Annotated in this window: 36 protein-coding genes and 1 riboswitch; of the genes, 27 read left to right on the forward strand and 9 right to left on the reverse strand. The window is 70.9% G+C overall.

What is annotated here, in order from left to right; genetic code table 11:
- Positions 1-13 precede the first annotated feature (13 nt).
- A complete protein-coding gene (locus NI17_RS23885) occupies positions 14-820 on the forward strand; it encodes a hypothetical protein (protein ID WP_068687594.1) in 807 nt (268 codons plus the stop codon).
- A gap of 148 nt (positions 821-968) precedes the next feature.
- Here the strand turns inward: NI17_RS23885 and glgB are convergent, their stop codons facing one another.
- From glgB to NI17_RS23905, 4 genes are all read right to left on the reverse strand, one after another.
- Entirely contained in the window at positions 969-3,146 is a 2,178-nt protein-coding gene (gene glgB / locus NI17_RS23890; protein WP_068687595.1) for a 1,4-alpha-glucan branching protein GlgB, read from the reverse strand.
- A gap of 82 nt (positions 3,147-3,228) precedes the next feature.
- The gene (locus tag NI17_RS23895; protein ID WP_068687596.1) at positions 3,229-4,623 is read right to left on the reverse strand and encodes a maltokinase N-terminal cap-like domain-containing protein; all 1,395 of its coding nucleotides are present in this window, start codon (positions 4,621-4,623) and stop codon (positions 3,229-3,231) included.
- Between the two features lie 20 nt (positions 4,624-4,643).
- Positions 4,644-6,467 carry a maltose alpha-D-glucosyltransferase gene (gene treS, locus NI17_RS23900; protein ID WP_243597575.1) on the reverse strand — a complete coding sequence of 608 codons (1,824 nt, stop codon included), beginning with the start codon at positions 6,465-6,467 and terminating at the stop codon, positions 4,644-4,646.
- 62 nt (positions 6,468-6,529) lie between these two features.
- On the reverse strand, positions 6,530-8,512 hold the full coding sequence (locus tag NI17_RS23905) for an alpha-1,4-glucan--maltose-1-phosphate maltosyltransferase (protein WP_084012331.1): 1,983 nt from the start codon (positions 8,510-8,512) through the stop codon (positions 6,530-6,532).
- Positions 8,513-9,080: 568 nt separating this feature from the next.
- On the opposite strand from NI17_RS23905, the gene glgP reads away from it, so the two are divergent.
- The 10 genes from glgP (at position 9,081) to NI17_RS23955 (ending at position 22,478) form a co-directional block, all read left to right on the forward strand.
- Positions 9,081-11,702, forward strand: a complete 2,622-nt coding sequence (glgP, locus tag NI17_RS23910) for an alpha-glucan family phosphorylase (protein ID WP_068687597.1) — start codon at positions 9,081-9,083, stop codon at positions 11,700-11,702.
- Between the two features lie 371 nt (positions 11,703-12,073).
- A riboswitch (TPP riboswitch) is annotated at positions 12,074-12,179 on the forward strand.
- Between the two features lie 106 nt (positions 12,180-12,285).
- A complete protein-coding gene (locus NI17_RS23915; protein WP_068687598.1) occupies positions 12,286-12,891 on the forward strand; it encodes an ECF transporter S component in 606 nt (201 codons plus the stop codon).
- A 4-nt stretch (positions 12,892-12,895) separates the two neighbouring features.
- On the forward strand, positions 12,896-14,446 hold the full coding sequence (locus NI17_RS23920; RefSeq protein ID WP_068687599.1) for an ABC transporter ATP-binding protein: 1,551 nt from the start codon (positions 12,896-12,898) through the stop codon (positions 14,444-14,446).
- Positions 14,443-15,240 carry an energy-coupling factor transporter transmembrane component T family protein gene (locus NI17_RS23925; protein WP_084012332.1) on the forward strand — a complete coding sequence of 266 codons (798 nt, stop codon included), beginning with the start codon at positions 14,443-14,445 and terminating at the stop codon, positions 15,238-15,240. Before NI17_RS23920 ends, NI17_RS23925 begins: the two co-directional genes overlap by 4 nt.
- 323 nt (positions 15,241-15,563) lie before the next feature.
- A complete protein-coding gene (locus NI17_RS23930; RefSeq protein WP_068687600.1) occupies positions 15,564-16,352 on the forward strand; it encodes an enoyl-CoA hydratase/isomerase family protein in 789 nt (262 codons plus the stop codon).
- A gap of 6 nt (positions 16,353-16,358) precedes the next feature.
- Positions 16,359-16,901 carry a YbaK/EbsC family protein gene (locus NI17_RS23935; protein WP_068687601.1) on the forward strand — a complete coding sequence of 181 codons (543 nt, stop codon included), beginning with the start codon at positions 16,359-16,361 and terminating at the stop codon, positions 16,899-16,901.
- Between the two features lie 385 nt (positions 16,902-17,286).
- Positions 17,287-19,167, forward strand: coding sequence for a serine/threonine-protein kinase (locus NI17_RS23940; protein ID WP_234401555.1), 1,881 nt, complete (start codon positions 17,287-17,289; stop codon positions 19,165-19,167).
- Positions 19,168-19,405: 238 nt separating this feature from the next.
- Entirely contained in the window at positions 19,406-20,185 is a 780-nt protein-coding gene (locus tag NI17_RS23945) for an electron transfer flavoprotein subunit beta/FixA family protein (RefSeq protein ID WP_068687603.1), read from the forward strand.
- Between the two features lie 27 nt (positions 20,186-20,212).
- Positions 20,213-21,157, forward strand: a complete 945-nt coding sequence (locus tag NI17_RS23950) for an electron transfer flavoprotein subunit alpha/FixB family protein (RefSeq protein ID WP_068687604.1) — start codon at positions 20,213-20,215, stop codon at positions 21,155-21,157.
- A gap of 148 nt (positions 21,158-21,305) precedes the next feature.
- The gene (locus NI17_RS23955; protein WP_068687605.1) at positions 21,306-22,478 is read left to right on the forward strand and encodes a cysteine desulfurase family protein; all 1,173 of its coding nucleotides are present in this window, start codon (positions 21,306-21,308) and stop codon (positions 22,476-22,478) included.
- Positions 22,479-22,558: 80 nt separating this feature from the next.
- Here NI17_RS23955 and NI17_RS23960 read toward each other — a convergent pair whose 3' ends face one another.
- The gene (locus NI17_RS23960; RefSeq protein WP_119267885.1) at positions 22,559-23,713 is read right to left on the reverse strand and encodes a DUF695 domain-containing protein; all 1,155 of its coding nucleotides are present in this window, start codon (positions 23,711-23,713) and stop codon (positions 22,559-22,561) included.
- 112 nt (positions 23,714-23,825) lie between these two features.
- Here NI17_RS23960 and mnmA point away from each other — a divergent pair, with 112 nt between their 5' ends.
- From mnmA to gatA, 7 genes are all read left to right on the forward strand, one after another.
- Positions 23,826-24,911, forward strand: a complete 1,086-nt coding sequence (mnmA, locus tag NI17_RS23965) for a tRNA 2-thiouridine(34) synthase MnmA (RefSeq protein ID WP_199859886.1) — start codon at positions 23,826-23,828, stop codon at positions 24,909-24,911.
- Between the two features lie 110 nt (positions 24,912-25,021).
- Positions 25,022-25,540: a DedA family protein gene (locus NI17_RS23970; RefSeq protein WP_068687607.1), complete on the forward strand. Its 519-nt coding sequence runs from the start codon at positions 25,022-25,024 to the stop codon at positions 25,538-25,540.
- A gap of 106 nt (positions 25,541-25,646) precedes the next feature.
- Positions 25,647-26,675: a methionine synthase gene (locus tag NI17_RS23975; protein WP_068687608.1), complete on the forward strand. Its 1,029-nt coding sequence runs from the start codon at positions 25,647-25,649 to the stop codon at positions 26,673-26,675.
- Positions 26,676-26,691: 16 nt separating this feature from the next.
- Positions 26,692-28,887, forward strand: coding sequence for an NAD-dependent DNA ligase LigA (ligA, locus tag NI17_RS23980; RefSeq protein WP_068687609.1), 2,196 nt, complete (start codon positions 26,692-26,694; stop codon positions 28,885-28,887).
- A gap of 340 nt (positions 28,888-29,227) precedes the next feature.
- On the forward strand, positions 29,228-31,333 hold the full coding sequence (locus tag NI17_RS23985) for a putative bifunctional diguanylate cyclase/phosphodiesterase (protein ID WP_119267889.1): 2,106 nt from the start codon (positions 29,228-29,230) through the stop codon (positions 31,331-31,333).
- Positions 31,334-31,375: 42 nt separating this feature from the next.
- Entirely contained in the window at positions 31,376-31,675 is a 300-nt protein-coding gene (gene gatC / locus NI17_RS23990) for an Asp-tRNA(Asn)/Glu-tRNA(Gln) amidotransferase subunit GatC (RefSeq protein ID WP_068687610.1), read from the forward strand.
- Complete coding sequence (gene gatA / locus NI17_RS23995; RefSeq protein WP_068687611.1) at positions 31,672-33,168, forward strand: Asp-tRNA(Asn)/Glu-tRNA(Gln) amidotransferase subunit GatA; 1,497 nt, start codon at positions 31,672-31,674, stop codon at positions 33,166-33,168. Before gatC ends, gatA begins: the two co-directional genes overlap by 4 nt.
- 174 nt (positions 33,169-33,342) lie before the next feature.
- On the opposite strand, the gene NI17_RS24000 is transcribed toward gatA, so the two are convergent.
- Positions 33,343-34,563, reverse strand: a complete 1,221-nt coding sequence (locus NI17_RS24000) for a thioester domain-containing protein (RefSeq protein ID WP_068687612.1) — start codon at positions 34,561-34,563, stop codon at positions 33,343-33,345.
- Positions 34,564-35,144: 581 nt separating this feature from the next.
- Positions 35,145-36,329 carry a thioester domain-containing protein gene (locus NI17_RS24005; protein ID WP_068687613.1) on the reverse strand — a complete coding sequence of 395 codons (1,185 nt, stop codon included), beginning with the start codon at positions 36,327-36,329 and terminating at the stop codon, positions 35,145-35,147.
- 360 nt (positions 36,330-36,689) lie between these two features.
- Between NI17_RS24005 and gatB the strand changes: the two genes are divergently transcribed.
- The 9 genes from gatB (at position 36,690) to cimA (ending at position 51,949) form a co-directional block, all read left to right on the forward strand.
- On the forward strand, positions 36,690-38,243 hold the full coding sequence (gatB, locus tag NI17_RS24010; protein ID WP_199859887.1) for an Asp-tRNA(Asn)/Glu-tRNA(Gln) amidotransferase subunit GatB: 1,554 nt from the start codon (positions 36,690-36,692) through the stop codon (positions 38,241-38,243).
- A 366-nt stretch (positions 38,244-38,609) separates the two neighbouring features.
- The gene (locus tag NI17_RS24015) at positions 38,610-41,375 is read left to right on the forward strand and encodes a putative bifunctional diguanylate cyclase/phosphodiesterase (RefSeq protein WP_170163051.1); all 2,766 of its coding nucleotides are present in this window, start codon (positions 38,610-38,612) and stop codon (positions 41,373-41,375) included.
- Between the two features lie 361 nt (positions 41,376-41,736).
- Positions 41,737-43,503 carry an acetolactate synthase large subunit gene (locus tag NI17_RS24020; protein ID WP_068687615.1) on the forward strand — a complete coding sequence of 589 codons (1,767 nt, stop codon included), beginning with the start codon at positions 41,737-41,739 and terminating at the stop codon, positions 43,501-43,503.
- A 12-nt stretch (positions 43,504-43,515) separates the two neighbouring features.
- Entirely contained in the window at positions 43,516-44,040 is a 525-nt protein-coding gene (ilvN, locus tag NI17_RS24025; RefSeq protein WP_068687616.1) for an acetolactate synthase small subunit, read from the forward strand.
- A gap of 120 nt (positions 44,041-44,160) precedes the next feature.
- A complete protein-coding gene (gene ilvC / locus NI17_RS24030; RefSeq protein ID WP_199859888.1) occupies positions 44,161-45,156 on the forward strand; it encodes a ketol-acid reductoisomerase in 996 nt (331 codons plus the stop codon).
- Positions 45,157-45,402: 246 nt separating this feature from the next.
- Positions 45,403-46,989, forward strand: coding sequence for a phosphoglycerate dehydrogenase (gene serA, locus NI17_RS24035; RefSeq protein WP_068687618.1), 1,587 nt, complete (start codon positions 45,403-45,405; stop codon positions 46,987-46,989).
- A 709-nt stretch (positions 46,990-47,698) separates the two neighbouring features.
- Entirely contained in the window at positions 47,699-48,763 is a 1,065-nt protein-coding gene (locus tag NI17_RS24040) for a 3-isopropylmalate dehydrogenase (RefSeq protein WP_068687619.1), read from the forward strand.
- A 206-nt stretch (positions 48,764-48,969) separates the two neighbouring features.
- Positions 48,970-50,091, forward strand: a complete 1,122-nt coding sequence (locus NI17_RS24045) for a branched-chain amino acid aminotransferase (protein WP_068687620.1) — start codon at positions 48,970-48,972, stop codon at positions 50,089-50,091.
- Positions 50,092-50,365: 274 nt separating this feature from the next.
- Positions 50,366-51,949, forward strand: coding sequence for a citramalate synthase (gene cimA / locus NI17_RS24050; protein ID WP_068687621.1), 1,584 nt, complete (start codon positions 50,366-50,368; stop codon positions 51,947-51,949).
- Positions 51,950-52,037: 88 nt separating this feature from the next.
- On the opposite strand, the gene NI17_RS24055 is transcribed toward cimA, so the two are convergent.
- The gene (locus NI17_RS24055) at positions 52,038-52,499 is read right to left on the reverse strand and encodes a Rieske (2Fe-2S) protein (RefSeq protein ID WP_068687622.1); all 462 of its coding nucleotides are present in this window, start codon (positions 52,497-52,499) and stop codon (positions 52,038-52,040) included.
- A gap of 129 nt (positions 52,500-52,628) precedes the next feature.
- A complete protein-coding gene (locus tag NI17_RS24060) occupies positions 52,629-53,399 on the reverse strand; it encodes a DUF3152 domain-containing protein (RefSeq protein ID WP_068687623.1) in 771 nt (256 codons plus the stop codon).
- Positions 53,400-53,430: the final 31 nt, after the last annotated feature.

Below are 53,430 nucleotides of genomic sequence, written 5' to 3' on the forward strand. Positions count from 1 at the left end.
AGAAGGGAATCGCATGTCCGGCATCCCCAGCCGAGCGCGGTTCGAGGCTCCGCGGAGACGTCCGTCCGTCCGTGCGGCGGCGGCCCTGGCTGTCGCGTCACTGGCCGTGACCGGCTGCGGAGGCGACTCCGGTTCGGCCTCGACGGAGCTTCCCCCCGTTCCCGAACCCGAAGCCACGTACGGCGGTGTCCTCGCGGCCGCCGAGGCTCCCGCACCCGGGGGCTTCACCCCCCTCAACATCGAGGGCGTCAAGATCAACGCGCCCGAGGGGTGGGAGGTCGACCAGGGGGACGGAGTGCTGTGCATGCGCCCTCCCGGCCAGTCCGCGTGCGGCTACGGCGCGATCGAGGTGCGCCCCAAGGCCGCCGAGCGGCACCCCGAGAACTGGCCCAAGAAGGACAGCGACTTCCACAAGGACGACGGCTGGGCGGCGGACCCCACCGCCTGCCGCAGCCTGAGCACCGCCGAGGCCGGAGACGTCGGGATCAGGGAGTCGAAGCTGCACCTGGTCGGCGACGGACTGACCACACACGCCGACGGCCTCAAGTCACACTACTCCACATGGCAGGTGACCTGCGAGAACGACGACGTCTTCGAGGTGCGGATGTGGTTTTTGCCGGAGAGTGACGTGCTGGTCTACGCCTGGTCGGTGGACCAGCGCTACGACAGCCTCTACCTCACGGTCGCCGAGTCGATGGACGTCACGGAGTACAAGCAGCGCAACAGCGAGCAGGAACAGGAAGACGACGACAACGGCGGCGGCAACGGCAACCGGGGCGGCGGCAACGGCAACGGCAACAACAACCGGGACGACGACTAGCGCGTGACAGGCGCCCGGAGGGTTTCCGGGGCCCTCGGCCCGAGGCGCCCGGAACACCAGCCCGGGGAAGACGGGACATCGTCCGGGAGCGCTCGGCTCCAGGGGCCTCTCGACACGGTCCCGCCCTCCCCGGGGCCGGGCGCTTGACTCACTCCCCGTCGAACACCAGCCAGGACGCGCCCAGCGGCGGGTAGGTCACCAGGGCCGAGGCGGGCTGGCCGTTCCACGGGACGTCCTCGGTGGCCTCGATGATCCCCGGTTGGGAGACGCCGCTGCCGCCGTAGAGCGCGGCGTCGGTGTTGAGGATCTCACGCCACCGGCCGGCGCGGGGCAGTCCGACCCGGCGCTCCGGATACGGGCCGCCGCTGAAGTTCACCAGGCAGGCCAGCACCGAACCGTCGTCCCCCCACCGCAGGAACGACAGCGTGTTGCCGCCCGCGTCGCCGCCGTCCAGCCAGGTGAAGCCGTCGGGAACGGTGTCCTGGGTCCACAGCGCCGGAGTGTCCCGGTAGGTCCGGTTGAGGTCGGTCACCAGGCGGCGCACCCCCGAGTGGTGCGGATACCGCAGCAGCCACCACTGCACCCCGGCGTCGTGCGACCACTCGTCGCCCTGGGCGATCTCGTCGCCCATGAACAGCAGTTGCTTGCCCGGGTGCGCCCACATGTAGGCCAGCAGCGCCCGCAGGTTGGCGCAGCGCTGCCACTCGTCCCCGGGCATCTTGTACAGCAGCGAGCCCTTGCCGTGCACCACCTCGTCGTGGGAGAGCGGCAGCACGTAGTTCTCGCTGTGGGCGTACACCAGCGAGAAGGTGATCTCGTTGTGGTGGTACTGGCGGTGCACCGGGTCGTGTCGCAGGTAGGACAGGGTGTCGTGCATCCAGCCCATGTTCCACTTGAAGCCGAAGCCGAGTCCTCCGGTGTCGGTGGGACGGGTCACCCCGGGCCAGGCCGTCGACTCCTCGGCGATCATGGTGATCCCCGGGTTGCGGCGGTAGGCGGTGGCGTTCAACTCCTTGAGGAAGTCGATGGCCTCCAGGTTCTCCCTGCCGCCGTACGCGTTGGGCTCCCACTGCCCCGGCTCGCGGGAGTAGTCCAGGTAGATCATCGAGGCCACGGCGTCCACCCGCAGCCCGTCGATGTGGAACTCCTCCAGCCAGAACAGCGCGTTGGCGATCAGGAAGTTGCGCACCTCGGTGCGGCCGTAGTTGAAGATGAGCGTGCCCCAGTCGGGGTGCTCGCCGCGCCGCGGGTCGGGGTGCTCGTACAGCGCGGTGCCGTCGAAACGGGCCAGCGCCCACTCGTTCTTGGGGAAGTGCGCGGGTACCCAGTCCAGCAGCACCCCGATTCCCGCCTGGTGCAGCCGGTCCACCAGGTGTCGGAAGTCGTCGGGGGAGCCGAACCGGGAGCTGGGCGCGTAGTAGGAGGTGACCTGGTAGCCCCACGACCCGCCGAACGGGTGCTCGGCGACGGGCAGGAACTCCACGTGCGTGAACCCCGTCTCGCTGACGTAGTCCACGAGCTGGTCGGCCAGTTCCCGGTAGGACAGACCGGGCCGCCACGAGCCGAGGTGCACCTCGTAGACGCTCATCGGCTGCCGGGTGGGGTCGGCGATCTTGCGTTCGGCGAGCCAGGTGTCGTCGTGCCACTCGTGGCGGGAGGTGAACACCACCGACGCGGTCTCCGGAGGCACCTGGGCGGCGAACGCCATCGGGTCGGCCTTCTCCCGCCACACGCCGTCGGCGCCCAGTACCTGGTACTTGTACCGGGTGCCGTCCCCGACCCCGGGAACGAACAGTTCCCACACGCCGCAGGAGCCCAGCGAACGCATCGGATGCCCGGTGCCGTCCCAGTGGTTGAAGTCCCCGATGACGCGCACCCCGCGGGCGTTGGGCGCCCACACCGCGAACACGGTTCCGGTGACCTCGCCCATCACCGAGGCGAAGCGTCTGGTGCGCGCCCCCAACGCCCGCCACATCTCCTCGTGGCGCCCCTCGCAGAGGAGGTGGATGTCCAGGTCGCCCAGGGCGGGCATGTGCCGGTAGGGGTCGTCGACAACGATCTCCTCGCCGTCGGCGGAGTAGCGCACCGCCAGCCGGTAGTCGGGGATCTGCGTTCCCGGTACGGTTCCGGCGAACACGCCGTTGTGCAGGTGGGGAAGTTCGACCCGGCTGCCGTCCGCCAGCAGGGCGTGTACCGACCAGGCAAGGGGGCGCAGGGCGCGTACGGTGATCCCGTCCGGGCCCGGGTGGGCACCCAGCAGCCCGTGCGGATTGTGGTGGTGTCCGGCCACCAGGCGGTCGATCTCGGCGAAGAGTGCGTCGGTCATGGCTATCCGTAATGGTCGAAGGTGTGGGAGAGCTGGGCCGAAGCCCCGGGGGAGCGGGCTGACCGGATCGGGTGAGGTGGAGTCACCCGGTCAGCGCCATGATCGAGTCCAGTGGGATGCTGATCCAGTGCGGACGGTGGCGAGCCTCGTACATCACCTCGTAGACCGCCTTGTCGTACTCGAACGCGCGCAGCACCATCTGGTGCTTCTCGGGGTCGACCCCGCCGCCGAAGGCGTAGCCCTCGCAGAACGCCTCGCGGTTGCGCTGGGCCCACGCCCGTGCCGTCGCCACCAGTGCGGAGTTGTCGGTGCGTCCCACGAGCTGGTACCGGGCGGCGTAGTCGAACGAGCGCAGCATGCCCGCCACGTCCCGCAGCGGACTGGACAGCTTCTGCCGCTCGCGGACCGGCACCGCGGGTTCCCCCTCGAAGTCCAGCAGCACCCACCCGGAGTCGGTGCGCACCACCTGCCCCAGGTGGTAGTCCCCGTGCACCCGCTGCACCGGAAGGTCGGCGTCCATGTTGCCCAGCGCCTCGAACGCCGCGTACAGCGTCCGCGCGTGGGAGGCCAGCTCCGGTACCTCGGCCACCGCCACGTGCAGCCGCGCGGCCATGTCGTCCGCCAGCCGTGCCTGGGCCTCGGGACTGAGCACGTCCGTGGGCAGCACCCGGGCCAGGTCCCGGTGGACCGCGGCGGTGGCCGCGCCCAGCCGATGGGCCTCCCCGGCGAAGTCGCCGCCCGCCTCACCGGGCAGCAGGTCCGGCGAGGCGTACAGGTCGCGCACGCTGGTGGCGGCCAGCACCCAGCCGTCGGTGGCGCTGCGCAGGTACTGCTGGAGCATCGCCAGCGTGGTCGGCGTGGTCCGACCGGTCTCCGGATCGACCACGTCGGTCTCGATCCAGCCATGGGGGCGGGCGATGTACTCCGACCCGACCCGGGCCAGCGCCGAGGTCAGCTCCAGGTCGGGATTGCGTCCCGGCCACAGCCGCCGGAACGTCTTGAGCACGTACTCCTCCCCGTAGACCAGGGTGGTGTTGGACTGCTCGCCGGTCAGCACCAGACTGCGCAGTCCGGTGTGCACCGTGCTGCCGGGCGCGCTGCGGAACCGCACCGCACCGTCGTCGCGGTCCTCGGCGATCGCGTCCAGCAGGTACGCCGTCATGCTCGCGTCGTGCGTGGCGTCGTAGACCACCACGGACGGCAGGTCGCGCAGGTCGGCAGGGGAGTCGCACACGCCGATGACGGCGTGTGCGAGTTCGTCCGCGATCGCGTCGGGAGCTCTCAACCCGAGAAGCACCTGATAGCGGTCGGTTCTGCCGTTCTGGGCGACCGCCACCACCAGTATCCGCAGTCCTGGCACGCCGGGGACCAGGACATGGGTGGCCTCGATCCGCAGGGCGTCGACGGCCACCCCCTTGCCCGCGAACCAGCGCTGTGTCGGGATCCAGGTGGTCAGTAGCTCCTCAAGCCGAGTCATGGTAAAGAGATCCGTTCTCCTCAGGACCGTTGGACCGTGGCGGGCGCCGCGTCGCCGGCGGCGCCGACCTCCGGAAGGACGGCCGTGATGGCGGTCACGGGACTGACCAGGGGCTGCTCCTCCGGAACCGGCGGAAGCTGGAACCAGTAGAAGCCGTGTCCGGGAAGAGTCAGCAGGTAGGGCAGTTCCCCGATCGGCGGGAAATGCACTCCCCCGGTGCACTCGATCGGAGTGACCCCCTCGAAGCGGCGGAGGTCCAACTCGACCGGCTGGGGGAAACGGGACAGGTTGTTGACGCACAGCATCCGGTCGTCGCCGTACTCGCGGACGAACGCCAGCACACTGGGGTTGCTCGCGTGCAACTCGGTGAACTGGCCGGTGCCGAAGACCGGGTGCCGCTTGCGGATCTGGATCATCTTGCGGGTCCAGTGCAGCAGCGAACTGGGGTTGTCGCGCTGGGCCTCGACGTTGATCGCCTGGTAGCCGTAGATCGGGTCCATGATCAGCGGCAGGTACAGGCGGCCGGGGTCGCAGCGGGAGAACCCGGCGTTGCGGTCGGGCGTCCACTGCATGGGCGTGCGCACGCTGTCGCGGTCGCCCAGCCAGATGTTGTCGCCCATGCCGATCTCGTCGCCGTAGTACAGCACCGGGGAGCCGGGCAGGGACAGCAGCAGCGCGGTGAACAGCTTGATCTGGTTCGGGTCGTTCTCCAGCAGGGGGGCCAGGCGGCGGCGGATGCCCACGTTGGCGCGCATCCGCGGGTCCTTGGCGTACTCGGCGTACATGTAGTCGCGCTCTTCGTCGTTGACCATCTCCAGCGTCAGCTCGTCGTGGTTGCGCAGGAAGATCGCCCACTGGCAGTTGCGCGGGATGCGCGGGGTCTGCGCGAGGATCTCGGAGATGGGGTAGCGCTGTTCCCGGCGCACCGCCATGAACATGCGCGGCATCAGCGGGAAGTGGAAGTTCATGTGGCACTCGTCGCCACCGGACTCGAAGTCGCCGAAGTAGTCGACGACGTCGGCGGGCCACTGGTTGGCCTCGCTCAGCAGCACCCGGTCGGGGTAGAGGCGGTCCACCTCGGCGCGGACGCGCTTGAGGAACTCGTGGGTCTCCTTGAGGTTCTCGCAGTTGGTGCCCTCGCGCTCGTACAGGTACGGCACGGCGTCCAGGCGGAATCCGTCGATGCCGAGGTCGAGCCAGAAGCGCAGTACCTCCAGGATGGCCTCCTGCACCGCCGGGTTCTCGAAGTTGAGGTCCGGCTGGTGGGAGAAGAACCGGTGCCAGTAGTACTGTCCGCGCACCTCGTCGTAGGTCCAGTTGGACTGCTCGGTGTCGACGAAGATGATGCGCGCGTCGGCGTAGCGTTCGGTGGTGTCGGACCAGACGTAGAAGTCGCCGTAGGGGCCGTCGGGGTCCTCCCGGGATGCCCTGAACCAGGGGTGCTGGTCGCTGGTGTGGTTCATGACCAGGTCGGTGATGACCCGGATGCCGCGTTCGTGCGCCTTCTCCACCAGTTCGATGAAGTCGGCGATCTGCCCGAACTCGGGCAGGATCTTCATGTAGTCGGAGATGTCGTAGCCGCCGTCGCGCAGCGGCGACTCGTAGATCGGCAGCAGCCACAGGCAGTCGATGCCCAGCCACTGGAGGTAGTCGAGCTTCTCGATCAGACCGCGCAGGTCGCCGGTGCCGTCTCCGTTGGAGTCGTAGAAGCCGCGGACCAGGACCTCGTAGAAGACCGCGTGCTTGTACCAGTAGGGATCGCGCGGCTTCTCGTGGGTGAACGTGTCGGGCACGGACACAAGGGGTGTGCGGCTGGTGCCGGGAACCGGCTCGGGTGTGGTCATCGACTTCTCCACCTGTGTTGGCTGTCCACTGCGTTCCCACAGGGCCCCGGGTGCGGGCGTGATCAGTCCGGGGCCCCTACGGCAGAGGTGACTGTGAATACGTGAGCGGTCTGGACGTGTGGGTCGAGGCGGACATAGTTGGCCCCTACCCAGTAATATGAGTGGCCCGACAACTGGTCGGTGACCGTGATGTGGTCGTCGGGTGCGAAGCCGAGTGCGGGCATGTCGAGCCATACGGTCGCTTCGCGCGTGTGGTGCGGGTCGAGATTGGCGACGACCAGGATGATGTCGTCGGGACCCCCGTCGGCGGAGGCCAGCCGCTTCGAGTAGCAGATGATCTCGGGCTGGTCGACGTGGTGGAACCGCAGGTTGCGCAGTTCTTGCAGCGCCGGGTGGCTTCGCCGCAGGTAGTTTAGCTTGCGGATCAGCGGGGTGATGGTTGTTCCGGCCGCCTCGGCCGCGTCCCAGTCGCGCGGCCGGTACTGGTACTTCTCCGAGTCCAGGTACTCCTCGCTGCCCGGCTTCAGCGCCTGGTTCTCGCACAGCTCGTAGCCGGAGTACATGCCCCAGGTCGGGGAGAGCGTGGCGGCCAGGATCGCCCGCACCTCGAACGCCGGACGCCCTCCGTGCTGCAGGTAGGCGTGCAGGATGTCGGGGGTGTTGACGAAGAAGTTGGGGCGCATGTACGCGGCGGCGTCGCCGGTGAGTTCGGTGAGGTACTCCTCCAGTTCCTCCTTGGTGTTGCGCCAGGTGAAGTAGGTGTAGGACTGGTGGAACCCGATCCGGGCCAGGGTGTGCATCATCGCGGGCCGGGTGAAGGCCTCGGCGAGGAAGATCACGTCGGGGTCGGTCTCGGCGATGTCGGCCAGCAGCCGCTCCCAGAACGCCACCGGCTTGGTGTGCGGATTGTCCACGCGGAAGACGCGCACGCCGTGGGACATCCAGTGCCGTACGATCCGGCGCACCTCGGCGAAGATGCCCTCGGGGTCCTTGTCGAAGTTGAGCGGGTAGATGTCCTGGTACTTCTTGGGCGGGTTCTCCGCGTAGGCGATAGAGCCGTCGGCGCGGATCGTGAACCACTCGGGGTGCTCCTTGACCCACGGGTGGTCGGGGGAGCACTGGAGGGCCAGGTCCATGGCGATCTCCAGGCCGAGTTCGCGGGCGCGGGCCACGAAGGCGTCGAAGTCCTCGATGGTGCCCAGGTCGGGGTGGATCGCGTCGTGGCCGCCCTCGTAGGAGCCGATCGCCCACACCGACCCGGGGTCGCCGGGCTGGGAGAGGGGCGTGTTGTTGCGCCCCTTGCGGAAGGAGTGGCCCACCGGGTGGACGGGCGGCAGGTAGACGACGTCGAAGCCCATGTCGGCGATGGCGGGAAGACGTCTGGCGGCGGTGGCGAACGTTCCGGAGCGGGGTTCGCCGTCCTCGGTGTCGAGCACCGCGCCCTCGGAGCGAGGGAAGAACTCGTACCAGGAGCCGAACAGCGCGCGGCGGCGGCTGACCACCACGGGGAAGCGTCTGGACCGGGTGACGAGTTCACGCAGCGGGCGCTCGGCCAGCTCGTCCAGGACGAGGTCGGAGACGGCGAGCGCCAGTCGTTCGTGGGCGGGGCGGGACTCGTCCCGCATGGCGGCGGCGACCTCGGCGACCGCGGGGCGGCGCGGGACGCGTCGGGCGACGCGGTCGAGCAGGCGGGCGCCCTCCTCCAGCATCAGGTCGACGTCCTGGCCGAGCGGGATCTTGATCTCGGCGTCGTGGCGCCAGGTCGCGTACGGGTCGCTCCACGCCTCGATGGCGAAGGACCAGCACCCCTCGGAGGTGACGGTGACCTCGGCTCCGTAGCGGTCGGTGCCCGGGGTGAGTTCGCGGAGTGGGACGAGGGGCTGGCGGCGGCCCTCGGGAGTGTAGAGGACCACGCCTACGCCGAGCGCCTCGTGCCCTTCACGGAACACGGTCGCGCGCACGGGGAAGGTCTCGCCGACGACGGCCTTGGCGGTCCCGGCTTCGACCACGGGCGAGACGTCAAGAATGGGAAATCGTCCGATCACGGGTGCACCATCGAGATGTTGAGGTGTGGGCGGTTTGGTGGGTTCTGGTGGATTTGAGGGCGGATGATGGAGTTTGGGCGCGGCAAATAGCCCGAAAGGTCACCTGTGTGGGTTTTCGGGATGGAGTGGTTGGGTCGTTCCTGTGTCTATCGTCAGGCCGGATTCCCCGCTCTCCGACAGTCCGAAGGGATTTATTTTTGTGAGACTAGTCACAGATTCGCCGGCTGTCCAAGAGGAACACCCGGAGGTTCGGGAAACCGGAAAGGCGGACGGAGGGCGGACCCGCTCCGGCGGCTCCGGCGCCTCTCCCACCTGCGGACTCCCTGTCCTCTTCATGTAAACAACGCGAAACACGGGAGAATTCTCCGTGACACAGGGCGGGGTTAGCATCGCCGCGCCCGCTGTTTCCGCCGCGAGGGTCAAGAGTTTTTCCGGAAAGAGTAAAACTTTTACAAAAACGCCCTCGCCGCGAATGATCCCCGACCGCCGGGGGATGATTCGCCGACATTCGGGACGGGGCGGCGTGGAAGGCTCGCATGCGGCCGGTCTGTTGGTTAGCCTCCCGTTTGTGAAGGCCATTCGTAGGTTCACCGTCCGCACCGTTCTGCCCGACGAGCTGGCTTCCCTGGGCAGGCTCGCCGCCAACCTGCGCTGGGCGTGGCACGCTCCCACACGCGCGGTGTTCGCCGCGGTCGACCCCCAGACCTGGGAGTCCGTGGGCCGCGACCCGGCCCGGCTGCTCGGCGAGGTCCGCCCCGAACGACTCCGTGAGCTCTCCCGTGACGCGGAGTTCCGCGCCCGACTCGACGAGGCCGCCGCCAACCTCGACCGCTACCTCGACTCCCCGCTGTGGTACCAGCGGTTCGCGGAGGGGGCCGAGACCGCGCCTCCCTCGGCGATCGCCTACTTCTCCGCCGAGTACGGCCTGGACGCCGCGCTGCCGCAGTACTCCGGCGGACTGGGCATCCTCGCCGGAGACCACCTCAAAAGCGCCAGCGACCTGGGGGTCCCCGTCATCGGCGTGGGACTGCTGTACCGGCACGGCTACTTCTCCCAGTCGCTGTCGTCCGAGGGATGGCAACTGGAGCGCTACCCCGAGATCGACCCGCGCGGCCTGCCCATGACCCGCCTGGAGGACGACGGGAGCCCGGTCTGCGTCACCGTCGCCCTGCCCGACGACCGGCTCCTGACCGCGCACGTGTGGGTGGTGCGCGTGGGCCGGGTGCCGCTGCTGCTGCTGGACGCCTGCCAGGAGGACAACGACCCCGAGCTGCGCGACGTCACCGACCGTCTCTACGGCGGCGGCAACGAGCAGCGACTGCGCCAGGAACTACTGCTGGGCATCGGCGGGGTGCGGGCGGTGCGCGCCTACTGCGCCCGCACCGGCCACCCCGTGCCCGAGGTCTTCCACATGAACGAGGGGCACGCCGGGTTCCTGGGCCTGGAGCGGCTGCGCGAGTACATCGAGACCGTCGGCCTCGACTTCGACGAGGCCCTGGAGGCCACCCGGGCGGGCACGGTGTTCACCACCCACACGCCGGTGCCCGCCGGAATCGACCGGTTCCCCCGGGACCTGGTGGAGCGCCACTTCAGCGGCCCGGTCGCCCTGCCCGGGCTGCCCGTCGAGCGGGTCATGGCACTGGGAGCCGAGACCTACCCGGGCGGCGACCCGGACGTGTTCAACATGGCCGTGATGGGCATGCGGCTCGCCCAGCGGGTCAACGGGGTCAGCCGCCTGCACGGCGCGGTCAGCCGAGAGATGTTCGGCGGGCTGTGGCCGGGCTTCGACGTCGACGAGGTCCCCATCACCTCGGTCACCAACGGCGTGCACGCGGCCACCTGGGTGTCGGAGGAGGGGATGGAGACGGCCCGGTCCCTGGTCGCCGACCCCGAGGAGTTCGACACGCCCCGCGGCTGGGAGCGGATCGTCGACAAGGGCGAGGACGAACTGTGGCGGATGCGCTGCCGGTTGCGCGAACGCCTGGTCGCCGAGGTCCGTGCGCGGCTGCGCGTCTCGTGGCGGCAGCGCGGGGCCACCGAGGCCGAACTCGCCTGGATCGACGACGCGCTCGACCCCGACGTCCTCACCGTCGGCTTCGCCCGCCGGGTGCCCTCCTACAAGCGGCTCACCCTGATGCTGCGGGACCGGGAGCGCCTCGCCGCGCTGCTGCGCCACCCCGAGCGGCCCGTCCAGATCGTCATCGCGGGCAAGGCGCACCCCGCGGACGAGGGCGGCAAGCGGCTCATCCAGGAGATCGTGCGCTTCGGCGACGACCCCCGGGTGCGGGACCGCATCGTCTTCCTGCCCGACTACGACATGGCGCTGGCGGCCGCGCTGGTGCGCGGTTGCGACGTGTGGCTGAACAACCCGCTGCGCCCGCTGGAGGCGTGCGGCACCTCCGGTATGAAGTCCGCGCTCAACGGCGGCCTCAACCTGTCGGTCCGCGACGGCTGGTGGGACGAGTGGTTCGACGGCTCCAACGGCTGGGCGATCCCCACCGCCGACGGCGTGAGCGACCCCGACCGGCGGGACGACATCGAGGCCGCGGCACTGTACGACCTGTTCGAGGAGCAGGTCGCGCCGCTGTTCTACGACCGGGACGAGGCCGGACTGCCCAAGCGGTGGCTGGAGATGGTCAAGCACACCCTGGTCTCGCTGGGGCCCAAGGTGCTGGCCACCCGCATGGTCCGCGAGTACGTGGAGCGCCTCTACCAGCCCGCCGCGGTCTCCTCCCGGCGGCTCGTCGCCGACGGGCAGCGCGGCGCCCGCGAGCTGGCGGCCTGGAAGCGGCGGGTCCTGCACGCCTGGCCGGGGGTGCGCATCGAGCACGTCGAGGTGGCCGGCAAGGACGGACCGCCGCAGCTCGACGGAGAGCTCGTGGTGCGGGCCACCCTCGTGCTGGGCGGGATCGACCCCGAGGACCTGAGCGTGGAGGTGGCCCTGGGCCGCGTCGACGAGGCCGACGAACTGGTGGAGCCGTCCTTCACCGAACTGACGCCCCTGGAGGACCGGGACGTCGCGCCACCCCTGGTGCGCTTCGCCGGGACGGTCCCGCTGGACCGCGCGGGCGCGTGCGGCTACACGGTCCGGGTGCGGCCCAGGCACCCGCTGCTGACCCATCCGGCCGAGATGGGCGTGGCCGTGGTCCCCGAGCCCGCCACCGGGATCGGCGGTCTGGTGCTGCGCTGATCCGCCCGGCCCGCCCGGCCCGCCCGGCCCGCGCGGGCCGGGCTCAGCAGCGCCTGGACGGGCGGGGGTGCGCGCCGAGCAGTCGGCCAGCCATGTCGCTGGGGGCGGCGACCTCGTCGGAGGCCAGGGGGCGGAGAAGCGCTGCTCGGCGTCGTCGTGCGTCCCCTCGAACAGACCGTCGCCGACACCGCGGCCTGGTACCGCGCCCACGGCCGCCCTTCCCGGCCACCGGCCGCTGACCCGTCTTCCGCCCCGAGAGGAACCGCGACCCCACCCGCCCCGAACGCCACACCGCCGCGGCGGCCCGGACCGGGAAACGGCCGGGGCGGCTTGACCCGCGGCGCGGGCGTACGGCCATAATGATGGGGACAACCGAACGACAGGGGAGCGCCTCAGCGCTGAGAGTGCGGCACAGCCGCAGACCCTTACACACCTGATCTGGGTAATGCCAGCGAAGGAAGTCGTGGGAACCGCCACCGGTGGCGTGCTCTCGCGCACCGGTGCTCCCGGTGCGCACCACCCACACCGCCGGTGTGCGCTCTTGGCCGCAGAGCCCTCCGTCATGCGCGAAGGGACGACGACCATGACCACCCCGGCCGACCCCCAGTCCGGGCGAGACCTCAAGACCCTGCTGAACTGGCGCACCGTGGACATCGTGGTGGCCGCCGTCATCGGCGTCGCCGTCGGCATCGTGTTCTGGCTGTGGAGCGCGCTGTGGAGCGCCACCACCGGCCTGTTCGCCTTCTTCCCGCCCGCCCAGGCCGTCCTCTACGGCATGTGGATGGTGCCCGGAGTCCTCGGCGGGCTCATCATCCGCAAACCCGGTGCCGCCCTGCTGACCTCCCTGGCGGCGGCCTCCCTGGAGATGGTCCTGGGCACCGCGTGGGGAACGGCCGTGCTGGTCTCCGGTGCCCTCCAGGGACTGCTGAGCGAACTGGCCTTCCTCGCCCTCGGCTACCGCCGCTGGGGCATGGGCGCGGCCGTCCTGGCGGGAGTCGCCGGGGGAATCTCCCCGGCCATCCGGGACAACATCACCTCCCACATCACCTGGCCGCTGTCCCACCAGATCGCCTACGGGGTGATCGTGCTGATCAGCGCGGGCGTCATCGCGGGAATGGGCTCCCGGGTCCTCACCACGCGCCTGGCCGCGGCCGGGGCGCTGGCCCCCTTCCCCTCCGCGCGGGGATGACCCGGTGTCCGCCGCGAACCGCGACGGCGGCCCCGGCGCGCGCGTCGAACTCTCCGGCTGGGGCTGGAAGCACGCCGGGCGCGCCGAGTACACGCTGCGCGATGTCGACCTGGTGATCGAGCCGGGCGAGCGCGTCCTGCTGCTGGGCGCGTCCGGCGCGGGCAAGAGCACCCTGCTGCACGCGCTCGCCGGACTCGCCGGACCCGACGGCGCCATCAACGGGGAACAGGAGGGCCGCCTGCTCGTCGACGGGGAGCCGGCGGCCCGGCGGCGCGGCGCGATCGGCCTGGTGGCCCAGGACCCCGAAAGCCAACTGGTGATGGCCCGCGCCGGGGACGACGTCGCGTTCGGACCCGAGAACCTGGGTGTGCCCCGCGCGGAGATCTGGGCGCGCGTGGACGAGGCGCTCGCACGCGTCGGCTTCCCCTACGGGCGGGCGCACTCCACGGCGGCGCTGTCCGGCGGCGAGAAGCAGCGGCTGGTCATCGCCGGAGTACTCGCCATGCGGCCCCGGATGCTGCTGCTGGACGAACCCACCGCCAACCTCGACCCGGCGGGCGCGCGCCTGGTCCGCGACGTCCTCGCCCGACTGCTGGACGACACCGAGGCCACCCTGGTGCTGGTCGAGCACCGCGTCGCCGACGTGGTGGACCTGGTGGACCGGGTCGTGGTCGTGGAACCGGGCGGCGGGGTCGTCGCCGACGGCGAGCCGCGCGCCGTCTTCGCCGAGCACGGCCGCTCCCTCGCCGCGGGCGGGGTGTGGGTGCCCGGTCTCGACCCCGTGCCCCGCACGTGGGCCGCCCCCGGCGGCCCCGCGCTCGTCGAGGCCGTGGACTGCTCACTGCACACCCCCGGCGGGCCGGGCCTGGGCCGCTTCCGGCGGTCCAGGCCAGTCCTGCACGACGTGAACGTCACGGTCGACGCGGGCACCGCCACCGCCCTGACCGGGGCCAACGGCGCCGGAAAGTCCACGCTGCTGACGGCGCTGGCCGGACTGGGCCGACCGCGGGCGGGCCGGGTGCTGCCGCGCGGCCCGCTCGCCGACGCCGACCCGAGGCCGCTGGCGAAGTGGCCCGCGCGCCGCCTCGCCCGGCACGTCGGCACGGTGTTCCAGCACGCCGAGGACCAGTTCGTCACCGCCACCGTGTACGACGAACTGCGGTTCGCGCCGCTGCGCGCCGGAACGGGCGAGTCCGAGACCGCCGCGTGGGTGGACGAACTGCTGGACCGGCTGCGGCTCACCCGGCTCGCCGACAAGCACCCCTACACCCTGTCCGGCGGGGAGAAGCGGCGGCTGTCGGTGGCCACCGCGCTCAGCTCCGGCCCCGCGCACGCACCCGACGCGCTGGTCCTGGACGAACCCACCTTCGGCCAGGACACCCGGACGTGGCTGGAGCTCGTGGAACTCCTGGACGGCCTGCGCTCCCAGGGGCGGGCGATCGTCATGGCCACCCACGACACGCTGCTGCTGCGCCACCTCACCGACGTCGAACTGCGGGTGGCCGACGGCTCGGTCACCCCCGTCGCACGCACCGGAACGGATGTGGGCCGATGAACCCCGTGCCCCCGGTCGGCCAGGTCGACCGGACCGGGCGGACCGACGAGCAGGCTTTCCGGCGGCCGGTGGGCGTGCGTTCCTGGCTGCTCGGCGTCAACCCGGCGGCCAAGCTGATCGCGGCGCTGGTCATCTCCTTCGGGCTCATCCCCGCGGTGGACCCGGTGACCGGCGGCGTGGTGCTGGCAGTGACGGCGGCACTGGTCCCGTTCAGCGGCATCAACCGGACGACCCTGCTGGTCCTGAGTGTCCCGTTCCTGCTCATGGGCGCCTCCACCGGGCTGGTGAACCTCCTGTACGGGGAGGAGGGGGCCTCGGGAGCGCTCGGCGCGGCGGTCCGGCTGCTGGCCATCGCCCTGCCCGGCCTCCTGGCCGGGGCCAGCAGCGACCCCACCGACCTGGCCGACGCCCTCGTGCAGCGGCTCAGGGTGCCGGAGCGGCCCGCCATGGGTGTGCTCGCCGCGCTGCGGCTGGTGCCGCTGCTGGCCGACCAGTGGCGCACCATCACGCTGGCCCGCCGGGCGCGCGGCCTGGAGGCCGGACGCAGTCCCGCGGCCGCGCTGTCGATCTTCTTCGGGCGGGTGTTCGCGCTGCTGGTCCGGGCCATCCGGACCGGGACCCTGCTGGCGACGGCGATGGACGCCCGGGCGTTCGGGACGGGGCCGCGGTCGCACGCGCGGACCAGCCGGTGGCGGGTGGCCGACAGCCTGCTCGTCGTCTCCAGCGTGCTGCTGCTCGGCGCCGCCTACACGGTCTCGGCCCGTCTGGGCACGCTGAGCCTGCTGTTCGGCTGAGGAGGGGAGCGGGAGAAGAGGGGACGCCCCCGGGGTCACCGGACCGGGGGCGTCCCCTCACCGTCCGATCCTGCCCGCGCCGTCCGGCCCCGGACGGCGGCCACGCCCGCGGGTGACCGTTTCGAAAGACAGATCGGGGCAACCGTTGACGTTCGGGCGGTGGAGGCACTTCCCCGGAGGACTCTCCCGAAGACGACGGTCGGTCCGCGGCTCCGGCCGCTGCGGGCGGGGCGCCGCGTCGGCCGCAGCGGCCGGGGTGATAGGGAGAAGGGGAAGACTCGGTCAACCCAGGCAACGCGGGGAAGCACGGGAGAGGTGTTGGTATGGGCGAGTTCGTGCGTGTGGAGGCCGACCCCGATCACCCGGCGGTCGCCGTGATCAGACTCGACCGGCCCAGGATGAACGCGCTCAACAGCCGGGTCCAGCGGGAGATCGCCGAAGCCGCCGCGCGGGTCGGCGCGGACCGGTCCGTGGCGGCGGCGGTCGTCTACGGCGGGGAGCGGGTGTTCGCCGCCGGAGCCGACATCAAGGAGATGGCGGACATGGGCTACGCCGACATGGCCGCGCACTCCCGCACGCTCCAGGACTGCTTCACCGCCGTGGCCCGGATTCCCAAGCCCGTCATCGCCGCGATCACCGGCTACGCCCTCGGCGGTGGCTGCGAGCTGGCGCTGTGCGCCGACTTCCGGGTCGCCGCGGACAACGCCAAGCTCGGTCAGCCCGAGATCCAGCTCGGAATCATCCCCGGTGCGGGCGGCACCCAGCGGCTGCCCCGGCTCATCGGCCCGGCCAGGGCCAAGGACCTGATCTACACCGGTCGGCACGTCGACGCTGCGGAGGCACTGCGGATCGGCCTGGTGGACGCGGTGGTGCCCGCCGAGGAGGTGTACCGCACGGCGGTGTCCATGGCGGCGCGCTACGCGGGCGGACCCGCCGCCGCGCTGCGCGCGGCCAAGCAGGCCATCGACGCCGGGCTGGAGGTGGACCTCGACACCGGCCTGGAGATCGAGCGGCTGCAGTTCTCCGCGCTGTTCGCCACCGAGGACCAGAAGACGGGAATGCGCAGCTTCGTCGAGCACGGCCCGGGCAGGGCCGAGTTCTCCGGACGGTGAGCGGACGTGTGGCAGCTCACCACCCATCCCGCCGCTGACCGGACCGACCTGCTGGCCGCCCCGGTCGCCGCCGCGGTCGCCGCGTGGAAGCACCCCACCCCGGTGGACCGGGTCCAGGTCGCCGCCATCGACCCCGACCTGGCCGACACCGCGAACTTCTGCGCCGCCTACGGGGTGCCCCTGGACGCCTCCGCCAACTGCGTCGTCATCGCCGCCAGACGAGGCGGCCGGACCCGCCTGGCGGCCTGCGTGGTGCTGGCCACCACCCGCGCCGACGTCAACGGGGTGGTCCGCAGGAGGTTGGAGGCGCGCAAGGCCAGCTTCGCCCCCCAGGACGAGGCGGTGCGGCAGACCGGTATGGAGTACGGCGGAATCACCCCGGTGGGACTTCCCGAGGAATGGCCGGTCCTGGTCGACGCCGCGGTGGTCGCCCGGTCCCACGTGGTCGTCGGCAGCGGACTGCGCCGCTCCAAGCTCGTCCTGCCGGGGGCGGCCCTGGCCGAACTCCCGAACGCGCAGGTCGTCGAGGATCTCGCCCGGCCCGTCTGACCGAGGGGAGCGCCCGCCCCCGGTCTCACCCACGATGAGAACACCCCTACTTTCCGTACGGTCCGCAGGCCAGGGCTTCCTGGGGCCGTGCGGGGAGGTCGGACGGCGATATCGGGGGGAACCTTCCCACGGGTTTTTCCGTCATACTCAAGGAGTCCCCCCGAGGACGTGTGAGGTGTCACGGGTGCGCTCCTGGCGACCGTGCGCGATCCGGCCAGCGTGAGGGGACCTCGGTGGAGCGCGCCGTCGGTTCGGCGTCACCGAGATGCTGTGTCGTCGGGCCTGTGCGGTCACGGCCCCGGAGCAGCCGGGCGCGCACCGCACGAGTCCGGCGGGTCCCGGCCGATAGGCTGCACCAAGCGGTGTTCGAGGGGATGAGATCACTATGGCAATGGCGGCAGGTTTCCCCGATGGTGAGGAGCTGCCGGAGTACATCGGCCCTTACCGGATCCGTCGGCGTATCGGCCACGGCGGCATGGGCGTCGTGTACCAAGCCGTAGACCCTGAGGACCGCCTGGTCGCGGTCAAGGTGCTGCGCTCGGAGGTGGCCGGGGACGACATCGCCCGCGCGCGTCTGGCCCGTGAGGTCATGACCATGCAGCGGGTGCGCAGCCGCAACGTCGCCGAGGTCATCGACGCCGACACCAGTGCTCCGCTGCCCTGGGTGGTCACCGAGTACATTCCCGGCCCCACCCTGGACTCCACCGTGACCAACCACGGCCCCCTGCGCGGCCGTGCGCTGACCCGTCTGGTCACCGGACTGGCCAGGGCGCTGCGCGACATCCACGCCGCGGAGGTCATCCACCGCGACCTCAAGCCCGGCAACGTGATCATCTCCAACGGCGAACCGATCATCATCGACTTCGGTATCGCCTACGCGGTGGACGGCTCCAAGCTCACCCAGACCGGTACCTTCGTCGGCACGCCGAGCTATCTGTCCCCCGAGGTCATCGAGGGGACGGACCTGAGCCCGGCCACCGACATCCACGCCTGGGGAGCCACGGTCGCCTTCGCCGCCACCGGCACTCCGCCCTACGGCGCGGGGGCCTTCGAGGTGATCTTCTTCAGGATCCTCAACGGTGAGATCAGTCTCGACGGCGTGCCGGACGCGCTGCGCCCGATCGTCCAGGCCGCGGTGCGCCGCGACCCCAAGTCCCGTCCCACCGCCGCCCAACTGGTGACCCACACCGAGCAGCTCAACCTCGACCTGCCCTGGGTCGAGGACAACTACCAGCCCTCCGGGGCCACCGGAACGCACACCGTGGCCGCGGACCTTCCCGGGTCCGCGCCGGAACCGGAGTCGGTGCCCGAGGAGGAGGCCCCCCGCACGGTGGCGGCGGAGTCGGGCGGCGCCCCGGACCGCACCATGGTCGCTCCCGACCAGACGATGGCGGCTCCGGACCGGACGATGGTGGCCCAGGAGGGCTACGACGAGGGCGACGAAGGCAGCGGCGCGGGCCGCCGCTCCGGCGCCCACTACTACGACGCCACGCTGCACCCCGAGGAGTTCCGCGACATCCTGACCCCCGTCGACTACGACGGCAGGTCCGGCCGGACCTCCACCCTCTCCGCCGACGACTACGAGGACGAGCCGCCGAGCCTGCTCGACCGGTTCCGTGCCCGGCGCGGGAGCGAGGACCGGCTCAGCGACTACTTCGGCGGCGACGATGACGACGGCGAGTACTACGACGAGCAGGAGGCCAGGCGGCTGCCGTGGGTCATGGTGATCCCGGTGGCGCTGGGAATCGTCGGACTGACCCTCATGGTCCCGACCATCGGTCTGCTGCTGGGCACCCTCGCGGTCACCGTCCTGGGCGGTCTGGACCTCGCCAAGCGGGAGCACGCCCGTCGGCTGCACGAGCGCGGTCCGCGCAGTTCCGACAACGTGGTCGTGGCGCTGAGCATGCCGTGGGCGCTGCTGCGCACACTGGGTTACGCGGCGCTGTACGGCCTGGGCTACCTGCTCGCCGGGATCGTGGTGGGAATCGCGATCGGGATGCTCAGCGGCAACAGCGCGGCCAACTCGGTGGGCGCCTGGGCCCTGGGGGTCGTGGTGCTGATGAACTTCCTGTTCGGGCCGCACGCCCGCGGGGCGCAGCGCCAGTCGCGGTGGCTGGTCGGCAGGATCACCATCCGCAACACCTACGTCTACTGGGGGACCATCGTCGCGGTGAGCCTGATCGCGCTGTTCCTGGTGGTCTTCGGCGTGCAACTGGTTCCGGCCTGGGACCCGGTCCCCGGACCGTCGGAGTGGTTCGGCTCCTGACCAGGGACGATTTCTCCCCCGGTGGTCCACGGACCGTGGTCGCGCCGCATGCTACCAGCCGGTAACATATGGTGTGGGCACAGGAGTCGAGGACGCCGCGGCGGGGGGCACGTAACACCAACCCGCCTCCGAATCCCGTTCGGGTGTTTGGCACTCTTGGGGAGAAACCACGGACGCGCCCGCGTCCCCGACGTCCACGAGGACGGCGCAGACAAGGGCAGGGAGGTCGACCACCGACATGAACATTGTCGTCTTGGTCAAGCAGGTCCCGGACACCGAGACCGAACGCAAGCTGAACCCGGCGGACAGCACGGTGGACCGTGCCGCATCCGACGGGGTGATCAACGAACTCGACGAGTACGCCATCGAGGAGGCACTGCTTCTCAAGGAGAAGCACGGCGGCGAGGTGACCATCCTCACCATGGGCCCCGAACAGGCCTCGGACTCCATCCGCAAGGCCCTCTCCATGGGCGCGGACAAGGCGGTGCACGTCAGCGACGACGCGCTGGCGGGCTCCGACGCGCTGCAGACCGCCTACGCGTTGGCGCAGGCGCTGGGCACCCTCGAGTACGACCTGGTGATCCTGGGGTCGGAGTCCACCGACGCGCGCACCGGCGTCGTGGGCGCGGCCCTGGCCGAGTACCTGGGGCTGCCGCAGCTCACCCTGGCCAACAAGGTCGACATCGACGGTTCGTCGGTGCGGATCCAGCGCCAGACCGACGACGGCTACCAGGTGGTCGAGGCCACCCTGCCGGCCGTCATCTCGGTGGTCGAGAAGATCAACGAACCGCGCTACCCGTCGTTCAAGCTGATCATGGCCGCCAAGAAGAAGCCGGTCGCCAAACTCGGCATCGCCGACGCGGGCATCGACGCCGCCAAGGTCGGCCTGGCCAACGCCACCACCGAGGTCGTCGACTTCGCTCCGGCGCCGCCCCGCGCGGCCGGAACCGTCGTCAAGGACGAGGGCAACGGCGGCGGACAGATCGCCGACTTCCTGGCCAGCAAGAAGTTCGTGTAGCGACGAGACGACAGAGGGGAAGAGAACATGGCTGAGGTCCTCGTCCTCGTCGACCACGTCGACGGACAGGTCAAGAAGGTCACACTGGAGCTGCTGACCGCGGCCCGCCGCATCGGCGAGCCCTCCGCGGTGGTCGTGGGAGAGGCCACCGAGGAGCTGACGGCCAGGCTCGGCGAGTACGGCGCGGAGAAGATCTACACCGCCCCCGCCGAACTCGACGACTACGTCGTGGCGCCCAAGGCCGAACTGCTGGCCAAGCTCGCCGCCGACTCCTCCGCCGCCGCCGTCCTGGTCTCGGCCACCGCCGAGAACAAGGAGATCGCCGGACGCACCGCCGTCAAACTGGGGTCGGGCGTGCTCACCGACGTGGTGGACGTCAACGCCGAGGCGGTCGCCGAGCACTCCATCTTCGGTGGCGCCGTCATCACGCACGCCCGGGTCAGAAGCGGTGTCCCCGTGGTGGCCGTACGCCCCAACGCCGTTCCGGCCGAGGCCGCGCCCGGCGCCGCCGCGGTGGAGGCCGTCTCGGTCGAGCTGTCCGACGCCGCCAAGGCCGCGCGGATCACCGAGCGCGTCAAGCAGGAGAAGGGCGCCCGTCCCGAGCTCACCGAGGCCGCGATCGTGGTCTCCGGTGGCCGCGGTGTGGGCAGCGACGACTTCTCCGTCGTGGAGAACCTGGCCGACTCGCTCGGCGCCGCGGTGGGCGCCTCCCGCGCCGCCGTCGACTCCGGCTGGTACCCGCACGCCTTCCAGGTCGGCCAGACCGGTAAGACCGTCTCGCCCAACCTCTACATCGCCCTGGGCATCTCCGGCGCGATCCAGCACCGGGCGGGCATGCAGACCTCCAAGACGATCATCGCGGTCAACAAGGACCCCGAGGCCCCGATCCTGGAGATCTCGGACTTCGCGGTCATCGGCGACCTGCACAAGGTCGCCCCGCAGTTGACCGAGGAGATCAACAAGCGCAAGTAGGCGTCTGACGCCGACACACGGCGGCCCCGGACGGAAACCCTCCGCCCGGGGCCGCCGTGTGTCGGGCGGGCGGTCTGTCCCCTATCCCGCCCATGTCCGCGACCGCGCCCGCGTTTCACCCGAATCGCGGCCGTATCCTGAAAGCGCCATGGTTTATCTCGACCACGCCGCCACGACGCCGCCGCGTCCCGAGGTTCTCGCGGACATGACGGACGGGTTCGGCGTTCTCGGAAACGCGTCCTCCCTGCACGCGGCCGGACGGCAGGCCCGGCGGACGGTGGAGGAGTCCCGTGAGACCATCGCCGAGGCGTTGGGCTGTACCCCGCACGAGGTGGTGTTCACCAGCGGCGGCACCGAGGCCGACAACCTCGCGGTCAAGGGGCTGTACTGGGCGCGGCACGCCCGGGACCCCGCGCGGCGGCGCGTCCTGGTCAGCGCGGTCGAACACCACGCGGTCCTCGACCCGGCGCACTGGATGGCCGATCACCAGGGCGCACTTGTCGAGGAACTGCCCGTCGACGGGTACGGCCGCCTCGATCCCGGGACCCTGCGCGCGGCGATCGAACGCGACCCCGGAAGCGTGGCCCTCGTCTCGGTGATGTGGGCCAACAACGAGGTCGGCACGGTCCAGCCGATCGCGGAACTCGCCGCGGTCGCCGCCGAGTACGACATCTGGTTCCACACCGACGCGGTGCAGGCCGTGGGCGTCGAACCGGTCGACTTCGCCGCGAGCGGGGTGTCGGCGCTGACCCTCACCGGACACAAACTGGGCGGACCGGTCGGCGCGGGGGCGCTGCTGCTGGCCCGCGGCGTCGACCCGGTCCCGGTGCTGCACGGCGGCGGTCAGGAACGTGAGGTCCGCTCGGGGACGCTGATGACCCCGCTGCTGCGCGGCTTCGCCACCGCGGTGCGCCTGGCGGTGGCCGAGCGCGCCGAGCACGCGGCCGAACTCGCGGCGCTGCGCGACGAGCTCGTCGCCGCGGTGCGCGCGGCGGTGCCCGACATCCGGCTCAACGGCCACCCCACCGAGCGTCTCGCGGGCAACGCCAACATCGGCTTCCCCGGCTGCGAGGGCGACGCGCTGCTGATGCTGCTGGACGCCCAGGGCATCTGCTGCTCCACCGGGTCGGCGTGCTCGGCGGGGGTGTCGCAGGCCAGCCACGTCCTGCTCGCGATGGGCGCCGACCCCGACACCGCGCGGGAGTCGCTGCGCTTCTCCCTGGGCCGCGGCTCCACCTCAGCCGACGTCAAGGCACTGGCCGAGGCCATCGGCCCCGCCGTGGAGCGCGCCAGGAAGGCCCGCGCCCGTAGACGGAGCTGACCAGCGACGATCTTGACGGACGGGGCCTATGAACTGCGATTACGTCCCTCTCGCGGCAAGATCGCCGGTGTGCGGCGGAGTCAGCGCCCCAACTGCTTGCGGATGGGTTTGAGGATCTGGTCGATGGTGCGCCACTCGGGGTCCAGAGCGCTGGTGACGTGCACCTTGCCCTCCGACCAGCCACGGGCGGCCTTCTCGAACTCGGGGAGGACGCCCGACTCGGGGTCCAGGTAGAAGTGGAGGATCCGCTGGCCGCCGACGGTCTGCTGGGCGAACAGCGCGCCGTTGGAGCCGAGCATCTCACGCAGTCCCAGGGCGTAGGCCTCCAGCGCCGACGCCGACGCGCCCGCGGGCAGCCGGTCGTCGTCGGTCTCCGCGTAGGAGACCACGACCTGCGCGTACAGGGTCAGCGCGGGATAGTCGCGGCGGTGCAGCGGGTAGCGTGCCGACAGTTGCAGCGCGCCGCGCAGCGGGATGCGGCCCTGGAGGGTCACCCACCCGCCTCCGCCGCCCGTCCCGGACAGTTGCCGCACCACCGAGGGGACCGAGGTGGGCGGCAGCGGGTCCAGGGGCTTGTCCACCAGCGGGTGCACCGAGGAGACCCAGCGCACCAGGTCGTCCTCGCCCACGGCCAGCAGCACCACGTGCTCGGCGACCCCGCGCTGGGCCTCCTCGGGCAGGAACATGAAGTCGGGGTGGTAGACCCCCACCTCGATCCGCCCGCTGGAGTGGTCCACCCGCAGCGACACCGAGGTGTGCGCCAGGTCGAGTTCGTGGTCGTCCCAGGCCAACGTCCGGGTGAGCCGGGCGTGGTCGGCCGGGGCGGCCGGGAAGAACGCCCACTCGGCGTCCTCGGGAGCGGCGCGGTACCAGCGTTCGGCCAGCACCCGGGCCTCGTCGTCGGAGCCCGCGCGCAGGACCAGTGCGTAGGAGGCGCGCGCCGAGGCGGGCTCGTCCAGACCGGCCAGCAGCGCTTCGGGACTGTCGAAGGAGTCGAGGGAGGCGGTCAGGCCGGTCGGCTCCGACTCGGGCGCGCGGGACACCTCCCACCGGAGCCCGGGATGGATGCGCCGCACCCGTTCGTCGAGCCGTTGGGCGACGTCGTCCGGAACGGAGGTCCCCTCGTCGACGGACGCGGCCAGGGCGGCGCGGACGTCGGTCCACCCGGACCAGAAGTCGTCGATGGCGACGGCGGACTCGGAATCGGCTGAGCGACGGCGACGGAACAGAGCCATACCCTGATTTTCGCAGAACCCCGGGGTGTTTCCGGCCGTGGGCGGTGCAACGTCGCACACGGCCGACAAACGGGTGGGCGCGGTCCCGGGAAGCGCTTAGGCTGGAAGGGCTATGACTCTGCGAGTACTGGCCGCCATGTCGGGCGGCGTGGATTCCGCTGTGGCCGCCGCGCGTGCCGTCGAGGCCGGGCACGACGTCACCGGCGTGCACCTGGCGCTGTCGGCCAACCCGCAGTCCTACCGGACGGGCGCGCGCGGCTGCTGCACCGTCGAGGACTCCCGGGACGCCCGCCGGGCCGCGGACGTGATCGGCATTCCGTTCTACGTCTGGGACATGGCCGAGGAGTTCGACCGCGAGGTCGTGCAGGACTTCGTCTCCGAGTACGCGGCCGGACGCACCCCCAACCCGTGTCTGCGGTGCAACGAGAAGATCAAGTTCCAGGCGGTCCTGGAGCGGGCACTGGCGCTCGGCTTCGACGCGGTGTGCACCGGGCACCACGTACGGCTGGACGACGGCAGGCTGCGCCGCAGCGTCGACACGGCCAAGGACCAGTCCTACGTGCTGGCGGTGCTCACCCGGGAGCAGATCGCCCACTCGATGTTCCCGCTGGGCGACTGCACCAAGGCCGAGGTGCGCGCCGAGGCGGCGCGCCGCGGCCTGTCGGTGGCCGACAAGCCCGACAGCCACGACATCTGCTTCATCGCCGACGGCGACACCAGCGGTTTCCTGGAGCGCAGGCTCGGCAGTTCGCCCGGTCCCATCGTGGACGAGTCCGGCCAGGTGGTGGGTGAGCACAGCGGGGCGCACGCCTTCACCGTCGGCCAGCGCAGGGGGCTCAACCTCAGCGGCGCGGTCAACCGCCGGTACGTGCTGTCGATCGAGCCGGTGAGCAACACGGTGACCGTGGGGCCGCGTGCGGCGCTGGCGGTGGACCGCATCGTCGGGGAGCGCCCGGTGTGGTCCGGGTGCGAGCCGCCCGCCGAGTTGACGCCGTTCACCGTCCAACTGCGCGCCCACGGTGAGGTGCACCCCTGCCGGGCGCGGGAGCACGACGGACGGTTGGAGATCCTCCTCGACGAGCCCGCCGTCGGGGTGGCCAAGGGACAGGCCGCGGTGCTCTACGACGGTGACGTGGTGATGGGGTCGGCGACGATCACCGCCACCTCCCGGGTGGAGCGAACCGCGGCGACCGGCTGAACGGCACGGCAGGTTGTGCCAAAAGTCCCTGATGTTCTCTTAGTCCGGATCTGTCGCGCCAGCTTAGGTTAGGCATAACATAGTTCTCCCGGAGCGTTGGGAGGGCCGCGATGCCGTACGAGTTCCTGGAGGGGCGTCCGTTCTGGGTGGTCTACTTCTCCCTGCTCGGCATCGTCTTCGCCAGAGCCCAGGCGACCTACTGGCTCGGACGGGGACTCGGCGCGGGAGTGCACCGCTCCCGGATCGGTCGGCGGATCGGTTCCCGACTGGTCAGGGCCGAGAACCTCATCAACCGGTTCGGACCGCCCGCCGTCACCCTCTCCTTCCTGACGATCGGCGTGCAGACCGCGGTCAACCTCGCCTCCGGCGCCATGCGTATGCGCTTCCCGCGCTACCTCGTCGCGATGTTCCTGGGCTGCCTGGCCTGGGCGGCGGTCTACAGCCTCGGCGGCATGGCGGTCATCGCCGCCTGGTGGGGGCTCTTCCTGCGTTCGCCGTGGCTGGCAGTCGCCGCCACGGTCCTGGTCGCCGTCGCGGCCGTCGCCTTCGGCGCGTGGCGCCGCCGCCGCGCGGCCCCCGAACCGCCCGTCGAGACCGAGCGGGCGGAACCGGCGGCCACCGCGGAGTAGGGGCGCTGCCGGGGCCTCCCCGGAGCGCCGGGGCGACGCCGCCCTCCCGGCGCCGCTCGCGGCCGTGGCGGGCCGGGCGCCGCCGCGTGCCCTAGTCTGGTGCCTCGTGAGTGAGGAGCAGCGTCATCCCTGGCAGCCGGGAGCCTACACCGGGATCGGTTCCTGGCCCGGTTCCGATCCGGACGAAGCCGTGCGTACGGTCATGGGGGAACTCCCCCTCCTGCCGCACCTGCCCGAACTGCCCGGCCGGGGCGCGGGCGCCGACATGATCGGACGCACCGGTGCGCTGCTGGTGGAACTGCCGGTCGAGGTCCAGCCCTCGGGATGGCGGATCACCCAGCGGCCCGGACGCGACCTGGTACGGGCGCGCAGTTTTCTCTCCTGGGACCTGGACGCCCTGGAGGAGCGGGCCGCCGAGTACACCGGTCCGCTGAAGATCCAGGCGGCGGGGCCGTGGACGATGGCCGCCTCGGTGGAGCTGCGCGGCGGCGAGAAGCTGCTCGCCGACCCCGGGGCCGTCGCCGACCTGTGCGAGTCGCTGGCCGAGGGGCTGGTCGCGCACGTGGCCGACGTACGGAGGAGGGTGCCCGGAGCGCGGATCCTCGTCCAGGTCGACGAGCCGTCCCTGCCCGCCGTGCTCACCGGGTCGGTGCCCACCGCCAGCGGCTACGGTCGGCTGCGCGCGGTGGACCGGGTCGTCGTCGAGGAGCGGCTGCGCGCCCTGTTCGCCGCGGTCACCGGCGCGGGCGCCGTCCCCGCGGCGCACTGCTGCGCCCCTCAGGTCCCCGTCGACCTGCTGCGCCGCTCCGGGGCACGCGCCCTCAGCCTGGACGCCACCCGGCTGACCCGCGAGTCCGACGAGTCCGTCGGGGTGGCGGTGGAGTCCGGGGTGGGGCTCCTGCTCGGCGTGGTCCCCGCCGTGGACACCGGACTGTCACAGCCGGTCGATACTGTCGAACCAGTACGTGAACTGTGGCACCGGATCGGCTTCGAACCCGAGCAGGCAACCCGCGACGTGGTCATCACCCCCGTGTGCGGGCTGGCCGGAGCGTCTCCGCGCCACGCCCGCGCCGCGCTCGACCTGTGCCGCGAGGCCGCGCGGGTGCTGCGGGAGGAGCCGCGGACCCGGCAGTGAACGAAAGGACGCGTGCGTGAGCGCACCAGACCCGACCTTCGCCGACGACGTCCCCGCCGACGTGCGGGAACTCCACGCGCGGCTGAGTCAGGACCTCGACGACCACAGCTACCGCTACTACCTCGGCTCGCCGGTCATCTCCGACGCCGAGTACGACCGGCTCATGCTCCAGCTTCGGGAACTGGAGGCCCGGTACCCGTCGCTGGTCACCCCGGACTCGCCCACCCAGAAGGTCGGCGCGCCCATCAGCAACGAGTTCGCCCCGGTCGAGCACCTGGAGCGGATGCAGAGCCTGGACAACGCGTTCGACGAGGAGCAGTTGACGGCGTGGGCGCAGCGGGTCGGCGCCGAGGTTCCGGTCGAGGCGTTCCTGTGCGAACTCAAGATCGACGGCCTGGCCGTGGACCTGGTGTACGAGAAGGGGCGCCTGGTGCGCGCCGCCACCCGGGGGGACGGCCGGGTCGGCGAGGACATCACCCTCAACGTCCGCACCATCGACGCCGTCCCGGTCCGCCTGGACGAGTCCCGGCACCCCGCGCCCGAACTGCTGGAGGTGCGCGGCGAGGTGTTCCTGCCCGGCGAGGCCTTCGAGGAGCTCAACGCCCGGCTCGCCGACGAGGGCAAGCCCCCGTTCGCCAATCCCCGCAACGCCGCGGCCGGATCGCTGCGGCAGAAGGACCCCCGCGTCACCGCGTCCCGGCCGCTGAGCATGCTCGTGCACGGCGTCGGCGCGCACCGCGGGGTCACCATCACCCGCCAGTCGCAGTCCTACGAGCTGCTGGCCGCGTGGGGGCTGCCGGTCAGCGACCGCACCAGGGTGCTGTCCGACCTCGACGGGGTCCGCGACTACATCGCCCACTACGCCGAACACCGCCACGACCCCGCCTACGAGATCGACGGCGTCGTGGTCAAGGTCGACGACGTCTCGCTGCAGCGCCGCCTGGGCTCCACCAGTCGCGCCCCGCGCTGGGCGATCGCCTACAAGTATCCGCCCGAGGAGGTCACCACCAGACTGGTCGACATCAGGGTCAGCGTGGGCCGCACCGGCCGGGTCACTCCGTACGCGGTGCTGGAGCCGGTGCGGGTCGCCGGATCCGAGGTCGAGTTCGCCACCCTGCACAACTCCCAGGAGGTCGCGCGCAAGGGCGTGCTGATCGGCGACACCGTGGTGGTGCGCAAGGCCGGGGACGTCATCCCCGAGATCGTGGGGCCGGTGGTGGACAAGCGCACCGGGGACGAACGGCCCTTCGTGATGCCCGCCGAGTGCCCGGAGTGCGGCACCCCGCTGGGCCAGCAGAAGGAGGGCGACGTCGACCTGCGCTGCCCCAACACCCGCTACTGCAAGGGGCAGTTGCGCGAACGCCTGGCCTTCATCGCCGGCCGCAAGGCCCTCGACATCGAGGCCCTGGGCTACGTGGCGGCCACCGCCCTGACCCAGCCGCTGGAGCCGGCCGAGCCGCCGCTGCGCGACGAGGGCGACCTGTTCGACCTCACCGTCGAGCAACTGCTGCCCATCCGGACCCTCGTCCTCGACCCCGACACCGCCGAACCCAAGATCGACCCCAAGACCGGCGAGCCCAAGGTGGTGACCTTCTTCGCCAACCAGAAGGGCGAGCCGAAGAAGACCGTCGAGAAGCTGCTCGAGCAGCTCGAAGCGGCCAAGCAGCGTCCGCTGTGGCGGGTGCTGGTCGCGTTGTCCATCCGGCACGTGGGACCGCGCGCGGCCGAGGACCTCGCCCGGCACTTCCGCTCCATGGACGCGATCGCCCGGGCCGACGAGGAGGAACTCGTCGCGGTCGACGGGATCGGGCCGACCATCGCGCGCTCCATCATCGACTGGTTCGCGGTCGACTGGCACCGCGAGATCGTCGAGAAGTGGCGGGCGGCCGGGGTCCGCATGGCCGAGGAGGGGGCCGACGACGGCCCCCGCCTGCTGGACGGGGTCACCGTGGTCGTCACCGGTTCGCTGGAGGGCTACAGCCGGGACGGCGCCAAGGAGGCCGTTCAGGAACTCGGCGGCAAGGTCACCGGGTCGGTCTCCAAGAAGACCGACTTCGTGGTGGTCGGCGCGAACCCGGGCACCAAGTACGACAAGGCCGTCAAACTCGGTGTGCCGATCCTCGACGAGGAGGGCTTCGAGGTGCTGCTCACCCGGGGACCGGAACCGGCCAGGAAAGCACGGCTGGTTCCCGAGGGCTCCGACGGGGCCTGAGTCGACCTCCGTGCGACAAAATCGGCCCCCGAACCGTCGGGGGCCTGTTTTACCTGACCAGTGAGGTAATACGATACGCGGTCAGGAGGTCACCCGGTCGGTGCCGCCCGTGGGGAGGAGGGAGGCGGCCACCACGGTCACCGACTTACCCAAAGTCTGCGTCCGGCGACACCTGGTGACGGAACAACGTAAGCTGGCTAACAGCGGTACAAGCCGTTGACGACTGTTTTCGACCACGGGGGATGGTCGGGACGGTCGCGTCAGAACCCGTGCGGGGCGCGAGGGGGGCGGGAGGGGAACTCAGCCGTCCGCGCGTTCCATGAACCATCCCGAGGACGTCATGAAAGATCCCAACAACACCCGGGATGTCGGCCCCCGGGTCGGGACGCCGCTGTGGTTGTACTTCACCAGTACCACGGTGGCCGGTTGCGTTCTCCTCGTCGTGTCCCTGATCTGGCTGGGGGCCGACCGACTCCAGGTGTTCGCCACCGAGCCGCTCGTGTGGGTTCTGCTGTGCATGGTCATCATCGGTGAGCTGCGACCCATCGCGGCGCAGCGGCCCACGGGCAACGGCAGCGCCCCCACCTCGCTGCCCTTCTCCTTCGCCCTCGTCATCCACTACGGGTTGCCGATCGCCGGACTGGTCCAGGCGGTGGGCTCGCTCCTGGCGGGCGTGGCGCGCGGCCACGCGCCGCACCGCATCGCCTTCAACATCGCCCAGTACGCGCTGAGCTTCGGCGTCGCCGACGCCGTCATCCACCTCCTCCACCCCAGGTCTCCGCTGGCCACCTGGGTGCCGGAGGGGACCGGACTGCTGGTGGTGGTCCTGTCCGCGGGCGCCTACTTCGTCACCAACCTGCTCCTGGTCGAGTGCGCGGTGGCCATGCACGAGCGCACACCGCTGCACCGGGTGCTGACGAAGGACATCGGCTACCGCCTCTTCGTCGCGGGCGTCCTGCTCAGTCTGGCGCCGCTCGTGGTCGTCACCATGGCGCACTCGGTCTGGCTGGTCCCGCTGTTCTTCTTCCCCCTGGCCGCGCTGTACAGCAGCGCCTCGCTGTCGGTCAAACGCGAGCACCAGGCCAACCACGACGAGCTCACCGGTCTGGCCAACCGCAAGCTGCTGATCCTGCGCACCCAGGAGGCGCTCAGCGAGGCCCAGGAGCGCAGGCACCGCGTCGGTCTGCTGCTGCTCGACCTCGACCGCTTCAAGGAGGTCAACGACACCCTGGGGCACCCCACCGGCGACCGGCTGCTGCAGACGGTCGCCCACCGCCTCACCCACAGCGTGCGCCCCGGAGACCTGGTGGCGCGGCTGGGCGGCGACGAGTTCGCGGTACTGCTGCCCCAGGTCCGCGACGCCGCCTCGGCCCGCGAGGTCGCCGCGCGGCTGCGGGTCGCCCTGGCCGAGCCCATGCGCCTGGACGGCATGGACTTCGACCTGGAGGCCAGCATCGGCATCGCGCTGTACCCCAACCACGCCCCCGACTTCGAGCTGCTGATGCAGCGCGCCGACGTGGCGATGTACGTCGCCAAGGAGCAGCGCACCGGGGTCGAGCTGTACGCCCCGCACAAGGACCGCAACTCCGCCGCCCGGCTGAGCCTGTTCAGCGAACTGCGCCGCGCGCTCATCGAGAACGAGCTGGAGATGTTCTACCAGCCGATCGTGTCCCTGGACGACGAGCGCGTGGTGGCGCTGGAAGCCCTGGTGCGCTGGCGGCACTCCAGCCGCGGCGTCCTCCCCCCGGAGGAGTTCGTCCCGATGATCGAGCAGTCCTACCTGATGCGCGGTTTCACGCACGAGGTCATCGAGCAGACCCTCTCCCAGACCGCCCGCTGGTGGAGCGAGGGCATCATGCTTCCGGTGGCGATCAACCTGTCCGCGCGGGAACTGCTCGACCCCGCACTGCCCGAGACCATCGAGTCGGGGCTGCGGCGGCACCGGTTGGAGCCGAAGGCGCTGCGGCTGGAGATCAGCGAGCGCGTCCTGGTCTCCGACGCCGAGGCGGTCATCCCCACCATCGTGGCCCTGGCGGAGCTGGGCGTCCCGCTGACCCTGGACGACTTCGGCACCGGCTACTTCACCCTGGCCCGCCTCAACGGGCTTCCGGTCGGGGAGGTCAAGGTGGACGGCTCGTTCGTGCGCCACGTGACCGACGACTCCGACGGCAGGGTGATCGTGGGAGCCGCCGTGGACCTGATGGGCGCCCTGGGGCTGCGCGCGATCGCCGAGGGCGTCGAGAGCGCCGCCCACGTCGAGAGCATGCGTGCCCTGGGCTGCTACGCCGCGCAGGGCCGCTACTTCACACCGCCGTTGGACGCCGGGGCGGCCACCGGATGGCTGCTGGAACACGGTGGCCTGGAGACCTCACCCCCGTCCGAGCACACCGGTTCGGCCTGGCCCCGGGGTGACGTGAGACCACCGACCACCCCGCGGCAGCCATAGGATTGACCTGTCCGAATCTGCCGAAGGAACGGTTTGCAATCCATGTCCGCCATCACCCGTGATGAGGTCGCGCACCTCGCCCGGTTGGCGCGGCTGGCGCTGCCCGAGGACGAGCTCGACCAGCTCGCCGCCCAGCTCGATGTGATCATCTCCGCTGTGGCCAAGGTGCAGGAGGTCGCCAAGGGCGACATCCCGCCGACCTCGCACGCCCTGCCGTTGACCAACGTCTACCGTCCTGACGAGGTCGAGTCCGGCCTCACTCCCGACCAGGCGCTGGCGGAGGCCCCGGCTGTGGAGGACGGCCGGTTCCGGGTGCCGCAGATCCTGGGGGAGGAAGAATGACCGAGCTGATCGGGCTGAGCGCGGCCGAACTCGGCGCGGCCATCGCCTCGGGCGAGACCTCCGCGGTCGAGGTCGCCCGGGCCCACCTCGACCGGATCGAGGCGATCGACGGCCAGATCCACGCGTTCCTGCACGTCGCGGCCGACAGGGCGGTGGAGCAGGCGCGTGCGGTGGACGCCCGGCGCGCCGCGGGCGAGCGGCTCGGACCGCTGGCGGGCGTGCCCGTCGCGCACAAGGACGTGTTCACCACCAAGGACATGCCCACCACCGCGGCCTCCAGAATCCTCGAAGGGTGGCAGCCGCCCTACGACGCCACGGTCACCGCACGCCTGCGGGAGGCCGGACTCGTCATCCTCGGCAAGACCAACATGGACGAGTTCGCCATGGGCTCCTCCACCGAGAACTCCGCCTACGGGCCCACCCGCAACCCGTGGAACCTGGAGCGCATTCCCGGCGGCTCCTCGGGCGGTTCCTCGGCGGCCGTGGCCGCGTTCGAGGCCCCCCTGGCGACCGGCACCGACACCGGCGGCTCCATCCGGCAGCCCGCCGCCGTGTGCGGTCTCGTCGGCGCCAAGCCCACCTACGGCGGTTCCTCGCGCTACGGCCTGATCGCCTTCGCCTCCTCGCTGGACACTCCGGGCCCGTTCGCCCGCAACGTCCTCGACGCGGCCCTGCTGCACGAGGCGTTCTCCGGGCACGACCCGCGCGACTCCACCTCGGTGGACGCGCCGGTGCCGCCGGTGGTCGAGGCGGCCCGACGCGCCGACGTCTCCGGGATGCGCATCGGCATGGTCAGGGAACTGTCCGGCGAGGGCTACCAGCCGGGCGTCCTGCAGCGCTTCACCGAGGCGGTCGAACTGCTGGAGTCCCTCGGCGCGAAGGTCGTCGAGGTGTCCTGCCCGAGCTTCGCCACCGCGCTTCCGGCGTACTACCTCATCGCGCCCAGCGAGTGCTCGTCCAACCTGGCCCGGTTCGACGCGATGCGCTACGGCCTGCGGGTCGGCGACGACGGCACCCGCAGCGCCGAGGAGGTCATGTCGCTGACCCGCGCCGAGGGCTTCGGCCCCGAGGTCAAGCGCCGCATCATCCTGGGCACCTACGCGCTGTCCAGCGGCTACTACGACGCCTACTACGGTTCGGCCCAGCAGGTGCGCACGCTCATCAAGCGCGACTTCGACGCCGCCTTCGAGCACGTCGACGTGCTGATCTCGCCCACCACGCCGACCACGGCGTTCCCGCTGGGCGAGCGCACCGACGACCCCATGGCGATGTACCTGGCCGACCTGTGCACGATCCCGACGAACCTGGCGGGCAACGCCGCGCTGTCGGTACCGTGCGGGCTCGCCCCCGAGGACAACCTGCCGGTGGGACTCCAGGTCATGGCGCCCGCGCTGGCCGACGACCGCACCTACCAGGTGGGTGCGGCCGTGGAGGCGGCGCTGCGCGACCGCTGGGGCGGCGACCTGCTGTCCAAGAGCGCCTTCGCGGTCTGACGGCCGCACGGCGACGCCCCCGGAGGAAGAGCCCTCCGGGGGCGTTCTCGTGTCCGTGTCGCGCCCTGTCGGCCGCGGGGAGACACCGTCCGACACGGGAGCGGCCCCGCCGCATCGGTGCGACGGGGCCGCTCGGTGGTCAGTTCGCGTCACCGGTCACCCGGTGGGCGCGGATCAGACGTCGTCCGCGCCGCTCCTGCGCTTGCGGGCCAGGAACATCGCGGCGCCGCCGCCGCCGACCGCGACCACCGCGGCGGCGATCAGACCGCCCAGCGCCGCACCGGTCACGGGCAGACCGGGCTTGTCGTCGGCCGGAGGGGTCGGCTTGGGGCTGGGCGACTCGGTCTCGCTCGGGTTCGGGCTCGGGGACTCCTCCGGGGGCAGGCTGGGCGACTCGGTCACGGACGGGGTCGGGCTGGGGGACTCCCCGGGCTTCTTCGCGGTCCAGGTGATCGTGACCTCGGCGGTGGCCTCGGTCTCGCCCGCCCCGGCGGTGATCAGGGTCTGGGTCTCCTCCTGGTCCTCCACGCCCTTGAACAGGCGGCCCAGCTGAACAACGGTCTGGGCGGTGCCGGTGACGGTGGCCTCACCGTCGGGGGCGTCCTCGGGGACGTGGACGGTGAAGATCTGGCCGTCGTGGATCTCGTTGATCTCGTGGGCCTCGATGTCGAGGATCTGCACGCCCTCGGTCTCGGTGGTCAGTTCCAGCGAGACGCTGTCGGCGTTGGTGGCGACGGTGAACTCGCCGATCGGGTTGCCCGCCTCGCCGGAGGCCTCGTCCGGGGTGATGGTCAGCGAGGCCGGGGCCTGCTGGACCTCCTCGGCCTTCTCCAGCAGGTAGCCGTAGAGCGCCAGGACGTTGGCGTTGTTGTCCTTCGACAGCTTCGCGCCGTTGCTGAAGTGCCAGATGGCCGCCTGGGTGGCGGACATGGCCTGCTCGTCGGTCAGCCCGTCGATGCCGGCCTCCTCACCCAGCGTCGCGGAGTCGACCTCGGGGTAGGAGTTCTGCAGGATCCACAGCACCTTGCCGGGCTGGGAGTCGGCGAAGACGCCCTCACCCGGGTACTCCGACCACTCGCCCTCCTGGTAGTAGGCCTTGTCGAGGATCCTGGTGTCGAGGTCGATGCAGTAGGCCGGAACCCACGCGTCCTCGCCGATCTTCAGCTTGAACAGGTAGGCCCGGGAGGGGTCGTGCCCCTCGAACTCCAGGTTGAGGCCCTTCAGGATGTTGTCGGTGTACTGGGCCTGCGTGCTGTTGGAGGGGGCCTCCGGCTCGGCGGCGGCGGGGGCGGCGGACAGGCCGAAGGCGAGCGTGGCGGCTGCCGCGGCGGAGGCGAAGGAGGTGAGCGCGCGCCGTACGCCTCGGCGGGCGCGGGGGGAGGAATCTGTGGTCAACAAGTCGTATCCCAGGTTGTCAAGGGGGCGGACGTGTGATCCGGCCGCGCAGGACGCTGCACGCGGCTGACCGTACGGGGATCGTGCCGCGAGGGGAGTAGCGGCTCGGGGGCCGATGCCTCGGTACGGGCGTCCGGTCGGATCGGAAGAACAGCGGATGTCGCTACGCGGTGAGGCCGGTCGTTGTTCGTCAGTGCCTGGTCGACACCGGGGTCGCCAGGCGGCCGATCACCGCACCGCCAGATAATAGCGATCTTTATCCGCAGCTTCCAACAGAACGGTGAAAACCGGCCGATATGTTTTTGGTCCTTGTGCGGTCGGGGGGCGGCGCTATCCGGTTGTCGTGGAAGGCGTCTCGCCTCCAGCCTGATCCCTGATCTGACCAGCGTAAAGGCGAGGGCCAGGAATGCTGGGCAGTGTACTTTCCGGGAGTGGCGTCATCAATTTTTGCGATCCCTGAACAGAGGGGACGCGCAGGAGGGCCGGATGGATTACCGGCAATCACCAATCGTTACCGCCGAAGTCCTCGAAACGGTGACCGGTTCCGGCCACCTCGAATTCTCCGGCAGTTCGGCGGCCCGTCACCGCTCCCCGCGCCGGGCCAGCAGGATGGTCACCGCGCCCGCGCCCAGCAGCACCAGCGCCACGGCCACCACCGCCCCCAGCCACGTGCCGGTGATCGGCAGGTCGGAGTCGACGCGCTTGTCCTCGGCGATGACCGGCGCGGCGGCGGGCAGGGGCGGGGACGGCGACGGGGCGGCGGAGCCCCCGGGGGCGGACTGCGGTGCGGACGGAGCCGTCTGGGACGGGGACGCGGCGGCGGGCGCGTCAGGGGTCTCCGCCGGACCGGCCGCGTTCCAGCTCACCTTCGCCGAGACGGTGAGCGAGGCGGTCGCCGTCCCCGCCACCACCAGAGGCTGGGTCTGCACGCCGTCCTTGCCGGAGTAGACAAGACCGGGGCGCACCTCGGCCTCCTCGGTGTGCGCGTAGACCGTGGCGGAGCCCTCCTCCGCGGTCACGGGAAGGACGAACAGGACCTCGTCCCCGTCGCGGGCCTCGGTGACCGGAGCGCCGTCGGCGTCGACCAGTGCGGCCTCCCGCACCCCGTTCACGGTCAGCCGCACCGGCGTCTCGCTCGTGGTGTGTACGGTCAGCGGCCCCAGCGACGCGGAGGCCTCGCCCACGACCTCGGTCGGGCTGAGGGCCAGCGCGGAGTCCGGTTCGGCCGAGTCGACGGCGTTGTCCAGCAGGTACCGGTAGAGTTCGCGCACCTGCGCGGAGTTGCGGCCGTCCGAGCTGTCGGTCGGCAGTTGCGTGCCGTTGGTGAGGTGCCAGATCGCCGCCTGGGTTCCCGCGATCGCCTGCTCGGCGCTGAGGTCGTCGATCCCGCTCTCGGCCGCCAGCAGTTCCAGGGACAGCGTGGGATAGGAGTTGCGGACGATCCAGACGATCTCGCCCGCGTTGGCCGCGCCGGGCAGGTCCGGCCACTCGGCCGCGGCGTAGGCGGCCCGGTGGTCGACGTTGCGGCTCACGTCCACGCAGTAGGCCGCCACCGTCGTGTCGTCGTCGACCCGCAGATCGAACAGCGTGGTGGTGGCCGACTCGCCGGTGGCGAAGTGGACGTTCTCGCCGGGGACGCCCTCCCGCTCCACCCTCGCGATGGAGGTGGACTCGGCGGCGGCCGGGACGGGAAGCGCCCAGCCGATGAGGACGGCCGCGACCGAGGCGGCCAGTCCACGCCGAACGTGGGAGAAGAGGCTGGGCATGTGGCTTCCCGGGCGAGAACGACGGTGAGAAGGGGACGCGCGCCCTGGTACGGGGGCGCGGGACAGGCCGACGAGGGATCGGAAGCGGTCCCTCAGGAAGCCTAACCGCCCTCCCGCCGACCACACGTGGAACGAACAAAACCGCAGAACAATCGTGTGCTTCCCGTAACATCCCCGGAAGCCGGACGCGGCGGTCCGGAGGGTCACTCCCACGTCGCGGCATCGGTAGGCTCGGAAGGGCGCCCGCCGGTGCACTGCCCGGATCGGCGGGACAACACGTGCTGGAAGGCGGATGTCCTGGTCGGCGGGGCAGCGCCGGGTGAGGACGGTTCGGAAACAACGGAAGCGGGTTGTGCGGCGATGGGTAGCGCGGTGACGAGTAACCACTCCGCCACGGGCGGCGCTCCGGCGCTTATGCCCTACGACGAGGTGCTGCGCGGGTACGAGCCGGTGCTGGGTCTGGAGACCCACGTCGAGTTGGGCACCCGCTCGAAGATGTTCTGCTCCTGCGCCACCACGTTCGGCGCCGACCCCAACACCCAGGTGTGCCCCGTGTGCCTGGCGCTGCCGGGGGCGCTGCCGGTGGTCAACGGCACGGCCGTGGAGAGCGCGATCCGGTTGGGACTGGCGCTGAACTGCTCCATCGCCGAATGGTGCCGGTTCGCCCGGAAGAACTACTTCTATCCGGACATGCCGAAGAACTACCAGATCTCGCAGTACGACGAGCCGCTGTGCTTCGACGGCCACATCGACGTCACGGTGGACACCCCCGACGGGCCGCGCGAGTTCCGGATCGGTATCGAGCGCGTCCACATGGAGGAGGACACCGGCAAGACCTCGCACGTCGGCGGAGCCACCGGCCGCATCCACGGCGCCGAGTACTCCATCGTCGACTACAACCGCGCCGGAATCCCGCTGCTGGAGATCGTCACCAAGCCCATCGAGCACACCGGCGACCTCGCCCCGCTGGTGGCCCGCGCCTACGTCAGCGAACTGCGCGACCTGGTCCGCGCCCTCGGCATCTCCGACGTGCGCATGGAGGAGGGCTCGCTGCGCTGCGACGTCAACGTCTCGCTGATGCCGCGCGGCTCCGCGGAGTGGGGCACCCGGACCGAGACCAAGAACGTCAACTCGCTGCGCTCGGTGGAACGCGCCGTGCGCAGCGAGATCGAACGTCAGGGCGGGGTGCTGGCCGCGGGCGGGCGCGTGGTGCAGGAGACCCGGCACTTCCAGGAGAACAGCGGCACCACCGTCTCCGGGCGCAGCAAGGAGGAGGCGCAGGACTACCGCTACTTCCCCGATCCCGACCTGGTCCCGGTCGCGCCCGACCCCGAGTGGGTCGAGCGGTTGCGGGCCACCCTGCCGGAACTGCCCGCGGCCAAGCGGCGCCGGGTCAAGGCCGAGTGGAACCTGAGCGACAAGGAACTGCGCGACCTCGTCAACGCCGACGCCATCGACCTGGTCGCCGAGACCGTCGCGGCGGGCGCCCCGCCGGCCGACGCGCGCAAGTGGTGGCTCAACGAGCTGTCGCGGCGCGCCACCGAGACCGGGGTCGAACTGTCGGCGCTGCCCATCACCCCCGCCCAGGTGGCCCGGGTCGTGGCGCTGGTCGCCGAGGGCGCGCTCACCAACAAGCTGGCCCGGCAGGTCGTCGACGGCGTGCTCGCGGGGGAGGGCGAGCCGGACGAGGTGGTGGAGGCGCGCGGTCTCCGGGTCGTCAACGACGACTCCGCGTTGGGCGCGGTCGTCGACCAGGCGATCGCCGACAACGCCGACGCCGCCGAGAAGGTCCGCAACGGCAAGGTCGCCGCGGTCGGTGCCCTGGTCGGAGCGGTCATGAAGGCGACCCGCGGACAGGCCGACGCCGGACGCGCGCGGCAGCTCATCCTGGAGCGCCTGGGGGTGGCGGGCTGAGACCTGCCGCCACGGGCGCGGCCCCGGGCCTGCGCGCCGCCCACCGACACGAAGATCACAGACGGTGATCATCGTGTCACCTACTCTCGTTGTGCTCTCAACCTCTCCGTGACCTTGGTCGAATAGCGTGAAAGGGTCTGAAGAGGAAGCCGAGAAGGGCACCGCACCCCGGTCGGGTGCGGCCCGCGTCCGGCCCCGCGGTCCCCGTGTCGCGGCGGTCGGCGCAAGGCGACGTGAGCCCGGCAGACCACCCGGACTTTTGATCCCCGTCGGTGCGGTCGGTGCGCATCCCGGGGCGTGAGTTCGCAGGACTCCAGTGCCGTCGACGGGAGGGGTGCCCATGGCCGCGGTCGGCAACACCAGGAAATGCCTCCACACGAGTGCGTGCGCGCCTCGGGGGGTTCTCCGTTCGAGGAGGGCGCCGTGAAGGGTGGCGTGCGCACATGGCTCGGCGCGCTCCTGGGAGTCTCCCTGCTGTACGCGCTGGGCACCCTGTTCCAGGTCGGTGAGGTGTCCCTGACCGTCTGGGCGGGAACCTGGCCCACAGCGGCGGCCGCCGCCGGAGCGGCGGGGTCGCTGCTGTACGCCGCGCGGTCCCGGGACCGCGGCGGCGGTGAGGAGGGCGGTGACGGCACCGACAGCGCCGCCGCGCTGCGCCTGTTCGGCTTCGCCGCGTTGGCCTGGTGCGCGGGCGCGATCACCTACGGCGTCACCGGGCTGCTCAACGCGGGGGCCTTCTCCCTGACGTTCGGGGACCTGTTCTCCCTGGTCGCGTTGCCGCTGTTCACACTGGGCTTCATCAGGTTCGCGCCGTTGCCCCAGCGGACGCGCCCTCTCATACGGCATCTCACCGACAGCTACGTGTGCGCGGCGGCGCTGTTCAGCGTCGTGTGGCTGCTGCTCTTCCAGCCGCTCTACCAGGACCTGGGCGAGGGCTCGGGGGTCATGGCGTTCGCGCTGGTCTATCCGGTCGCCGACATCGCCGTGCTGTGCCTGCTGGCCCCGCTCGTGCTCACCTCCCCGCACCGCACCCGGCGTGCGGTCCTGCTCGCCGCGGGCACGTTCATCATCATCTGCGCCGCGGACCTCATCGGGGCCGTGAGCCGCCTCTCCGGCGAGCCGGTGGCGGGAGGCATCGAGTACCCGGTACGGCTGCTCGGGTTCTTGACCCTGGGCATGATCCCCTGGCTGACCCGGGAGAACGAGGGGGCGACCCCGCGCCGGATCACGGGGCGCGGGCTGTACCGGATCGCCCCCGAGATCGCCGCCGCGACGACGCTGACCGTCGCCGCGATGATCATGACCGTCGCCGGGCTGCGGGCGGACGGGATCGCGCCGGTGCTGCCGCTGACGGCGGGATCGGCCGTCCTCGTGCTGGTGGTGCGGATGCTCGGCATGCTGGAGGAGAGCGCCGTCCTGTCGCGGATGGTGCACACCAGGGAGCGGCACCTGCACGAGTTGGCCGAGCACAGCGGCGACATCATCGTGATCCTGGAGGAGGACGGCCGGATCTTCTACATGAGTCCGGGCGCCGTCGAGATGTTCGGGTACCGCGACGGCGACCCCCTGCTCGCCGATCCGGTGACCTCCCTCGTCCACCCCGAGGACCTGCCCGGGGTGGCCGCCGTCGTGGGCGGGTTCAAACGCGGGGCCGACAGCGTGCGCGTGCGCGCCCGGGTGCGCGCGGCCGACGGCACGTGGCGCCACACCCTGTCCACCGTGTCGCTGTACGAGCGTCCCGGCGAGCCCAACCGCTTCCTGCTGACCACCCGCGACATCAGCGCCCAGGTGGAGTTGCAGAAGCAGGTCGACCACCTCACCTTCCACGACGGGGTGACCGGGCTGCCCAACCGGGCCTACCTGGAGGAGCGGGTCCGCGAGGTGCTGGGCAGGCGCGCGGAGACCGGCGGGGGGCAGCAGTACTCCGAGACCGCCGTGGTCTTTCTGGACCTGGACGGCTTCACCGCGGTCAACGACTCCGCCGGGCACGCCTTCGGCGACTACCTGCTCGCCCAGGTCGGCCACCGGTTGCGCGCGCTGCTGGGCGCGGGCGACACGCTGGCCCGGTGGGGCAGCGACGAGTTCGTGGCCCTGGTCGAGGAGCGGCCCAGGGCGGACGGCGTCGTCGACCTGGCCGAACGGATGGTCCGGGTGATCGAGGGCGAGCCGTTCCAGGTGGCCGACCGCGACGTGGTGGTGACGGCCAGCGTGGGTGTGGCCTTCGCCGATCCGGGGACCGACGGAGCCGAACTGCTGCGCAACGCCGACATGGCCATGGCCCGGGCCAAGGGGCAGGGCGGGGGCCACGTGGAGGTCTACGCCGCGCACATGCACGCCCAGGTGGTGGGGCGGCTGGAGTTGCAGACCGAACTGCGTCAGGCGCTCGCCGACCGCGCGTTCGTCCTGGAGTACCAGCCGGTGGTCAGCCTGGAGACGTCCCGGGTGACCGCGGTCGAGGCGCTGGTGCGGTGGCGGCGGGAGGACGGCACGCTCGTGCCTCCGGAGGAGTTCATCGGTCCCGCGGAGGAGTCCGGGCTGATCGTCCCGCTGGGGGAGTGGATCCTGCGCGAGGCCTGCCAGAAGGTCGCGGTGTGGCGTGCCACCAGCGGGTTGGACATCGGCCTCTCGGTGAACGTCTCGGTCAAGCAGGTCCTGTCGTCGGGGTTCGTGCAGAGCGTCGAGGACGTGCTCGCGGAGAGCGGGCTGGGTGCCGAGGCGCTCACGGTGGAGGTCGACGAGGAGATCCTGCTGGAGAACCCGGTCGTCGCGGTGGACCGCCTCACGAAGCTGCGGGAGATGGGGGTGCGGCTGGCCATCGACGACTTCGGGATGGGGCACGCCTCGCTGTCGCACCTGCGCCGACTGCGGGTGGACGAGCTCAAGATCGACCCGTCGTTCGTCCGCGACCTGGACTCCGACGACACCGTCACCCTGCTGACGCGGACCATCATCCGGCTCGGTCAGGACCTGGGAGTGCAGGTCGTCGCCGAGGGCATCGAGCAGCCCTGGCAGTTGCGCCGTCTGCGGGAGATGGGCTGCGCCTTCGGCCAGGGATTCCTGGTGGGGCGGCCGATGGCCGCCGAGGGAGTGGAGGCGCTGGTCGGCGGTGAGACGAGCGCCACCGCGCTGTGAGGGGCGCTCCGTCCACGGGCGGGGCCGTCCGCACCGCGGCCGGAGGCCCTCCCACGTGCGGCGATGGCCGACCGGCATGGCATGATGGGACGGCCGTCGCGGTACGCCGTTCCGGTGCGCTCAGCGGTTCAAATGGCGGTCCAAATATCTCGCATCGTGAGACGAAGCGGCGTTCTGTTTGACGTAGCGCCCCGGCTCGGTCATTGTTGATGTCGTGCAGAGCAACTTCCTGATTCTCGTACTTGGTCAGCGCGCAGCCCGCTGACCGAGTCAACGCTGCGCGCTCCCCTCAACCGCCTGGGCGGTGGGGGGTTTTTTGTTGCCAGTCACGCGTTACCCGCCCTCTCTGAAGGATCTAGTGATGACCGAGCAGATGACCGGAGCCCAGTCGCTCATCAGGTCGTTGGAGCATGTCGGCGTCGATGTCGTGTTCGGAATCCCCGGGGGGGCGATCCTCCCCGCCTACGACCCGCTGTACGACTCCGCGAAGGTGCGCCACATCCTCATGCGCCACGAGCAGGGGGCCGGGCACGCCGCCGAGGGATACGCCTACGCCACCGGGCGACCGGGTGTGTGCATGGCCACCAGCGGCCCCGGGGCGACCAACCTGGTGACCCCACTCGCCGACGCCTACATGGACTCGGTTCCGATGGTCGCGATCACCGGACAGGTGGCCGGCCCCGCGATCGGCACCGACGCCTTCCAGGAAGCCGACATCTGCGGCATCACCATGCCGATCACCAAGCACAACTTCCTGGTCCGCGACCCCGCGAAGATCGCGAGCACCATCGCCGAGGCGTTCCACATCGCCTCCACCGGCCGCCCGGGCCCGGTCCTGGTCGACATCGCCAAGGACGCGCTGCAGGCCCGGACCCGCTTCGAATGGCCGCAGCGGCTCGACCTGCCCGGCTACCGCCCGGTCACCAAGCCGCACGGCAAGCAGGTCCGCGAGGCCGCGCGGATGATCGCCGAGGCCAGGCGCCCGGTCCTCTACGTCGGCGGCGGCGTGTTCAAGGCGGGGGCCGCCCAGGAGTTGCGCGTGCTGGCCGAGCTGACCGGCATCCCGGTCGTCACCACCCTGATGGCGCTGGGCACCTTCCCCGGCAGCCACCCCCAGAACCTCGGCATGCCCGGCATGCACGGCACCGTCGCCGCGGTCGGCGCCCTGCAGCGCGCGGACCTCATCGTGGCACTCGGCGCCCGCTTCGACGACCGGGTCACCGGCAAACTCGACTCCTTCGCACCCGGCGCCAAGATCGTGCACGCCGACATCGACCCGGCGGAGATCTCCAAGAACCGCCACGCGGACGTGCCCATCGTCGGCGACTGCCGCGAGGTCATCGCCGATCTGGTCGTGGCCGTCCGCAACGACCAGGCCGCCGGACGCCAGGGCGACTACGCCGCATGGTGGGACCAGCTCAACCGGATGCGCGAGACCTATCCCCTCGGATACGACGAGCCCGACGACGGCTCCCTCGCCCCGCAGTACGTGATCCAGCGCATCGGCCGGATCGTCGGCCCCGAGGCCACCTACGTCGCCGGAGTCGGCCAGCACCAGATGTGGGCCGCCCAGTTCATCGACTACCAGCGCCCCGGAGCCTTCGTGAACTCCGGAGGCGCCGGGACGATGGGCTTCGCCGTCCCGGCCGCCCTCGGTGCCAAGACCGGTGACCCCGACCGCGCCGTCTGGGCGATCGACGGCGACGGCTGCTTCCAGATGACCAACCAGGAACTGGCCACCTGCGCGGTGGAGAACATCCCGATCAAGGTCGCCGTCGTCAACAACGGCAACCTCGGTATGGTCCGGCAGTGGCAGACCCTTTTCTACGAGGGCCGCTACTCCAACACCAACCTGCAGACCGCGCCCCCGCCAGAGACCAAGAAGGTGCGCATTCCGGACTTCGCCCGTCTGGCGGAGGCGTACGGTTGTGTCGGACTGCGCTGCGAGCGCGCGGAGGACGTGGACGCCACCGTCGAGAAGGCCATGGCCATCAACGACGTGCCCGTGGTGGTCGACTTCACCGTCAACCACGACTCGATGGTCTGGCCGATGGTCGCGGCCGGGGTCAGCAACGACAACATCCAGTACGCGCGCGACATGGCGCCCGACTGGGACGACGAGGAATAGGAGCGGTTCCGGATGAGTCTGCACACGCTGTCCGTCCTGGTGGAGGACACGCCCGGGGTGCTTGCTCGCGCGGCCTCCCTGTTCTCCCGTCGCGGTTTCAACATCAACTCCCTCACGGTGGGACCCACCGAGTACGAGGGGCTGTCCCGCATGACGATCGTGGTCAACTGCGACCTCCATCCTCTGGAGCAGGTGACCAAGCAGCTCAACAAGCTGGTCAACGTCATCAAGATCGTCGAGATGGACCCCGAGGCCTCGGTCCGTCGGGAACTGCTGCTGGTCAAGGTCAAGGCCGACGCGGGCAGCCGTTCCCACGTGCTGGAGACGGCCCAGTTGTTCCGGGCCAACGTCGTCGACGTGAACCCGGACGTGGTCGTCATCGAGGCCACCGGCCAGCCCGAGAAGCTTGAGGCGCTGATCCGCAACCTGGAGCCGTTCGGGATCAAGGAGCTGGTCAAGTCGGGAGTGGTCGCTCTCGGCCGCGGCCCCCGGTCCATCACGGACCGATCGCTGCGTGCGGTCGAACGCAGCGCCTGACCCTGTATCCCGGGGATTCCCGCCAGGGGCCCCGAACGTCCCGGTGCGACGGCGTCCACGCCCGGTCGCGACCGCCGCGCCGTACGGACGACAGATCTCTCAACAAGGAGTTAAGCCGAAGTGGCAGCACAGATGTACTACGACGACGCCGCCGACCTGAACCTCATCCAGGGGCGCACCGTCGCCGTCATCGGTTACGGCAGCCAGGGGCACGCGCACGCGCTGTCGCTGCGGGATTCCGGGGTCGACGTGCGGGTCGGTCTGCCGGAGGGGTCCAAGAGCCGGGCCAAGGCCGAGGAGGACGGCCTGCGGGTCGTCACCCCGGCGGAGGCGGCGCAGGAGGCCGACCTCATCATGGTTCTGGTGCCCGACCACATCCACCGCGACCTGTACGCCAACGAGATCGCCCCGCACCTCAACGAGGGCGACGCGCTGTTCTTCGGGCACGGCTTCAGCATCCGCTACGGCCTGATCCAGCCGCCCGCGGGTGTGGACGTGGCGATGGTCGCCCCCAAGGGCCCCGGCCACCTGGTCCGCCGCCAGTTCGAGGCGGGGCGCGGAGTCCCGGTGCTGGTCGCCGTGGAGAAGGACGCCTCCGGCTCGGCCTGGGACCTGGCGCTGTCCTACGCCAAGGCCATCGGCGGCACCCGCGCGGGCGCGCTCAAGACCACCTTCACCGAGGAGACCGAGACCGACCTGTTCGGTGAGCAGGCCGTGCTGTGCGGCGGTGTGTCCGAGCTGATCAAGGCCGGGTTCGCCACGCTGGTCGAGGCGGGCTACCAGCCCGAGGTGGCCTACTTCGAGTGCCTGCACGAGATGAAGCTCATCGTCGACCTCATGTACGAGGGCGGCCTCTCCAAGATGTACTGGTCGGTGTCGGACAACGCCGAGTACGGCGGCTACACGCGCGGCCCGCGGGTCGTCACCGAGGCCACCCGCGAGGAGATGCGCAAGATCCTGGGCGAGATCCAGGACGGCACCTACGCCCGCGAACTGGTCGAGGAGTTCGACAACGGTCGGCCGAACTTCCTGAAGCGCCGTGAGGCCGAGCAGAACGAGCAGATCGAGAAGGTGGGCAGCGAGCTGCGTCCGCTGATGAGCTGGCTGAAGTCCTGACCGGACAACCCGCACCGGGCCCCGGGCGCCGCCGCGTCCCGGGGCCCTACGCTGTGTCGTGAGGGCCGCCGGTCCGCACCGGTGGTCGGACAGGGGGGTCGGTTAAGCTGGAGTTCCCGTAACAGAGGGGAAACCCGGCGCTAGACTTTTCCTCATTCTGGCGCCTGGTCGGAGCCGACGCCGTCAATGCCATGACTGCGGTGCCGCCGCAGTCGAACCACACGCACTCCCTATAAGGAATTCGCTGTGCCCAAGCCAGTCGTCCTGGTCGCGGAAGAACTCTCGCCCGCTGGAATCGCGCTGTTGGAGGAGGACTTCGAGGTCCGTTCCGTCGACGGCGCCGACCGCTCCCAGCTCCTCCCCGCGCTCGCCGGAGCCGACGCTCTGATCGTGCGCAGCGCCACCAAGGTGGATGCGGAGGTGCTGGCCGCGGGAACCTCCCTGAAGGTCGTGGCGCGTGCGGGTGTCGGACTGGACAACGTCGACGTCGAGGCCGCCACCAAGGCCGGCGTGCTCGTCGTGAACGCGCCCACCTCCAACATCATCAGCGCGGCCGAGCAGGCCATCAACCTGCTTCTGGCGTCGGCCCGCAACACCGCTCCCGCCCACGCGGCCCTGGTCGGGGGCGAGTGGAAGCGCTCCAAGTACACCGGCGTCGAGCTGTACGACAAGACCGTCGGCATCGTGGGCCTGGGCCGCATCGGCGTGCTCGTCGCCCAGCGGCTGGAGGCGTTCGGCACCAAGCTGATCGCCTACGACCCCTTCGTGCAGCCCGCCCGCGCCGCGCAGTTGGGCGTGGAGCTCGTCGAACTGGACGAGCTGCTGGAGCGCAGCGACTTCATCACGGTGCACCTGCCCAAGACCAAGGACACGGTCGGCCTGATCGGCGAGGAGGCGCTGCGCAAGGTCAAGCCGAACGTGCGCATCGTCAACGCCGCGCGCGGCGGGATCGTGGACGAGACCGCCCTCTACAACGCCGTCAAGGAGGGGCGGGTCGCCGGAGCGGGCATCGACGTGTTCGCCAAGGAGCCGTGCACCGACAGCCCGCTGTTCGGACTGGAGAACGTCGTCGTCGCCCCGCACTTGGGCGCCAGCACGCACGAGGCGCAGGAGAAGGCCGGAACCCAGGTCGCCCGCTCGGTCAAGCTCGCGCTGGCGGGCGAGTTCGTGCCGGACGCGGTCAACATCCAGGGCAAGGGCGTGGCCGAGGACATCAAGCCCAGTCTGCCGCTGACCGAGAAGCTCGGCCGCATCCTCGCCGCGCTCGCCGACGGCGCGGTGACCCGCATCGAGGTCGAGGTCCGGGGTGAGATCGTCGCCCACGACGTCAAGGTCATCGAGCTGGCCGCGCTCAAGGGGGTCTTCACCGACATCGTCGAGGAGGCCGTGACCTACGTGAACGCCCCGCTGGTGGCCAAGGAGCGCGGCGTCGAGGTGAGCCTCACCACCGAGGAGGAGAGCCCGAACTGGCGCAACCTCATCACGGTGCGCGGCATCCTCGCCGACGGGCGGCGCATCTCGGTGTCGGGCACCCTCACCGGTCCCCGCCAGTTGGAGAAGATCGTCGAGATCAACGGCTACACCATGGAGATCGCGCCCAGCGAGCACATGGCGTTCTTCTCCTACGACGACCGTCCGGGCGTGGTCGGCGTGGTCGGCCAGCTCCTCGGCCGGGCCCAGGTGAACATCGCGGGCATGCAGGTCAGCCGGGACAAGGAGGGCGGTGCGGCGCTCATCGCGCTGACCGTCGACTCGGCCATCCCCGACGACACCCTCAGCACCATCTCCGCCGAGATCGGCGCCGAGATCAGCCGGGTCGACCTGGTCGACTGACCCCCGACCTCTCGACCCCTCTCGAAGCGGCCGGGGCCGCGGGAGACTCCCTCCCGTCAGCCCCGGCCGCTTCGTCCGCGGAAAGGAAGTCTCGTCGGGCGGAGACACGCCGATATTCTGCGGTCCCGGTGCGGCCTTTTAGTTGGCCTTCCGATATTCTGTCTTCCTAGGAGATGGCGTTCCGTGGTGACACCGCGACCGACCACGGCGGCCATGAAGCCGCGGAGCGCTGTGTCGCCGCCCTGATCCGGGCGGGCGACACCCCTACCGGTCAGGTGATCCCACCGGAAGACGGCGCGTTTCCCGTCGAACCCGACCACAACCGGGACCCCGGGTGTTCGGCCGGAGCGCCGAGACGACTCTTCCCGACAGGGGCGCCCTCGGGCTGCCCGGATCGCGAATCGAGGACCGACGATGTACGAGACCACGCCCACCGCAGACAACGACGAGGCCCGGCGCGCACTGCAGACCGCACTGGACCGGCGCTCCTGAGACACACACCGTGATGGTCGTGACGACCGTGGGTCCGCACGCGCGGCGGAACACCCGTGGTCGTCAGGACCAACGGCGCCGCTTCGGTACTCTTGTCTCATTCCTGTTGTCATCCGTCTCGCCAAATGAGACACGAGGCCGTGCGTCCCACTGTCCGGAGCGATCCGGACGTCGGACGCGCCGTTGAGACACCGTCAATCCGAAGGCAAGGCTCCCTATGTCCGCTCGTACCGTGAAGTTGGCCGTGATCCCCGGTGACGGCATCGGACCCGAGGTCGTCGCCGAGGGGCTCAAGGTCCTCTCCGTCGTCGCCCCCCGACACGGGCTCACCCTCGACACCACCGAGTACGAGCTGGGCGCCAAGCGGTGGCACGCCACCGGCGAGACCCTGCCCGACTCGGTCGAGGAGGAGCTGCGCCGGCACGAGGCCATCTTCCTCGGGGCGGTCGGCGACCCCACGGTGCCCAGCGGCGTCCTGGAGCGCGGCCTGCTGCTGCGACTCCGCTTCAACTTCTCGCACTACGTCAACCTGCGACCGGTCCGGCTCTACCCCGGTGTGACCACCCCGCTGGCCGGCGTCGCTCCCGAGGACGTCGACATGCTGGTCGTGCGCGAGGGCACCGAGGGCCCCTACGCCGGTATGGGGGGCGTGCTGCGCAGGGGCACCCCCGGCGAGATCGCCACCCAGGACAGCGTCAACACCCGCTTCGGAGTCGAGCGGGTCGTCCGCTACGCCTTCGCCAAGGCCGCCGAGCGTCCCCGCAGGAAGCTCACCCTGGTGCACAAGGACAACGTGCTGACCTACGCCGGTGAGCTGTGGCAGCGCGTGGTGCGCGAGGTCGGCGCCGAGTACCCGCAGGTCGAGGTCGACTACCTGCACGTCGACGCGGCCACCATGTTCTTCGTCACCCAGCCGCGGCGCTTCGACGTGGTCGTCACCGACAACCTCTTCGGCGACATCATCACCGACCTCGGCGCCGCCGTCGCGGGCGGCATCGGCCTGGCCGCCAGCGGCAATATCAACCCCGAGGCCGACTTCCCCAGCATGTTCGAGCCGGTGCACGGCTCCGCCCCCGACATCGCGGGGCAGAGCAAGGCCGACCCCACCGCGACCGTCCTGTCCGCGGCGCTCATGCTGGACCACCTGGGCTATGGTGACGCGGCCGCGCAGGTCGAGCGGGCCGTGGCCGAAGACCTCCAGGCCCGGGCCAAGGACGGCGGTACGCGTTCCACCGTCCAGATCGGCGATGACATCGCTCAGCGAGTAGCGGAGCAGGGCTAGGCGGACACAGCCGCTCACGCCCTGCTGTCTCCGCGCGGCGCGGCTGAGCACCAGCACCCCTTGATGCGACGGGCGCGCCCATGGCGCGCCCGTCGCCGTGTCCACACCTCCGGGACGGCTCTGGCTCCGGGTGCGTCGCTTCCGTCACACTAGTTCCTGGAACGGCAGTGTCGCCGTTCCGATGTATCCGAGAGGATCGACAGCACATGAGCAACGGCACCACCACAAGCGGGTTGACGTTCGACATCCGACTCTCCCCCCGGCGGAGGACCCCGCAGGAGCGAGAGGCGATCCTGGAGAACCCCGGGTTCGGCAGAGTGTTCACCGACCACATGGTCACCATCCGCTACAGCACGGAGAAGGGCTGGTACGACGCCCGGCTCGAACCCTACGGGCCGCTTTCGCTGGACCCGGCGACCTCGGTCCTGCACTACGCCCAGGAGATCTTCGAGGGCCTCAAGGCCTACCGGCACCCCGACGGCACCCTCGCCTGCTTCCGCCCCGAGGCCAACGCCGCGCGCTTCAACCGCAGCGCGGCGCGCATGGCAATGCCCGACCTGCCCGAGGACCTGTTCCTCGGCGCGATCGAGACCCTGCTCGCCCACGACGGCGACTGGGTTCCCACCCGGGCCGACACCAGCCTGTACCTGCGCCCCTTCATGATCTCCACCGACGTCGGCCTGGGCGTCAACAACCCGTCCGGCACCTACCTGTTCGTCCTCATCGCCTCGCCGTCGGGGGCGTACTTCTCGGGCGGGGTCAAGCCGGTCACGGTCTGGCTGTGCGAGGACTACACCCGGGCCGCGCGCGGCGGCACCGGCGCGGCCAAGTTCGGCGGCAACTACGCGGCCAGCTTCCTGGCCCAGTCCCAGGCCGTCGAGCAGGGCTGCGACCAGGTCGTCTGGCTCGACGCGGTCGAACACCGCTGGGTCGAGGAGATGGGCGGCATGAACCTCTTCTTCGTGTTCGGCTCCGGCGAGAACGCCCGCCTGCTCACCCCCGAGCTGACCGGCACCCTGCTCCCCGGCATCACCCGCGACTCGCTGCTGAAACTGGCCCCCGAACTGGGCCTGCCGGTCGAGGAGGGACGCATCTCCACCGACCAGTGGCGCGAGGCCGCGACCAGCGGAGAGCTCACCGAGGTGTTCGCCTGCGGTACCGCCGCCGTCATCACCCCGGTCTCGCACGTCAAGAGCGGTGAGGGCCAGTTCCGGATCGGCGACGGCACACCCGGACCGATCACCATGCGCCTGCGCGAGGAACTCGTGGGTCTGCAGTACGGCACCCGCCCCGACAACCACGGCTGGGTCCGCAGGTTCGACCGGTAGTGCCCCGACCCGTCGGCGGTCCCGGTCGGACAGCGACCGGGACCGCCGACCGCGACGGCGCCGTTCCGTACCGTGACACCAGTCCCGGGTGCGTGCCGTGGGAAGCGTGTGGCACACTTGGTTCCGTGCAGCCTCAGGCGATCATTATCGTGAGGCGCGCTGGCTGAAACGGACCTCGCCAGCGCGCTGACCTCTCGTGTCCACGAGGGGTCTTTTTTGTTGGCGTGGACCGGGCGGCCACCAGGTGACACAGACCGAACCCGGGAGTTTGCCCATGCTGGACGACGGTTTCCACGTATTCGACACCACACTGCGCGACGGCGCACAGCGCGAGGGCGTCAACCTCACCGTCGCCGACAAACTGGCGATCGCGAAGCTGCTCGACGAGTTCGGCGTGGGCTTCATCGAGGGCGGCTGGCCCGGAGCCAATCCCAAGGACACGGAGTTCTTCCGCCGGGCCCGAACAGAACTGTCACTGAAACATGCGCAGCTCACCGCGTTCGGGGCCACCCGCAGGGCCAACACGCGGGCCGCCGACGACCCCCAGGTGCTCGCGCTGCGCGACTCCGGCGCCCCCGTCGTCACCCTCGTGGCCAAGAGCGACGACCGGCACGTCGAACTGGCGCTGCGCACCACGCTCGACGAGAACCTCGCGATGATCGCGGACACCGTCTCCTACCTGCGCCAGCAGGGGCAGCGCGTCTTCGTGGACTGCGAGCACTTCTTCGACGGCTACCGGCACAACCCCGACTACGCGCTCAGCGTGGTGCGCGCCGCCGCCGAGGCGGGCGCCTCCGTGGTCGTCCTGTGCGACACCAACGGCGGCATGCTGCCCGCCGACGTCGCCGCGATCGTCACCGAGGTCCGCGAGGCCACCGGGGCGCGGCTGGGCATCCACGCCCAGGACGACACCGGTTGCGCGGTGGCCAACACGCTGGCCGCCGTCGACGCGGGCGCCACGCATGTGCAGTGCACCGCCAACGGATACGGCGAGCGGGTCGGCAACGCCAACCTGTTCTCGGTGGTCCCCGCGCTGGTGCTCAAGCACGGCCGGACCGTGCTGCCCGAGGGCTGCCTGCGCGAGATGACCCGGGTCTCCCAGGCCATCGCCGAGATCGTCAACATCGCCCCGGCCACCCACCAGCCCTACGTCGGCATCTCCGCCTTCGCGCACAAGGCCGGACTGCACGCCTCCGCCATCAAGGTGGACCCCGACCTCTACCAGCACATCGACCCCTCCCTGGTCGGCAACGACATGCGCATGCTGGTCTCGGACATGGCCGGACGCGCCTCGGTGGAGCTGAAGTCCAGGGAACTCGGCGTGGACCTGTCCGGTGACCGCGAGACGCTGGGCCGGGTCGTGGACCGGGTCAAGGACATGGAACTGGCCGGGTACAGCTTCGAGGCGGCCGACGCGTCCCTGGAGTTGCTGCTGCGCGAGGAGGTCGGGCAGCCGGTGCGCTACTTCGAGGTGGAGTCGTGGCGCACGATCTCCGAGCGGCGCCCCGACGGCTCCAGCGTCAGCGAGGCCACCGTGAAACTGCGGGTCAAAGGGGAACGGGTGATCGCCACCGGCGAGGGCAACGGTCCGGTCAACGCGCTGGACCGGGCGCTGCGCTCGGCGCTGGAAGGCGTCTACCCCGACCTGGCCACCATGGAGCTGAGCGACTACAAGGTCCGCATCCTCGAAGGCACCTCCGGAACCGGCGCGGTGACCCGGGTCCTGATCGACTCCACCGACGGCCACGACGAGTGGACCACCGTCGGTGTCGGCGAGAACGTCATCGAGGCCTCGTGGACCGCGTTGGAGCAGGCCCTCACCTACGGTCTGCTGCGTCGGGGATACACCCGGAGCTGAGGCGGCGGGGGCGGCCCGAGTCCCGCGCCCCCGCGGGGAGGCGAGCGGCGCGGGGCCGGGGCAAAGAGCCGGGCCCCGGCCCCCGGCCTCAGCGCAGACTGACCGTGTCGCCCCGCACGTCGACCGGCACCTCGGGCAGAGCCTCCGTCGCCGGGCCCGAGACGACCGAGCCGTCGGCGACGGCGAACCGGCTTCCGTGGCAGGGACAGTTGATCGTGCCGCCGCTCACCTCGTCGACGTCGCAGCCCTGATGGGTGCAGCGCGCGGAGAAGGCCACGATCGTGCCCGCCTCGGGCCGGGTCACCACCACCGACCGGTCGGCGAAGACGGTTCCACCGCCCACCGGGATCTCGTCCACCCTGGCCAGCACCTCGCCGCCGCCCTCCCCGTCGGCGGGTCCGGAGGCCGCGCCGTCCGGGGCGGGTTGCGCGCCGCCGTCGTCGTCTCCGCAGCCCGCGAGCGCTCCGGCCACGGCGGTGCCGCCGACCGCGGCCAGGGCGACACGCCGGGACAGATCGGTCATCGTGGTGGTTTCGGGGATGTCCGTCATCGGTCAGTTCCTCGCGATCGCTGCGGCGGGCCTGGTGGGACGGACGCCACGCTATCCCCGGAAATCACCGGGGAACAGGGGCTGCGGTGATTCGGACAGGTGGGCGGACCCGGCGGGCAGGACCGGTTCTCACGGGCTGACCCACCCGTTCATCTCACACCCCTGGAGGCCGAAGGTCTGCTGCTGCATGACCGGGGCCGGTTCTCCCGGGGCGGGGCAGTCCACGTGGCTGTTGCCCAGGGCGTGTCCCACCTCGTGGTTGATCACGTACGTGCGGTAGGTCTCCAGGTCTCCGTCGAAGTGCGGCACCCCCGAGACCCAGCGGTTCTGGTTGATCATCGCGCGCTCCCCGGAGAAGCAGGAGACGTAGCCGTTGGTCTGCAGCGGCGCGCACCGCTGGTCCACGGTCTCGGGAGCGGCGAGGACGACCCGGAAGTCCACCGGTCCCTCGTCCACCCGCTGCAGCGCCAGCGAACCGTCGTGGGTCCAGCTCCTGGGGTCGCTCAGCACCTGTTCGACCGCGGCCGCGAAGTCCGCGGGGTCTCCCGGGAGTCCCTCCTCCACCTCCACCAGGTACCGCTTGAGCGGTCCGTCGCCAACCACGTCACCCTCGCCTTCGACCACGCGCAGTTCGCCGCTCGCGCTGGTCACCTCCTTCTCCACCGAGCGCAGCAGCGGGGGCGTCGGTGACGGCGACGGGGCGGGAGCGGCCTGGGAGCCGTTGCGGGAAGTGGCGGGAACCGCCGACGCCGGTTCGGACGGGCCCAGGGGAAACACGTTGGCCGACACGACACCCAGACCGGACAGAGCAACGACCAGCCCCGCGATCGTCCCCACCGGCAGTTGGCGCCGTCGGTGCCGTCCGGCACGGCGCGGTCGTGCTGCCTTCTGTGCAGTCATGGACAAGAGCGGCCTTTCTCGCGAATCGCAA

The organism is Thermobifida halotolerans (assembly GCF_003574835.2).
Taxonomy (GTDB): domain Bacteria; phylum Actinomycetota; class Actinomycetes; order Streptosporangiales; family Streptosporangiaceae; genus Thermobifida; species Thermobifida halotolerans.

Bases quoted from the DNA above. Each gene is read 5' to 3' on its own strand.
- NI17_RS24060 (WP_068687623.1), bottom strand. From the start codon at position 53,399: ATGACTGCACAGAAGGCAGCACGACCGCGCCGTGCCGGACGGCACCGA.
- cimA (WP_068687621.1), top strand. From the start codon at position 50,366: ATGCTGGACGACGGTTTCCACGTATTCGACACCACACTGCGCGACGGC.
- NI17_RS24020 (WP_068687615.1), top strand. From the start codon at position 41,737: ATGACCGAGCAGATGACCGGAGCCCAGTCGCTCATCAGGTCGTTGGAG.
- glgB (WP_068687595.1), bottom strand. From the start codon at position 3,146: ATGACCGACGCACTCTTCGCCGAGATCGACCGCCTGGTGGCCGGACAC.
- NI17_RS23885 (WP_068687594.1), top strand. From the start codon at position 14: ATGTCCGGCATCCCCAGCCGAGCGCGGTTCGAGGCTCCGCGGAGACGT.
- mnmA (WP_199859886.1), top strand. From the start codon at position 23,826: ATGACTCTGCGAGTACTGGCCGCCATGTCGGGCGGCGTGGATTCCGCT.
- NI17_RS23950 (WP_068687604.1), top strand. From the start codon at position 20,213: ATGGCTGAGGTCCTCGTCCTCGTCGACCACGTCGACGGACAGGTCAAG.
- NI17_RS23895 (WP_068687596.1), bottom strand. From the start codon at position 4,623: ATGACTCGGCTTGAGGAGCTACTGACCACCTGGATCCCGACACAGCGC.
- NI17_RS24005 (WP_068687613.1), bottom strand. From the start codon at position 36,329: ATGCCCAGCCTCTTCTCCCACGTTCGGCGTGGACTGGCCGCCTCGGTC.
- NI17_RS23930 (WP_068687600.1), top strand. From the start codon at position 15,564: ATGGGCGAGTTCGTGCGTGTGGAGGCCGACCCCGATCACCCGGCGGTC.
- gatB (WP_199859887.1), top strand. From the start codon at position 36,690: ATGGGTAGCGCGGTGACGAGTAACCACTCCGCCACGGGCGGCGCTCCG.
- NI17_RS24040 (WP_068687619.1), top strand. From the start codon at position 47,699: ATGTCCGCTCGTACCGTGAAGTTGGCCGTGATCCCCGGTGACGGCATC.
- NI17_RS23945 (WP_068687603.1), top strand. From the start codon at position 19,406: ATGAACATTGTCGTCTTGGTCAAGCAGGTCCCGGACACCGAGACCGAA.
- NI17_RS24055 (WP_068687622.1), bottom strand. From the start codon at position 52,499: ATGACGGACATCCCCGAAACCACCACGATGACCGATCTGTCCCGGCGT.
- treS (WP_243597575.1), bottom strand. From the start codon at position 6,467: ATGACCACACCCGAGCCGGTTCCCGGCACCAGCCGCACACCCCTTGTG.
- NI17_RS23970 (WP_068687607.1), top strand. From the start codon at position 25,022: ATGCCGTACGAGTTCCTGGAGGGGCGTCCGTTCTGGGTGGTCTACTTC.
- NI17_RS23940 (WP_234401555.1), top strand. From the start codon at position 17,287: ATGGCAATGGCGGCAGGTTTCCCCGATGGTGAGGAGCTGCCGGAGTAC.
- NI17_RS24015 (WP_170163051.1), top strand. From the start codon at position 38,610: ATGCCTCCACACGAGTGCGTGCGCGCCTCGGGGGGTTCTCCGTTCGAG.
- NI17_RS23955 (WP_068687605.1), top strand. From the start codon at position 21,306: ATGGTTTATCTCGACCACGCCGCCACGACGCCGCCGCGTCCCGAGGTT.
- gatC (WP_068687610.1), top strand. From the start codon at position 31,376: ATGTCCGCCATCACCCGTGATGAGGTCGCGCACCTCGCCCGGTTGGCG.
- NI17_RS23960 (WP_119267885.1), bottom strand. From the start codon at position 23,713: ATGGCTCTGTTCCGTCGCCGTCGCTCAGCCGATTCCGAGTCCGCCGTC.
- gatA (WP_068687611.1), top strand. From the start codon at position 31,672: ATGACCGAGCTGATCGGGCTGAGCGCGGCCGAACTCGGCGCGGCCATC.
- NI17_RS24045 (WP_068687620.1), top strand. From the start codon at position 48,970: ATGAGCAACGGCACCACCACAAGCGGGTTGACGTTCGACATCCGACTC.
- NI17_RS23925 (WP_084012332.1), top strand. From the start codon at position 14,443: ATGAACCCCGTGCCCCCGGTCGGCCAGGTCGACCGGACCGGGCGGACC.
- NI17_RS23985 (WP_119267889.1), top strand. From the start codon at position 29,228: ATGAAAGATCCCAACAACACCCGGGATGTCGGCCCCCGGGTCGGGACG.
- NI17_RS23915 (WP_068687598.1), top strand. From the start codon at position 12,286: ATGACCACCCCGGCCGACCCCCAGTCCGGGCGAGACCTCAAGACCCTG.
- ilvN (WP_068687616.1), top strand. From the start codon at position 43,516: ATGAGTCTGCACACGCTGTCCGTCCTGGTGGAGGACACGCCCGGGGTG.